The organism is Duganella violaceipulchra (assembly GCF_019166075.1).
GTDB lineage: Bacteria > Pseudomonadota > Gammaproteobacteria > Burkholderiales > Burkholderiaceae_D > Rugamonas > Rugamonas violaceipulchra.
Map to the genome: position 1 here is coordinate 1 of NZ_JAHTGR010000029.1, position 52,980 is coordinate 52,980.

The following is a 52,980-nucleotide window of genomic DNA, read 5'->3' on the forward strand; positions in this document are numbered from 1 at the left end:
GGCCGTTTACGCCACAGGCAGGACAAGGCAACTGTTTGGCATCACACGACACCTCAAAATCAATCCGGCGTTTGGCCGTAGCGACCTGCTACGGTCGAGCTCGTGTCCGAATGTCAGACTTGACCCCCGGCGGTTTTAGCGGGCGCGCCAGACGGCTTTGCCGGCTTCGGCTGATGGAGACAGGCGGGCCGCTTCCTTGCGGGCGCGGGCGGCGTCCAGGGTGGCGACCACTGCGCCCTCTTCCGCTTGCTTGCATGCGCCGGCGGCCACCGCCACCTTGGCCTGCACCGCCGCCAGCGCTTTTTGCGCGGCGGCGTGACGACGGGTTTCCAGTTCCAGCAATTGCTGTTTGGCGGCGGTCATCGCGGCGGTGGTGTCGGCCACCTTGCGCTGCATCGCGGCGTGCGCCTGGGCGGTTGCCAACAGCGCCCGTTGTGCCGCGGCCTTGTCGGCCGCCGCTTGCACGGTGGCTTGTTCGGCCAGCTCGCGCTGCTGCATGGCGTCGGCTTCGGCCTGCTCGGCGTCGGCGCGCTGACGTGCGCAGGTGGCCACATTGCGTTCCGCTTCCAGGCGACCGGCGATCGCTTTCGATGCGCGGATTTCCGAGGCGGTGGTCAGGCGTTGCTGGGTCAGCTTCTGGTCGATCAGCGCCAGCGATTGACGTTCGGTTTCGATGAATTCACGCTCGGCCAGCAACAGCGCTTCGGCGGTGGCGGCCTTCTCCTGCTCGACGCGGGCGCGCTCGGCATGCACCACGCCCAGCTCGACCGCCAGGCGGGCCTGCGCCGCCAACGCCTGCCCGGCGATGGCTTTCTGTTCGGCTTCCAGCGACACCTGCGCGGCCATCTGGCGTGCGGCGTCGGCTTCTTTTTCGGCGGCGGCGGCCAGGCGCTGCTCGGCTTGCTGCTGCTGGCGATAGGCCTCGGTTTGCGCGCGCTCGGCGGCGATACGGTGTTGCGCGGCGTCGCTGGCGTCCTGCTCGGCATCGAGCTTTTCCTTCAGCGCGGCGATCGCTTGCTGCTCGGCGGCGGCGCGGGCCTGCTCGGCTTGCAGCAGCGCCAGCGCCTGTTCGGCCTTTTGCGTGGCGACAGCGTTGGCCTGGTTCTGCGCCTCGACGTGCAGCGCCAGCGTGGCGATCTCCTGCTGTTCGGCGGCGTTCTGGCTGGCGGCCAGCTCGGCGGCGGCGCGCGACAGGGCGGCGCGTTCTTCGGCCAGCCCGGCGGCGCGCTGTTGTTCCAGGCTGCCGCCGCGGGCGGCTTCGGCGGCGGCTTCATCGGCGGCCTGGCGCAGCTTGGCTTGCGCCAGCGCCAGCGTCTCGGCTTCGACCTTGGCGTGGGTTTTCAGTTCGGCTTCCTGCTCGGCCTGCACGCGGGCCAGCGCCACGGCGCGCAGCTGGCTGTCCACTTCGATGCGCGCTTCGGTCGCGGCCAGGATGCTGGCGTCGGCGTCGCGGCGCGCCTGGGCGCTGGCGGCGGCCACCATCTCAAGGCGCTCGCGCTGGAGCGCGGCGTCGCGGATTTCTTTTTCGGTTTGCAGGCGCAGATGCAGCGACTGCGCGGCGCTGCGCTCGGATTCGGCCTTGGCCAGCGCGATCTGCTCGCGCTCCTGCTCCAGGTGCGCCAGCGCGCGGGCCTCTTCCAGCGCGCGCACTTCGGCGGCGGCGCGGTTGAAGGCCGATTCGAGCGCGATCTGGTCGGCGCGTTCGCGCTGCACGGTCAGGTCCAGCGCTTCGGCTTCGGCCTGCACCAGCATCTGTGCGGTCTGGCGGGCGGCGTAGGCGTGGCGCTCGCGTTCGCGCGCCATGGTCGCCACGCGGGCGTCGGCGGAGGCGATGCCGACCACTTCTTCCTTGGCGGCCTGCACGGCGGCCACGCGCTCCACCGCCTGCAGACGGGCTTGTTCGGTTTGGGCCGCCAGTTCCTCGGCGGCGCGCGAGGCTTGCTCGGCCAGCTCGGATTCGGCGGCGATCTGTTCATGGGCGCGCTTGCGGCTTTCGTTCTCGGCCTTGGCGCGCTGTTCGGCGGCCACGCGGATCTGGGTGTCGGCTTCGACCCGGGCGCGCAGTTCGGCGGTCTCTTGCTTGACGGCGTCCAGGCGGGCCACGCTGGCCTGGGCGGCGGCGCGCAGCGATTCGAGGCGCTCGCGGTTGGCGGCGATCGCCTCTTCCGACGCTTGCGCATTTTGCAGCGCGACGGCGGCGGCGGCGGCGTCCATCGCGGCGCGGTCTTCGGCCAGCGAGCGGGCGCGGGCTTCGGCGTGGGCGCGGTTCTCGGCGGCGCAGGCGGCCTTGGCGTCGGCTTCGACGCGGGCGATCGCTTCCTGGATCGCCTTCATTTCCATCGCGGCGCGCGGCGTGTGGGTGGCTTCGTCCGGGTCTTGCAGCGACATCATGGGGAGCCGTGCGGCGCCATCTTGTGCGCTGTCTTGTTTGGCCATTTGTGCTTGCATGAGGATTCTCGCTAGACGATATGTCCCGGCACCAACCGGGACTTCTGAGTTCTCATTATCATGCAAGGAGCAGGCGGGCCGAACCGCAAGCAGAGCGGGAAATACCCGCCAATTCGGCAGATCCTAGATCTTGGGCACCGGGGCCTGCCGGCGTTTTTCCATCTCGTCCTGGCGATCTTTCTCGACCAGCGCCTCCAGCGCTGCGGCTTCGCGGCTATGCGCAACGAAGTCCACCATGCTGACCTGAATCTCCTGGAACTCCGCGCCCTGGTTCTTAAACTCCGTCAGCATGACGGCCACCGTCTGACGGCACATCTCATAGCTTTTGGCGAAACCGTTGTAATTGACATTGCCGGCCACAGCCACCTTGCAAACATCCGGGCTGTCATTGGGCTTGTAGCGATTCGACTCCAGGGACATCCATTCAAGCGGCCCCAGCTGGCCACCGTGTTTGGTGACCGGCCCGTATTTAGCGATCAGGGCCTTTTCCATTTCAGCGCGCGATACCGGCTGGTCGAACCGCTCGCGGCGCGCGATGGCCTCCACCGTGCTCGTCTTCTGTCCAAAACCGACCTTGACGTAGCCCTTCTCATTCGGCAGCGCGCCAGGCCTCAGCACCAGATATTGGTACTCGCGCCTCTGCGGCCGGGCCGGCATGCCGAGCCGCGCCACATAGTCCTCCTTGCCGACCAGCTTGTAGCCCAGTCCGGTGAGCACTTTGTCGATTTGCGCCGGCGTATCGCCGATTTTGATACCCAGGGTTTCCATCACGGCGGGCGATTTCTGCGCGTGGGCGGCGGCCGTCAAGGACAGCAACAGGGCGAATGACAGACTACGTTTCAGCATGGTTTTCCTTTGGAAGGTCGGATGCTCACGATGAGTATCACATCAACCTTGCCAATTTTACACCAGCCTGAAATCGGGCAGCGCTCCGATACGGCCGCCCCGTCGCTAGATCGGCAGCGGCGGCTCGTCCATCAGCGAGATCTGCTCCTTCAGCTCCAGGATGCGGTCCTGCCAGTAGCGCTGGGTGTTAAACCACGGGAAAGCCACCGGGAAGGCCGGATCGTCCCAGCGCCGCGCCAGCCAGGCAGAGTAATGGATCAGCCGCAAGGTACGCAGCGCTTCGACCAGATGCAGCTGGCGCGGATCGAACTCGCAGAAGTCCTCGTAGCCGGCCAGGATGTCGCACATCTGGCGCACCTGGTCGGTGCGCTCGCCGGACAGCATCATCCACAAATCCTGGATCGCCGGACCCATGCGGCTGTCGTCGAAGTCGACGAAGTGCGGGCCGGCGTCGGTCCACAGGACATTGCCGCCGTGGCAATCGCCGTGCAGGCGCAGCTGCGGCAGCTCGCCGGCGCGCTCGTAGCTGCGGCGCACGCCGTCCAGCGCCTGCGCCGCGACGCTGGCGTAGGCCGCCCGCAAATCGGCCGGAATGAACTGGCTGCCCTGCAGGAACTCGCAAGGCTCGACGCCGAAGGTGGCGATATCGATCGCCGGCCGCTGCAAATACGGCTTGATCGCGCCAACGGCGTGGATGCGGGCGATGAAACGCCCGGTCCACTCCAGCACCGACGGATCGCTCAGCTCGGGCGCGCGGCCGCCATGGCGGGTGAACACGGCAAAGCGGAAGCCGTTGAAGTGATGCAGCGTGGCGCGGTCCGGGCCCAGCGCCAACGCCGGCACCACCGGGATCTCGCGCGCGGCCAGTTCATCGGTGAAAGCGTGTTCCTCCAGGATGGCCGCGTCGCTCCAGCGGCCGGGACGATAGAATTTCACCACCAGCGGCTTGTCGTCCTCGATGCCGACCTGGTAGACCCGGTTTTCATAACTGTTCAGTCCCAGCAGGCGGCCGTCGCCGCGCAGGCCGATGCTGTCGAGCGCGTCGAGCACGCATTCGGGATTGAGCGCCGAATAAGGATGCGGCGCCTGTTCCTGCTGGCTGTCGGCCGCCCCGGTGAGCGGGTCGGCCATGCTGGCGGCCAGGGCCGCGGCGCGGGCGTCTTCTGCTTCGTCGTCGAAATGATCTTGGTTCATCCCCGCATTGTACGGGGCGCGGCGTGTATACTGTCGGCTTCAATCCAATAAAAAGAGCAAGCCATGCAACTCGACCAGCCACTGAGCGAAAAAGAATTCGACGAATTAGACAACTTCCTGTTGTCCGACCGCAGCCCTGAAGATGCCATGACGATGGATATGCTGCACGGCTATCTGACCGCCATCGCCATCGGCCCGGAACCCATCATGCCGGTGGAGTGGCTGAAGCGGGTGTGGGGCCAGGAAGACACCGACGTCCCGAAATTCAAGAACGACAAGGAAGAGGAACGCATCCTCAACCTGATCATGCGCTTCATGAACGAAGTGCTGGTGACGTTCGAAGTGGCGCCGAAGGAGTTCGAGCCGCTGTTCGTCGAACACGAGCACGAAGGCCAGACCCTGATCGACGCCGAAGCCTGGTGCTGGGGCTTCTGGGAAGGCATGGAGCTGCGTCCGGGTTCGTGGGACGAGATCTGGGAATCGGACATCCAGGAACTGATGAAGCCGATCTACCTGCTGGGCGCCGACGAGATCGAGGAAGAGGAACTGCCGCTGGTGGAAGATCCGGTCAAGGCGCACAAGCTGGGCCAGGAACTGGAAGCCAACCTGCCGGCCATCTACAAGTTCTGGGTACCACGCCGCAAGCCGGCCGTGACCACCCTGGTGCGCGACGAGCCCAAGGTCGGCCGCAACGACGACTGCCCTTGCGGCAGCGGCAAGAAGTACAAGAAGTGCCACGGCGCTGATACGGCAGAGTAATACCCCTCCCCACGCGTGGCGCATGCCGGCAACTGCCGCCGGCCGCCACGCTGTCCGACCCCGCATCATCCCGGCTTACCTGCCTCCCACGCCAGCCACGGAAATTGGAGCGCCGCCTCTACGGCAGGCGTACTTCATTGCTTCGCGACATGGTTCCCCTTAAGATATTAATATTATTAGATTTTTATTAAAATCATGGCGCTTAGCCTGGGATACGGAACGATACGATGAAAAATTTGAACGCCCTGGTCCTGTCACTCCTGTTGACGGCATCCGGTCTGGCCTGGTCCGATCCGGCCCCGGTCAAGCAGGTCAGTGACAAGCTGGTCATTGAGTTTCAACCGGGCACGCCGGGTCGGGTGTCGTACCTGAAAACGGCCAAGACCACTTTCGAAACGCCGAATGCAAAAATCGGCACCTTGCAGGATGGCTGGCGTTGCGGCAACAGCAGCGACATCATCTGGAACGAGAAGGCGTACAAACTGTTCAGCCGCAAGCTCGCCGCCTCGCTCCACGGCGTGCTGGAGAAGGCGCATTATCCGACGCCGATTTCGGTCGACACCATTTTCGATACGCCGACCGAAAAGGAGCGGCCCAAGGCCATGCCGGAATTGCAGATCGGCGCCTTGCTCAAGGATGTCTCGGCCAACCTGTGCCTGAAGGACCACGGCGGCATCGGCGGCGTCTACATGAAGGTGTTTTGGCAGGTCTATTCGCCCGAAGTCAAGAAGGTGGTGTTCGAAGCCCTCACCGAGGGCAGCTTCCAGACCGCCGCGGCGGAGGACATTCCGGTCGACCAGATTTTCCTGCGGGCCTACGAGCAGGCAGCCAAAAACTTCCTGGCCGAACAGGGTTTTTATAACGCGGTGACGCGACCGAGCACGCCGGCGGAAGCGGCGCCGAAGCCGGCCACCCCGGAACGGCTGACGCTCAACCGCATCAAGCCGGCGGCCGAGCCGCTGACCAAGCGGGTCACGCCGCTGCGCTCTTCCGTCCCCACGGTGGTCACCGCGACCTCGACCGGCAGTGGATTCTTCATCAGCAGCGACGGCTATCTGCTGACCAACCGGCATGTCGTCGGCGCGGACAAGATGGTCAAGATCAAGCTGCCGACCGGACGCGAATTGATCGGCGAAGTGTTGCGCTCGGATGTGGCGCGCGATGTCGCGCTGATCAAGACCGAACCGGTGGGCGTGCCCGCGCTGTCGATCCGCGAAGACGAACCCAACATCGGCGAAGAAGTGTATGTGATCGGTTCGCCCTTGGGCGACACTTTCAACACCTCGCTGACGCGCGGCATACTGAGCGGCTACCGGGTCCTGGGCAAGCAGCGTATGCTGCAGAGCGACGTCAGCATCCTGTCCGGCAGCAGCGGCGGTCCGCTGCTCGATGCCGGCGGCCGCGTGATCGGCATCTCCGTGTCGCATCTGACCGACGCCAGGACGATGGCGGGCATGAATTTCTTCATCCCGATTGGCGACGTATTGACTACCCTGGGCCTGGATCTGAAGTAGCGCTTAACTTAAGTTATCCGCCTGCCGAAAATTGTCAGCGCCCGCCTGACAATTTTTGTCCATCGCTGGCAAATTTTGTCGGCCCTCGGCCCAAATCAAACACTTAGCGACTGGCACGGATGTTGCCAGTTGACTCCCGTCGCTTGAAAAAACAATGGGAGAAGTCGATGTCATTTTTACCAACACGTATCTGGCCGGTGGCCTGCCTGCTGAGCCTGAGCGGCTCGGTATGGGCCGCCACCGCCACGGTGGAGAGCACCGCCAAGGGGCCTGTCGCACTGGGCAGCAAGGTCTGGTTCCTCGGCCGGGTCGATGGCCAGGGCGTCTACATGAATTTCACCGTCAACGGCATCCCAGGCGGCAATGCCACCTACGGCAAGCTCAATTCGCAGAACGGCGAGTACATCGCGCCGTCCGTGCTGCCGTCGAATGTCACCATCACGATCACCGGCACCACCACCAAGGATGCCAAGCTGGGCGCCAACCTGTCGGCCAGCACCACGCTGACCTTGAAGAAGGCGGCCACGCCGACGCCAACCCCAAAGCCCACACCTGAACCAACGCCGCACCCAACGCCCACGCCTGCGCCTGCGCCAACACCGACGCCAACGCCAACGCCGGCACCCGCGCCAGTCCCGCCGCCGATCGGCCAGCAACCCGCGCCGGACGCCGCCAGGATCAGCGCCGTGCGCCTGCTTGAGCAAGCCACCTTCGGCGCCGCGCCTGCCGACGTGGCCGCGATCAAGGCCAACGGCCAGGCCGCCTGGCTCAAGCAGCAATTCGCGATGCCGGCCAGCGCCATCCCCGTCACCACCGACATGAAGCTGCTGCAAAACACTTGGTACAGAAACATGGCGTCCGGCCCGGACCAGCTGCGCCAACGCATGATCTTCGCGCTGTCGCAACTGTTCGTCGTCTCGGCCGACAAGAACCCCTACGCCAATGAAATCCAGCCCTGGCTGAGCACCATCTCCAACAACGCCTTCGGCAACTTCAACACGCTGCTGCGCGAGATGACGCTCAATCCCGCGATGGGCAAATACCTCGACCTCGGCAACAGCATCGCGCCGTCGCCGAACGAAAACTACGCGCGCGAAGTGATGCAGTTGTTCACGCTGGGCCCGGTCCTGCTGAACCAGGACGGCAGCGTGCAGACCGACCGCAACGGCGATCCCATCGCCACCTACGACCAGGCCCGCATCAGCGACTTCGCGCGCGCCCTGAGCGGCTGGACCTATGCGGGCAGCAGCGCCACCGGCATCAACTGGGAAAGCTTCACCGGCCCGCTGCAACCGCGCGACAAGTTCCACGACAAGGGCAGCAAGACGCTGCTGCTGGGCGCCGTGCTGCCTGCCGGCCAGAGCGCCGTGCAGGACATGGACGGCGTGATGCAGAACCTGTTCCAGCACCCCAACCTGCCGCCCTTCATCGCCACGCGGCTGATACGCGCCTTCGTCACCAGCAACCCCAGCCCGGCCTACATCACCCGCGTGGCCGACGTGTTCGCCTACGGCGCGGCCGGACGCGGCGACCTGCAAGCGACGCTGACGGCCGTGCTGACCGATCCCGAAGCGCGCCAGGACCAGCCTGGCGCCACGCAAGGCCACCTGAAGGACCCGATGCTGCAATCGATCGGCCTGTTCCGCACCTTGGGCGCGAGCGTCACCGATCCGACCAATCTGTTCTGGGACTACTTCCTGCTGGGCCAGAAGATCACCGCCGCGCCGAGCGTGTTCAACTTCTACTCGCCGATGACGCGCCTGCCCGGCTCGCCGCAATTCTACGGCCCCGAGTTCCAGCTGTACGCGCCCAGCCTGGCCGTGGCGCGCGCCAACTTCCTGTACAAGTTCATCTCCGGCGCATACAAGGGCATGGTCAACGTCGACATCACGCCGTTTGTCAGCGTGGCCGGCAACGCCACCACCTTGATCAACCTGGTCGACGCCACCTTGCTGGCGGGACGCATGTCGGCCACCGCGCGGCAGGCGATAGGCACGGCCGTGAACGCCTCCTCCGACCCGCGCCAGCGCGCCATCACCGCGCTCTACCTGGCCGCCATCAGCGCCGAATTCGCCGTTGCACAATAAGGACACGACCATGAACCAGCACTCACCCTCCCGCCGCAGTTTCCTCGGCGCCAGCGCGCAGACCGGCTTGATGGGCGCGCTCTCCGCCCTGGGCCTGACCGGCGTGGCCACGCCGGCCAGCGCCGCCGTCACCGACTACAAGGCGCTGGTCTGCCTCTACATGTTCGGCGGTAACGACGGCAACAATATGATCGTGCCGCTCGACGGCACCCGCTACGCGCAATACAACGCCATCCGCGCCAGCCACGGCCTGGCCTTGTCGAGCGCGGCCAACACGCTGCTGGCCGCGCGCAGTGCCACTGTGCAGGCGACCGCGAATCCGGTGACGCAGGCGTTCGGCTTCCACTACGGCATGCCGGAGCTGGACGCGCTGTACGGACAAGGCCAGGTGGCCGCCATCCTCAACGTCGGCAACTTGCGCCAGCCGCTGAGCAAGGCGCAATACCTGGCCGGCGCCGGCGTGCCGTCGCAACTGTTCTCGCATCCCGACCAGACCATCCAGAACCAGGCCGGCACGCCCTCCTCCGCCGCCACCGGCTGGGGCGGACGTCTGCTCGATGTGCTCGGCACCGGCGGCCATCTGGACGCGATCGCGGTCGGCGCCGGCGGCTTGTTTGTCGAGGGCGCCACCACGCACGGCAATCTGTTGCCGGGCAACGGACAGCTCGATCTCGCCGGCATGAATTTCTGGCCGCAGAAAGAAGCCGACGCGCGGCGCGCGGCGCTGGTGCAAATCCTGTCGGCGCAGAACCCCAACCTGATCGCCGGCGCCGCCAACAAGGCGCTGCTGAACGGCATGGACCTTGTGGCCGACCTGAAGAACGCCAACGCCGGCGCGCCCTTGTCCACCGTGTTCCCCGGAACCTCGCTGGGCCAGCAGTTGAAGACGGTCGCGCAGCTGATCCGCATCCGCTCGCAGCAGGGACCGGGACGGCAGGTGTACTTCGTTTCGCAGGGCGGCTTCGACACCCACGGCGGCCAGGCCTACCAGCAGTTCGACATGCTGCGCCAGGTATCGCAGGCGCTGGCCGCGTTCCAGCTGGCGCTGGCGGAGATCCACGCCGCCCAGCAGGTGACCAGCTTCACGATGTCCGAATTCGGCCGCACCCTGCAGCCCAACAGCGGCGGCACCGATCACGCATGGGGCAATCATCACCTGGTAGTCGGCGCGGCGGTCAAGGGCGGCCTGTACGGCCAGTTCCCCGACTTCACGCTGGGCGGCAAGGACGACGCCACCGGACGCGGCGCCTGGATACCGCAGTTCTCCAACCAGCAATATGGCGCCACGCTGGGCCGCTGGTTCGGCGCCGATGCCGACATGCTGCAGAACCAGGTCTTCAAGAACGAACTGGCAAGCTTCCCGCAGGCCGACCTGGGATTCATGCTGAGCTGACGCCATCATTTGTCGCGTATTTTTAACATTCCTGTCCGCCGCAAAAACTTCGTTCCCGTCAGCAAAACAACCCTGCTATAGTGAATTGGTGCTATTAATCAGGGAGTTGCATGTCGTCGACGCGCGCCGGCCGGAGGGATGTATGAAATACCTGCTTTGCTGCCTCGTCCTGGCCTGCCGCCTGGGCTCGGCCTCGGCCGACACCATCACCCTGGGCGCGGAAGACGACTGGGCGCCGTATTCGTCGGCGGTGGAGCGCAGCGCGCGCGGCTTCGCGGTCGACGTGATCCGCGAGGCCTTTGCCGCCGTCGGCGTCACCGTCAACTTCGAAGTGCTGCCCTACGCCCGCTGCCTGGACGACACCAAGCGCGGCCGCCTGGTCGGCTGCTTCGACGCCGTGCCCAACGCCATGATAGGCGGCAGCTTCCTGTGGCACAAACACCCGCTGTTCACCACCCACATGAACGTCTACGCGCTGAGCGACTCGCCGGAAAACGGCTTGACCGCCCGCCATCTGGAAGGCAAGACCGTGGGCGTCGAACGTGGCTATGAATACGGCGACGAGTTCGACCTGAACACCAAAATCGTGCGCCGCATCGTCGACAAGAACGTGCAGGGATTCCGGATGCTGCTGGCCAAGCGCATCCAGTACATGGCGGCCGAAGAACGCATCGCGAAAGCCCTGTTCATCAAGGAGGCGGCGGAATTCGGCGGCAAGTTCAAGCTGGTGGGCACGGTCGCCACGCCCGGCCTGTTCATCGCCTTCAGCAAAGCGGGGCCGGACGGCGCCAAATATCTCGCTCATTTCAACCGCGGTTACACGATCATTCGGGACAATGGCCGCTACAAGGCGATTGAGGCCATCTGGTTTTAAGTCGCCAACGGAGGCCACGTGCAAGCGGTACCAGCCAAGCTCGGTCTACAGTCGCCTTCGGGTAGGGATGGCGGTCCGCCCGCGGCACCGCTGCTGTCCGGCGACTCCATCGCCGCGCGCCTGCTGCGGATTATTTTCTGCTGCTACTTCATCGTGACCGTGGTGGTCACGCTGGTGCAGCTGGCGGCCGAGTACAAGCACACCAAGGAACGCGTGGTGCTGGAGATCCGCGCGATGCAGCAAACCTTCGGCCCCGGCATCGCCGACGCCATGTGGCGCTTCAACGACGACATCCTGCGCGGCATCCTGAGCGGCATGAGCGAACTGCCGGTGGTGGCCGGCATCAAGGTGGCCGACGACCACGGCAAGCTGGTGCGCGCAGTCGGCACCGTGCTCGATCAGGGCGTCAAGGTACACGCCGAGGCCGACGGCCATCTGAAACCGGAGCCGGCCAGCGACGGCTTGTTCGCGGAAATCTTCAGCCAGGACTTCCCCATCGTCTACAACGACGAGAACAGCCAGGAGCGCGTGATCGGCACCTGGACCGTGTATTCGAACCAGCGCATCATCGTCAAGCAGGTCGAGTACGGCTTCATCCTCATCCTGGTCAACTCGGTCATCAAGACTTGCGCGCTGTGGTTCATCTTCCTGTTCGTGGTGCGGCGCTACCTGGGCCAGCCGCTGCGCCAGTTGAGCGAGTTCGTCGGCCAACTGAACATCGACAACCTGGGCGACCGCGTGTTCGTGCTGAACGACCGCGGCCACCACGAGCTGCATCTGCTGACCAACAAGCTCAACGAAATGATCGCCAACATCAAGGCCTCGGTGGCGGAGAATGAACAGCTGTACCGCCAGCTGCAAGTGGAGCAGACCGCCACGCGCCAGCTCAACGAATCGCTGGAACGGCGCGTGGCCGAACGCACGGCCGACCTGGTAACGGCCAACAAGGATTTGGCCCGGGCCATCGACACCTTGCGGATCGCGCAGGAGGAATTGGTCAACAGCGAAAAGCTGGCGGCCTTGGGCTCGCTGGTGGCGGGCGTCGCGCATGAGTTGAATACGCCGATCGGCAACGGCCTGCTGGCGGCCACGGTGCTGGCCGACAAAACGCGCCAGTTCGCCAGCAACTACAGCACCGGCCTGACCCGCAGCACCACCGAAACCTACATCAGCGAGATGACCCAGATCACCGAGCTGGTGGTGCGCAATATCGCCCGCTCGGCCGACCTGGTGACCAGCTTCAAGCAGGTGGCGGTCGACCAGACCAGCTCGCAGCGACGCCGCTTCTACCTGTCGGCCGTGGTCGCGGAAAATATCAAGGCGCTGCGGCCGACGATAAACAAGACCGCCTACGTCATCGAGCAGTCCATCCCGGACGACCTCATCATGGACAGCTATCCGGGGCCGATCGGCCAGGTGCTGATCAACCTGATCAACAACGCCATCGTGCATGGCTTTGCGGGACGCAGCAAGGGCACCATCACGATCGCCGCCAGCGCGGCCGAGGATGGCTGGCTGGAACTGCGCGTCGGCGACGACGGTGTAGGCATCGCGCCGGAGCACCTGGGCCGCATCTACGATCCCTTCTTCACCACCAAGCTGGGCGCGGGCTGTTCGGGGCTGGGGCTCAACATCAGCCACAACATCGTGACCGGCCTGCTGGGCGGGAAAATCCGCGCCGCCAGCCAAGTCGGCGGCGGCACCACCTTCGCGCTGCACCTGCCGCTGGCGGCCCCGCGCCACGACGAACTGCCTGCTGCTGTAGAAACCTGATCCTTGGTGGACCCAACGCCATCATGGTTGCAATACCTAGCTCTCTCCACCGCCAAGAACTATCTGGTGTATCAATCGCTGTGGCCTAGCTAGAAAAAAAACCCGCTTTGCAGCGGGTTCTATACTGATCCTATGCCGCCAACCGCCCATGCCCACCGGGCCTTCCATCTGGCGAATCAGGGTCACTATTTTTTTCGGCCGCCTTCGATGCCTTCAAGTTTGCATACTCAATGGCGATTTTCTTAAATTCAGCTTCGGCGAAACGCTTAAGTGCATCGCGCATCAATGGCTGATAACCTAAGCCATGGAACTCTGCAATCTTCTTATAGTCCTCGATCAGTTCCTTTTGCAGACGTATGGAAATCATCTGCAATCCAAGGCCATCATCAAGTTGTTGTTCCGTTTCTTTTGAGGCAGCTTTTGCGTGCGCCTCGTCACGACCCAGCTCGCCGTCTTCCCATGCCTCAGGCGTACCTTCGATTTTTGGGATGCTCATGATACTCTCCTGTGTGCTTTCATAACTACTATACTTCCGTTACTTACCCTTAGTTTCATAGATGCGAATTTCGTCTTTATTCGCTTCGTATGCAGTGATGATGTGACAGTTACCGTCACGCATTTGAAAAACAACTTTTAGCAATCGCCCCTTGCGCGTCTCCGCGACAAACCACAACGTTGGGGGATTACGTTTGTGATCTTCGCGTTCGTCGGTCAGCAATACTCCACACCGATTATCAAAGCACTCAGATATTTCTTCGCGAGTGACTCCATGCTTGTGCTGTAGCTTAGTGCTGATAGTCGCTGAGATGATAATTGAGATCACATTCTCCCCCTGTATATACAAAATATACGTCGAAAATTTCATGCAATCAACAAATATGGCTATTTTTTACAAAAAATACTGAAATGATTTGCATTTAACAACAAAATGGAGGCGAAATCTGCTCCCTTCAAATCATCATTGTATATACACTATGCTATCCCATACTTTGACGGCGCACAATTGCCATCATTTGTCCGTGGGCGAACCGCAACCAAAGACTAATCTCCTGATTTGTCACTCATAGCTTCCACCGCTTTGCGCCGTGTTTCTCACTCGGAATTGGTTTGAGTCTGATTGCCAAAATCGGTGTCAACCTCAACCTTTAACCGAGCAGCAAAGCGACATCCCCATCCTGCGTCAGTTGGCGCCAGCCGGACTACGCAGCCGGGCGATTCCTTTGACCACGCTTCCCAACCCGACGAACAGGACCAGCAGGCCGACCGCGTTCTGCATGGTCCACTAGCGTCGATGAAATGGTAGGGGTACATGCCGATCAACTCGCCGCGCAGTAAGACGTAGGCAAGTAGACCGTCGGATCGACGCTCCAGGCCAATGGCGTCAGCGTGGCGGCTTGCTGGCGCGGCGCGTGCAAGATCCAGTACGCGAACAGCGTCAGCGGCACGGCACAGTGCAGCGTGATGTCGGCCACCCACTACCCGCCTTGGGGATTCCACACATGGCGCAGCAGGAAATGGGAGGCGATGCAGACAAACACGATGGCCGTCGTGGCGCAGCTCAGCGTCGAGTCGGAGGCAAACCAGCGTCCCGCCCGCGTGCCGCCGACCGCCAACGGCAGCGTCAACACCAGCGCGACGAAGAGATTGCTCGTGATCGTAAAGAAGCCAAAGTACAGTACTGCACCAGGCTGTCGGCCAGCGACTTGCCGCCGCGCAGATACAGCCACAGTTGCAGAACCAAGCCAAACCACGCTATCGCGGCAATCAGAGGCGATGCGATACGATCGCGGGGGCTGGGCTCTGTCGTTATTGGATCATTTATTCAACCGTCAATTCTTCGGGGATGTTGTAGACGAAGGCTTTGCTGTCGAACATCAGTTTCCACGTCTTCGCCTCCAACGGCGCGCCGTATTGCGTGCCTTTGACGCTGACCGTCAGCGGCCCCGGTTGCGGGCCGACGACGTCGGCGGTGCGGTAGGTCCAGCGGCTGTGCTCGCAGCGCATCGGTTCGGTATCGTCCATCGTCTCGGCTTCTTGCGCTGCCGGCTCGGTGCTGGCCTGCTCCTGGCCGCCCATCGCTTCCACCGCCTTGCGCCAGGTCTCGTGGTCGGCATTGGCCTGGGCGCAATCGCCCGGCTCGGCATCGACCGAGGCCTTGAATCGGGCCAGCAAGGCGATCTCCTCGCCATGCGGCGCCAGCATCACATTGCTGACCATGACCTGCTCGGAGACCGGACGGGTGCCGGTCTGGACCTTCAGCACCCAGCCCCAGGTGCGCTCGGACAGCGCTTCAAAGCGCACCTTTTCGGGCGTCACCGGCACATCGCTCTCGTAACGGAACGCCGAGCTGATCTCGACCAGTCCGCCGCCGGGTTTGGTGTCGGGACGGATCTGGAACACACCGTAGAAATTCCGGCCATTGCCTTTCAGCGACACACCGCTGGCGGCGAAGAACAGCTCGTCGCTCGCGCCCACCGCCTCAATCCGCGCCTGCTGGATCACCCGCACCAAGAAGGGCTCGTTGGACTCGTCCACATACACCCAGCCCTTTTTCTCCGCCGAGTACTTGCCGTAGGTGCGCGTCATCGCCTCGTCGATGGACGCCGCCTCGTCGATCTTGATCAGCTGCGGCTCCGAATTGGCCTTGATGACTGCCGCCACCAGCAGCGCGATCATCAGCACACCCAGCACCGCCAGCGTGTACAGCACGTAGCGGCCCCACTTGCGGCGCTTGGGCGGCGGAGGGGTAAGCACGGGAGTTGCTTCGGTGATGCCGGGTTCGATCAGATCAGACATGAGAATTCCTGCAAAGAGGTTGCTATTTTAACATTTGCAGAATTGTAATACTAAAAAGAAAAACCGTGCGCGCGATAGGCGTGCGGCGTCACTTGACCACCGTGGCCACCCACTCGCGCAGCGGGACGCCGCCAGGCACGCCACGGCACAGATTGGACTGGGCCATGCCCACCAGCTGGAAGCCCTGCGCCGTCCACACCCAGTCCCAGAAGCCGCCGCAATCGAAGATGCCTCGGCCCTTGGCATAGCTGTTCAACTTGCCGTCTTCAAACGAGGCGTTCATCACGCCGCCGCCCTCCATGCCCGGCGGGTCCATGGGTTTGGGGTCGTAAGGCGGCTTATCGCGGGCGATCCACAACCCGTAGGAGGATTGATACGCGGCGCGTTCGCATTCCAGCACCAGCAACACTTTCCCGCCGGGCAGGCGGTGGATGCTCTGGTCGGCGTTCGAGTCCTGCAGGTCCGCGCCGCATGCGGCGGGCCCGATGGTCTTGACGATGGCGGCCAGCAGCTTGTCATCGCCCTTTTGCGCGGGCGGCAAGGCCAGCGCCCGCAGCGTCGGCGGCGCCAGCGGCGGCAACACCGCGCTGGCCGGCCGCGTGCCGGGCTTGACCAGCGCCGTTACGGTGCCCACCCGCCCCTGCAGATCGTCCATCTTCAGCAAGACCGCCCTCAGGCCGGCCAACGACAGCAGCCACTGGTGCTTGCCGTCCGACACCTTGGCCGACTCGGCGTTCTGCAACTGCGGCATCAGGCGCGCGAGCTGCTCCGCCGTCAGCACGGCTTCCGACTTCAAGCCGCCCAGCGCCAGCTTGCCGACGGTGATGGTCAGAGGACCGGCGTCCTTGTTGTCGGGGGTGACCACGATCAGCTTGGCCTCCAGCGCGGCGGCGGCGCCGGCATCGCGCCCCAGCCACAGGGCCACCGGCGCGCTTTCCGACTCATCGGTCTGGAAACCCGCCGCCTCGCAGCGGCGCGTGTTGTCGCAGGCGATTTCCCAATCCTTGACGCCGAAATTCACGGCGCCGGCCGACGCCGAGGCAGCCAGCGCCGCCGTTATCAAAACAAGTTTCAATTTTCCCATGATTTTTCTCGCAGGCGAAAAAAAACAGGTTCGACGGAACCTGTTTCGGTGATGCGCGCAGCTTACAGCTTGATGAAGTGCTCGCGGTAGTATTTCAGCTCGTCGATCGACTCGATGATGTCGGCCATCGCGGTGTGCTTCTGGTGCTTCTTGAAGCCGCCGACGATTTCCGGTTTCCAGCGCTTGCACAGCTCCTTGAGCGTCGACACGTCGATATTCCGGTAGTGGAAGTAGGCTTCCAGCTTCGGCATGTAGCGCACCATGAAGCGGCGGTCCTGGCCGATGGTGTTGCCGCACATCGGCGCTTTGCCCTTCGGCACCCACTGCTTCATGAACTTGATCAGTTCCTCTTCCGCCTGCGCATCGGTCACGGTCGACGCCTTGACGCGTTCGATCAGGCCGGAACGGCCGTGCGTGCCCTTGTTCCAGGCGTCCATCTTGTCCAGCGTCTCGTCGCTCTGGTGGATCGCGAACACCGGGCCTTCGGCCAGCACATTGAGGTGCATGTCGGTGATCACCACGGCGACTTCGATGATACGGTCGGTGTCCGGCTCCAGACCGGTCATTTCCATATCGACCCAGACCAGGTTAAATTCATTCTGGCGCGGGGTGATGGCCTCGGGTGCGGAACCTTCTGGCAATTCGTTAGCTTGTGACATAATTCTCTCTTGGCTTCATTAATCCGAATCCGCCATTTTCTCACAGGCATAGAATGTATTCACTCGCGTTTTCGATTTTGTTTGTATCTTTCATCATTTTGACGCTGGTCGTGCGCTTCTGGCTCGCCTCGCGCCATATCCGCCATGTGCTGGCCCACCGCAGCGCCGTGCCGGCCGAATTCGCCGAGAAAATCCCCCTTGCCGCCCACCAGAAGGCGGCCGATTACACCGTCGCCCGCACCAAGTTCGGCCTGTTCACCCTGCTGGTCAACACCGTGGTGCTGGTCGGCTTCACCTTGCTGGGCGGCCTGCAATGGCTGGCGGTCGAGATCTTCAAGCTGACCGGCCCCGGCATGGTCTACCAGCTGACTCTGCTGGGTGCCTTCGCCCTGGTCAGCGGCATCATCGACCTGCCGTTCGACTACTACAAGCAGTTCGGCCTGGAGCAGCGCTTCGGTTTCAACAAGATGACACCCGGCCTGTTCTTCGCCGACATGCTCAAGGGCCTGCTGCTGGGCGCGGCCATCGGCCTGCCGCTGGTGTGGGTCATGCTGACCTTGATGGAAAAATCCGGCAACCTGTGGTGGCTGTACGCCTGGCTGGTGTGGAGCGGCTTCCAGCTGTTGATGATGGTGCTGTTCCCGACCGTGATCGCGCCGCTGTTCAACAAGTTCACGCCGCTCGAAGACCAGTCGCTCAAGGCCCGCATCGAAGGCCTGATGAGCCGCGTCGGCTTCGCCTCCAAGGGCCTGTTCGTGATGGACGGCTCCAAGCGCAGCGCCCACGGCAACGCCTACTTCTCCGGCTTCGGCGCCAACAAGCGCATCGTGTTCTTCGACACCCTGCTGTCGCGCCTGCAACCGCAGGAGATCGAGGCGGTGCTGGCGCACGAGCTGGGCCACTTCAAGCTCAAGCACATCATCAAGCGCATCTGCATGATGTTCGCGCTGTCGCTGGCCTTCCTGGCGCTGCTGGGCTACCTGAAGAACCAGCTGTGGTTCTACACCGGCCTGGGCGTCGATCCGCTGCTGCTGCCGGGCCAGGGCAACGACGCCATGGTGCTGCTGCTGTTCATGCTGGCGCTGCCGGTGTTCACCTTCCTGTTCGGCCCGCTGACCTCGATCAGCTCGCGCAAGCACGAGTTCGAGGCGGACGCCTTCGCCGCCCGGCACACCGACGCCCGCGACCTGGTGTCGGCACTGGTCAAGATGTATGAGGACAACGCCTCAACCCTGACGCCCGATCCGCTGCACTCGGCCTTCTACGACTCGCACCCGCCGGCCAGCGTGCGCATCCGTCACCTGCACGCGGCGGCCGCATGATCAACACCCACGCCGATCTGCTGAACCGCAACTGCCATCCGGCCAAGGACGCGCTCAGCGCCGACGACGCCGCGCGCCTGGTCGCGCTGCTGCCCGGCTGGTCACTAGAAGACGGCAAGCTGGTCCGCACCTTCAGCTTCACCAATTACTATCGCACCATGGCCTTCGTCAACGCGCTGGCCTACCTGAGCCACGCGGAAGACCATCACCCGGAAATGACCGTGACTTATAAAAACTGCATCGTCCGCTACGACACCCATTCGGTCAACAACGGCCAGGGCGGCTTGTCGAACAACGACTTCATCTGCGCGGCCAAGGCCGGCGTACTGTTCCATTCGACGGCGGCCAAGCAATGAGCAATCCCACCCAACTGCGCGCCATCATCATCGCCGCCCACGGCCGCCATTATCTGGCCGAGGCGGACGGCGCCAAGCTGCAATGCGTCACGCGCGGCAAGAAGACCAACGTCGCCGTCGGCGACCAGGTGCGCATCACGTTGACCTCGCCCGACCAGGGCGTGATCGACAAGATCGAGGAACGCAAGACCCTGCTCTACCGCTCGGACCAGTACAAGTCCAAGCTGCTGGCGGCCAACCTGACGCAGCTGTTCATCGTCGTCGCCACCGAGCCCGGCTTCGCCGACGACCTGGTGTCGCGTTCGCTGGTGGCGGCCGAGGCGGCCGGCATCACCGCCCGCCTGATCCTCAACAAGACCGACGTCACCGAATCGCTGGCGCGCACCCGCGAGCGCCTGCAACCGTACGCCTCGCTGGGCTACCCGGTGCACGAGGTGTCGGCCAAGGCCAAGCCCGACGAAGCGCTGGCCGTGTTGAAGCCGCTGCTGGCCGGCCAGTCGTCGATCCTGATCGGCCAGTCCGGCATGGGCAAGTCCTCGCTGATCAACCTGCTGGTGCCGGACGCCGACATCGCCGTGCGCGAAATCTCGGCCGCGCTCGACACCGGCAAGCACACCACCACCTTCACCCGCCTGTACCAGCTGCCGGAACTGGGGCCGGATTCATCGATCATCGATTCGCCCGGCTTCCAGGAGTTCGGCCTGTACCACCTGAGCGAAGGCATGCTGGAGCGCGCCTTCGTCGACTTCGAACCCTATCTGGGCCAGTGCAAGTTCTACAACTGCCGCCACCTGATCGAGCCGCAATGCGCGATCCTGACCGCCGTGGCCGAAGGCAAGATCGCCAAGATGCGCCACACCTTGTACGGCCAGCTGTTGCATGAATCGTCGCAGACCCTCTACTAAAAAAACAATTGTAGTAGCTCACGCACAACGTGCATTTGAGGACTATAATTCCTCAAGGCAATTATCCGGCCCGAGGATAGCGATGGACATGTTTGCGGTCGACGACGACGTAGCGCACTGGGAAGCGGCCCTGCTGCCGCTGCGCGGTCCTGCGCGTTTGCCGGTGCTGGTGCCGCTGGCCTGGCACCTGCGCCAGCGTGACACCATGCGCGCCGTCGCCCTGGCCACCGAGGGCCGCCAACTGCTGCCCGCCACCGCCCTGTCGCAGGACGACATGCGCCTGGTCTCCGCCCGCCTGCTGCTGGTGCAGGCCGAAGCCATCTGGCTCGCCGGCGAACTCGATGACGCCGCCGTGCTGGCCGAACAGGCCTACGAACAACTGTGCCAACTGGGCGACCACCAGGGCTGCGCCGACGCCCACTGGCTGCGCGCCTGGATCGCCATCGACCGCGGCGACCACCGCGCCGGCGAGAGCGAATTGGAACTGATGGCCGCCGCCGCCCGCCAGGCCGGCGACGCCCAGCGCGCCGACATCGCCGAAGCGGCCATCGCCCGCTGGGCCGTGCTGCAAGACCATCGCTCGGCCGAACGCCGCTGGGGCCAGCGCTTCGCCACCGACCAGGCGCCGCAGCATCCCGGCGCAGCGGCCTGGGTGTACGACTTCTTCGGCCTGTCGGCCAGCCAGCACAGCGACCACGGCGCCGCAGCGCGCCACTACATCCACTGCTACGAGACGGCGCTGGAGACGGGCCAGGTGCGCATGGCCGTCATCGCCGCGATCAACATCGGCCTCAATTTCACCATCCTCAACGACCACCACTCGGCGCTGGAATGGATGCAAAGCGCACTCGATCTGGCGCGTCCCACCGGCTGGCCGCGTAGCATCGGCGCCTGCCTGATGCACACCGCCGAAACCATGCGCCGCCTGGGCCGCCTCGACGCCACCGAGGAGCTGCTGCACGAAGCGCTGCAGATCATGACGCCGTTGCCGGGCGCGCGCAGCTACGCGCACGCGCTGTCCTACCTGGGCGACCTGGCGCTGGACAAGGCCGACTACCCCGGCGCCCTCAACGCCTTTCACCGCATGGCGGGACGCGCCGACGCGCTGGGCCAGGCCGACTTCCAATCGATCGCGCGGCGCGGCCAGGCGCACGCGCTGTGCTTCCTCGACCGCCCGCAGGAAGCGCTGGAGATGGCCGAGCGCGCGGTCGAACTGGCGGCCGAACAGGCCAACCGCGACAACCACGTCGCCGCGCTGCGGGTGCTGTCGGTGATCCACGAACGCCACGCGCTGCCGCCGCCGGCCGGCATGACCGAGCAAAACGCCACGCTGCACTATCTGCACCAGGCGCTGGAGGTGGCATCCGCCATCGACGGCTACACCCTGCCCGGCGACCTGCACGACGCGCTGGGCCGCGAGTACGCGCGGGTCGGCGACTACGCCAAGGCCTACGCCGCGGCGCAGGCGGCGGCCGCCGCGCGCCAGAAGACCCACAGCCAGGAAGCCACCAACCGCGCCATCGCCATGCAGGTGCACCACCAGACCGAGCACGCGCGCGCCGAGGGCTTGCACCACCGCGAACTGGCGGCCTCAGAGGCGCGCCGCGCCGAAGTGCTGCAGCAGACCAGCGCCACGCTGGAGCGCCTGTCGGCCATCGGCCAGGAGATCACCACCCACCTCGACGCCGCCGCCGTGTTCCAGGCGCTGACCCGCCACGTCCAGGGCCTGCTGCCGGCCAACAGCTTCGCCATCTACCTGTGCGACGCCGGCGGCGAGACCGTCAGCCGCGCCTTCGGCATCGAGAACGGCCACGCGCTGCCGACCAACACCATCGACATCGACAACCCGCGCGCCAACTCGGCGCGCTGCGTGCGCGAGCGGCGCGAGATCTATGTCGAGGAAGCGGGACCGGACGACATCTTCCTGGCGCCCGGCACCGAGTTGATGGTCAGCGCGCTGTACGTGCCGCTGCTGGTGGGCGAACGCGCGCTGGGCGTGATGACGGTGCAGGCCATGCACGCGCGCGCCTACGGCGAACGGGAACGGCTGATCTTCCGCACGCTGTGCGCCTACGGCGCCATCGCGCTGGACAACGCCGAAGCCTACCGCCAGCTGAAGGACGCGCAAACCCAGCTGGTGTCGCAGGAGAAGCTGGCGGCGCTGGGGTCCCTGATGGCCGGCGTGGCGCACGAACTCAATACGCCGATCGGCAACAGCCTGCTGATCGCCAGCACGCTGATACAGAAAACCGAGGAGCTGGAAACGCAGGTCAACGGCGCCGGCCTGCGCCGCTCCGAGCTGGCCAACTACCTGTCCGACGCCCGCAAGGCCCACGAGCTGGTGATGCGCGGCCTGACCAGCGCGGCCGATCTGGTCAACAGTTTCAAGCAGGTGGCGGTCGACCGCACCACCGAACAGCGCCGCGAGTTCAACCTGCAGCAGGTGTCGCACGAAGTGATCGCGACGATGATGAACCGCATCCGCGCCGCCAACCACCGCATCGAGATCGAGGTGCCGGAACTGATCTCGATGGACAGCTATCCGGGGCCGTTCGGCCAGGTCATCGCCAACTTCATCAACAACGCGCTGCTGCACGCCTTCGCGCGCGAACGCAGCGGCGGCATGTGGCTGCACGCGGCCACGCCTGCCGAGGGCCGGGTGCTGATCACCTTCCGCGACAACGGCGGCGGCATCGCGCCGGAACACATGTCGCGTATCTTCGACCCCTTCTTCACCACCAAGCTGGGACAGGGCGGCAGCGGGCTGGGACTGTCGATCAGCTACAACATTGTCACTTCGCTACTGGGCGGCCATATCAGCGTCCACAGTTCGCGCGACGGCACCGTCTTCACCCTCGACCTGCCCGTGACGGCGCCCGAGCACCAGACGGCGGCCGCCAGCCAGATCTACACTTAGCAACCGCAAGGCCGCGATACCTGTATAGACAGGAGATTCTGCGGCGATCCGCCCTATCTTCCGAATTGCCTTTATAATTGTTCGGCTAAGCCGGCCAGGCACCTCGCCCCACGCCCTGCTCTCCTGTCAGTTGTTAATATGTCTATCCAAAAACCGATCAAGCATTACCTGCAGTTTTCCGACTTCACGTTAGACGAGTATGAATACGTCATCGAACGCGCGCACCTGATCAAGCGGAAGTTCAAAAACTACGAGATCTACCACCCGCTGATCGACCGCACCCTGGTCATGGTGTTCGAGAAGAACTCGACCCGCACCCGCCTCTCCTTCGAGGCCGGCATGCACCAGCTGGGCGGCGCCGCGATCTACCTGAACACGCGCGACTCGCAGCTGGGCCGCGGCGAACCGGTGGAAGACGCCGGCCAGGTCATGAGCCGCATGTGCGACATCATCATGGTGCGCACCTTCGGCCAGGACATCATCGAGCGTTTCGCCGCCAATTCGCGCGTGCCGGTGATTAATGGCCTGACCAACGAACACCATCCATGCCAGGTGTTCGCCGACATCTTCACCTACTACGAACACCGCGGGCCGATCACCGGCAAGACCGTGGCCTGGGTGGGCGACGCCAACAACATGCTGTACTCCTGGCTGCAGGCGGCCGAGGTATTCGGCTTCCACGTCAACGTGTCGACCCCGAAGGGCTACGACATGGACATGTCGCTGGTCTCGACCGACCGCTACACCTTCTTCGAGAACCCGTCCGACGCCTGCCAGGGCGCGCACCTGGTCAACACCGACGTCTGGACCAGCATGGGCTACGAGGAAGAAAACGCCGCCCGCCTGAAGGCCTTCGACGGCTGGATCGTCGACAGCGCCAAGATGTCGCGCGCCGCACCGGACGCGCTGTTCATGCACTGCCTGCCGGCCCACCGCGGCGAGGAAGTCTCGGCCGACGTCATCGACGGCCCGCAGTCGGTGGTCTGGGACGAGGCGGAGAACCGCCTGCACATCCAGAAGGCGCTGATCGAGTACCTGCTGATCGGCCGCGTCGCCACCAACACCTAACACTACCCACCAATTGGAACTAGCATGAGCGATATTAAAAAAGTAGTCCTCGCCTACTCGGGCGGCCTCGATACCTCCGTCATCCTCAAATGGCTGCAAGATAACTACCAGTGCGAGATCGTCACCTTCACGGCCGACCTGGGCCAGGGCGAAGAGCTGGAGCCGGCGCGCGCCAAGGCGATCAAGTTCGGCATCAAGCCTGAGAACATCTACATCGACGACGTGCGCGAGGAATTCGTGCGCGACTTCGTGTTCCCCATGTTCCGCGCCAACACCGTGTACGAAGGCGAATACCTGCTGGGCACCTCGATCGCGCGTCCGCTGATCGCCAAGCGCCTGATCGAGATCGCCAACGAGACCGGCGCCGACGCCATCTCGCACGGCGCCACCGGCAAGGGCAACGACCAGGTGCGCTTCGAACTGGGCGCCTACGCGCTGAAACCAGGCGTGAAGATCATCGCGCCATGGCGCGAATGGGACCTGCTGTCGCGCGAAAAACTGCTGAAGTACGCGGAAGACGCCGGCATCGACATCGACATGAAGCACAAGAACGGCGGCGCGCCCTACTCGATGGACGCCAACCTGCTGCACATCTCCTTCGAAGGCCGCCACCTGGAAAACCCGAGCGCCGAAGCCGAGGAAACCATGTGGCGCTGGAGCGTCAGCCCTGAAGCTGCGCCGGACCAGCCGGAATACCTGGACATCGAATACGAAAAAGGCGACATCGTCGCCCTGAACGGCGTGCGCATGTCGCCGGCCACCGTGCTGACCGAACTCAATCGCCTGGGCGGCAAGCATGGCATCGGCCGCCTGGACCTGGTGGAAAACCGCTACGTCGGCATGAAGTCGCGCGGCTGCTACGAAACCCCTGGCGGCACCATCATGCTCAAGGCGCACCGCGCCATCGAGTCGATCACGCTGGACCGCGAAGTGGCCCACCTGAAGGACGACCTGATGCCGCGCTACGCGTCGATGATCTACAACGGCTACTGGTGGGCGCCGGAGCGCGTCGCCATCCAGACGCTGATCGATCACACGCAAGCCACCGTGAACGGCTGGGTGCGCGTCAAGCTCTACAAGGGCAACGTGATCGTCGTCTCGCGCGATTCCAAGACCGACTCGCTGTTCGACATGACCATCGCCACCTTCGACGAAGACGGCGGCGCCTACAACCAGGCCGACGCCGGCGGCTTCATCAAGCTGAACGCGCTGCGCATGCGCATCGCCGCCAACGCGCGCCTGAAGCGCGGCCAGTAAGAGCTCCAGCAGCAAACAGATGGACCGCCGCTGGCGGTCCTTTTTTTTGTCCTCCACGACGGGCGACAAAATGATACATTGCTTCCACGACCAGCCACCGTGGAGCGCAAATGCTAAAGAACGTCGGTATCAAGACAAAACTCGCGATCGGCTTCGGCGCCGTTGTCGCCATCATCCTGGTCTTGCTGGCCATGGCCTACACCAATTTCAACCAGCTGTCCGACGCCAGCCAGTGGGACAAGCACACGCTGGAAGTGCTGCGCGAAGCCGACCGCACCTCGGTCGCGGTACTGGAACTGCAATCGGCGGAACGCGGCTATGTACTCAGCGGCGACGACAAGCTGCTCACCACCAGCGTCGAAGCCGAGGCCGATCTGGAACGCCGCCTTCAAAAGCTGCTCACACTCACCTCGGACAACCCCGCGCAGCAGGAGCGCCTGCACCGGCTGCAAACGCTGGTCAAGGACTGGCTGGCGCAGGTCTACCATCCACTGCTCGATAAGCGCCGCGCGCTGGGCCAGGGCGCCGGCGCGGCCGATCAGCTGGGGCGCGGGGTGGAACTGCGCAACGGCGCCCGCAGCGTCGGCGCCATCCGCGCCCTGCTTGACGAAGCCACCGCCGAGGAAACCCGGCTGCTCGAGAGCCGCACGCGCACCTCGGCCGATTTGCGGCAACTCATGACACTGGTGCTGATCCTGGGCGGCAGCTTGTGCGTGGTGCTGTCCATCGTCGTCGGCTTGTTGCTGGCCCGGGCGCTGCTGACGCCCTTGAACAACCTGACGCACGCCGTCGGCCGCATCGCCGCCGGCGAGCAGTCGGCGCGGGCGGCGGTGCTGTCGGCCGATGAACTGGGCCGGGTGACGACGGAGTTCAACCGCATGGCCCAGGCTATCCAGGACAGCCAGGCCAACGAGCAAGCCGCCACCAACCTGCTCAAGTCCAAGGTCGACTCGCTGCTCGGCGTGGTCTCCAGGGCCGCCGCCGGCGATTTGACCGGCAGGATCGAGGTGGCCGGCGGCGACGCCATCGGCCAGCTGGCGCATGGCCTGGACCGCATGTTCGAGAACCTGCGCGCGCTGCTCAACAACGTGCAGAAGGCCGGCATCCAGGTCACCACCTCGGCCACCGAGATCGCCGCCTCGGCCAAGCAGCAGGAGGCCACCGGCATCGAGCAGGCCCAGACCAGCGTCGAGATCCTCAGCACCACCAAGGAGATCTCCGCCAACACCTCGCAGCTGCTCAAGACCATGGAGGACGCCACCGCGGTGGCCGACTACACCACCAGCGCCACCGCCGACGCCCAGACCAACCTGCGCCGCATGGACAGCACCATGCAGCACATGGTCTCGGCCACCGATTCGATCAACGCCAAGCTGGCAGCCCTGTCGGAGAAGGCTTCCAACATCAACAGCGTTTTGATCACCATCACCAAGGTGGCCGACCAGACCAACATCCTCTCGCTCAACGCCGCCATCGAAGCCGAGAAGGCCGGCGAGGCCGGACGCGGCTTCTCGGTGGTGGCCACCGAAATCCGCCGCCTGGCCGACCAGACCTCGGTCTCCACCTGGGACATCGAGCAGATGCTCAAGGAAATGCAGTCGGCGGTGTCGGCCAGCGTGATGGGCATGGACAAATTCTCCGAGGAGATCCGCCGCAGCGTGGGCGAGGTGCGCCAGGTGACGGACCAGTTGTCGGGCGTGATGGGCCAGGTGCAGAAACTGGCGCCGCAATTCGACGCCGTGCTGCAGGGGATGCAGTCGCAGGCGGTGGGTGCGCAGCAGATCTCGGAAACCATGGTGCAGCTGAGCGAGGCCACCCGGCAGACGGTGGAGTCGCTCAAGGCCACCAGCGAAGCGGTGCACCAGTTGCAGTACGCGGCGGGAGACTTGCAAAACAGCGTCGCCAACTTTGCCGTGGCGGCTTGAGCGTGGGACAATGCCGCGACAATCGCGGCGCCTGGAGAAAACATGTATAAAGATTTGAGCATCAAGAGCAAGCTGTATCTGAGTTTTGGCGCCATCCTCGCCATCATCCTGGTGCTTTTATCGATCGCTTACAACCGCTTCAACAGCCTGTCCGAGGCCAACGGGTGGGACCGGCATACGATGGAAGTGATCCAGTCCGTCGACCAGATGCGCAACGACCTGCTGCAAGTGCAGGTGGAAGCGCGCGGCTACTACCTGACCGGCGCCGCCAAGCGCTACGAACAAACGCAAAAGGAACTGACCGACCTCCCCGGCTCCCTCCAGGCGCTGCAAAAACTCACCGCCGACAATCCAAACCAGGTCGCGCGCTTCAAGGCGGTTGAGGGCATGATCGCCAAGTGGATCAAGGAAGTCATCGAGGCCCAACTGGCCGAACGCCATGAACTGGGCGACAAACCGGGCGCCGCCGACATCATGGGCCACACAGGTTCCCTGTCCAATGGGAATGTCGCGATCACCGATATCTACAAGACCCTGGACCAGGCGACGGCGGAAGAACGCACACTGCTGGCGCAACGCTCCGAAGCATCGAACCGTTTGCAGGAGACCATGCGGCTGGTGCTGAGCGCCGGCGGCCTGGCCTGCGTGGTGCTGTCGGCCACCATCGCCTGGCTGCTGGGACGCTCGCTGCTGACGCCATTGAACAACCTGACGCATGCGGTGGGCCGCATCGCCGCCGGCGAGCAGTCGGCGCGGGCGGCGGTGCTGTCGGCCGATGAACTGGGCTTGGTGACGAAGGAGTTCAACCGCATGGCCCAATCGATCCAGGACAACCAGGCCAACGAGCTGGCCGCCACCAACCTGCTCAAGTCCAAGGTCGACTCCCTGCTCGGCGTGGTCTCCAAGGCCGCCGCCGGCGACTTGACTGGCAAGATCGAGGTGGCCGGCAGCGACGCCATCGGCCAGCTGGCGCATGGACTGGACCGCATGTTCGAGAACCTGCGCGCGCTGCTCAACAACGTGCAGAAGGCCGGCATCCAGGTCACCACTTCGGCCACCGAGATCGCCGCCTCGGCCAGGCAGCAGGAAGCGACCGGCATCGAGCAGGCGCAGACCAGCGTCGAGATCCTCAGCACCACCAAGGAAATCTCCGCCAACACCTCGCAGCTGCTCAAGACCATGGAGGACGCCACCGCGGTGGCCGATTACACCACCAGCGCCACCGCCGACGCCCAGACCAACCTGCGCCGCATGGACAGCACCATGCAGCACATGGTTTCGGCCACCGATTCGATCAACGCCAAGCTGGCCGCCTTGTCGGAGAAGGCCTCCAACATCAACAGCGTTTTGATCACCATCACCAAGGTGGCCGACCAGACCAACATCCTCTCGCTCAACGCCGCCATCGAAGCCGAGAAGGCCGGCGAGGCCGGACGCGGCTTCTCGGTGGTGGCCACCGAAATCCGCCGCCTGGCCGACCAGACCTCGGTCTCCACCTGGGACATCGAGCAAATGCTCAAGGAGATGCAGTCGGCGGTATCGGCTAGCGTGATGGGCATGGACAAATTCTCCGAGGAGATCCGCCGCAGCGTGGGCGAAGTGCGCCAGGTGACGGACCAGCTGTCGGGGGTGATGGACCAGGTGCAGAAACTGGCGCCGCAGTTCGACGCCGTGCTGCAGGGGATGCAATCGCAGGCGGTCGGCGCGCAGCAGATTTCGGAAACCATGATGCAGCTGAACGACGCCACCCAGCAGACGGTGGAATCGCTCAAGGCCACCAGCGAAGCGGTGCACCAGCTGCAATACGCGGCGGGAGATTTGCAGACCAGCGTCGCCAACTTTGCCGTCGCGGCCTGAGCGGAGCGCGCGATGAAACTGCTGATCTTCCACATCGGCGCCGACCGCTACGGCCTGCGCCTGCGCGACGTGGTGCGCGTGCTGCCGCTGCTGGAATTGAAGCACCTGCCGCTGGCGCCGGACGCCGTCGCCGGCCTGATGGACTTCCACGGCCGGTCGGTGCCGGTGATCGACCTGTGCCGCGCCAGCGGCATGGCCAGCGGCGCCGATCATTTCGACACCCGCATCATCGTGGTGGACTACCACGCGCCGGAAGGCACGGACCATCTGCTCGGCCTGCGCGCGGAGCGTGTGCTGGGCGTGCAGGAAGTGGCCGAAGCGCAGCTGGCCAACAGCGGCGTGCTGGCGGCGCCCTTCCTCGGCCAGGTCGCCAGCGATGCGGCAGGCATGCTGCAACTGGTGGAACTTGAACAACTGCTGCCTGCATCGCTGCGCGCGATGCTGTTCCAGACATGACACCCGCCCAATCCATGCTGCACGAGGCGACCGGCCTGACGCTGTCCAGGTCCGCGGTCGACCGCGCCATCCGGCACCGCATGGAACAAAGCCCCGCCGCCAACCAGGACGCCTACCTGGATCGGATGACGCCTGAGGAACTGACCGCGCTGGTGGAACTGGTGGTGGTGCCGGAGTCGTGGTTCTACCGCGATCCGCAAGCCTTCCAGGCGGCGCTCGAATTTATCCGCGCGCGCCTGGCCACCAACGCCAACCACATGGTGCGCATCCTGTCGGTTCCCTGCGCCAGCGGCGAAGAGCCGTACACAATGGCGATGGTGCTGGCCGACGCCGGCGTGCCGCGCGCCAGCTACATCATCGACGCCTTCGACATCAGCCCCGGCTGCGTGGAGCGCGCCAAGAGCGGCATCTACGGCCGCAACGCCTTCCGCAGCCAGGACCTGGGCTTCCGCGACCGCCACTTCGGCAGCGACGGCGAGGACTATCGCATCAGCGACGCCTTGCGCCAGCAGGTGCGCTTCAAACAGGGCAACCTGCTGGAGTTTGACCTGGGCGCGCGCACGGGACACTACGACGTGATCTTTTGCCGCAACCTGCTGATCTACTTCGACAAGCCCACCACCAAGGCGGCCATCGCCAAGCTGGAAGCCTTGCTGGGCGAAGGCGGCCTGCTGTTCGCCGGCTACGCCGAGGTGCCTTCGTTCTGCCAGCATGGTTTTACGCCGCTCCAGTATCCACAAGCCTTCGGCCTGAGGAAGGAAAGCGCGCGACCGGTGCCTGCCGTCAAGCCGGCGGCCAAGGCGGCGCCGCGTACCGCGCGCCGCGCGGCGTCGCCGGCCGTCCCTGCGCCGGCGCCGAAGCAGGCGCACCGGCTGGCGCCCGTGCCCGTCCCGGCGCCCTCCGCACCGGCCGCGATCGACCTGCTGGCCGAAGCACGCCGGCTGGCCGACCTGGGGCAGCTGAAGGAAGCCGAGAACACCAGCCGCGACCACCTTGCGCAGTCGCCCGATTCGGCGGAAGCCTATTTCATCCTCGGCCTGGTCAACGAACTGACGAACAAGCGCCAGCTCGCCGAAGACTACTGGAAGCGCTGCATCTACCTGCAACCGGACCACTACGAGGCGCTGTGCCACCTGGCCCTGCTGGCAGAGACCAACAACGACCACGGCGCCGCCACCGCGCTCAAAGCCCGCGCCGCGCGCGTCTACAAACGCCAGCAAGGATCTTAAGGGCGACCGACCATGAATACGACCACATCTCCCATCGTCATCGCCAGCATCGACGACTGCTGGAACCGCATCGGCGTCGTCGGCGACCAAAGCTGCGAGAAGCTGGAGCAGGCGGTCCATTGCCGCAACTGCGAAGTGTACGCGGCGGCAGCCCAACGCAACCTGCAACGCGTCGTCGGCGACGATTACAAGAAGGATTGGGCCGCGCACTTCCGCCAGGCCGCCGCCGGCACGCAGCAACTGGACGCCTCCTGCCTGGTGTTCCGCATCGGCCGCGAATGGCTGTCGCTGCCGACCAAAATGTTCGTCTCGGTGGCGCAGCAGGCCAAGCCGCACCGCCTGCCGCACCGCGCGGAAGGCGGCTTGAGCGGCATCGTCAACGTCGGCGGCACGCTGTATCCCTGCATGTCGCTGGCGGCGCTGCTGGGCATCGACGACAACGAAGGCGAAGCCGCCACCGGCCGCCATACCTTTGCGCGCCTGCTGCTGACGCAATGGGAAGACCAGGCCTATGCGCTGCCGGTGGCCGACCTGCACGGCATCCTGCGCTACGCCACCGCCTCGGTGCAGGCGCCGGCGGCCACCATCAACAAAGGCCTGTCGCGTTTCCTGTCGGGCGTGATAGCGCATGAAGACATGCATATCGGCGTGCTCGATGCGGCGCTGATCGGCTACCAACTTGCGAGGGTACTGCGATGAGCCAAGGCGGCGATAACACCGGCAACGGAGACCTGAGCCAGTTTTCCATGCTCGACCTGTTTCGCATGGAGGCCGAAAGCCAGACCCAGATCCTGACCGACGGCCTGCTGGCCATGGAGCGCCTGAAGGACGACGCCGGCGCCATCGAATCGATGATGCGCGCCGCGCACTCGATCAAGGGCGCGGCCTCCATCGTCGGCCTGGAAGTGGTGGTGCAGCTGGCGCACGGCATGGAGGACGCCTTCATCGCCGCCCAACACGGCAAGCTGGCGCTCTCGCCCAACCGCGTCGACGTGCTGCTGGCCGGCGTCGACCTGATCCTGCAGCTTTCGCGCCTGCAGGACAGCGGCGTCGATGCCTGGCTGGGCGCCAACGCCACGCTGATCAAGCAGACGCTGGACGCCATCGCCACCATCGCCTTCCTGCCCGAGCCGGTGAACCTGCGAGCGGAAGCGGGCCTGCCGCCGCTTGCCGCGCCCAACACCCCGCCGGCCGCCGTCGTCGTCGAGGAAACAGCGGCTGTCGCGCCGCGCGCGCCGGCGGTGCTGAAGACCGCGCAGAACTTCGACCGCCTGCTGTCGCTGGCCAGCGAATCACGCATCAACGCGCACCAGATGCATCCCTTCATCCAGGACATGCAGCGCTTCAAACGCAACCAGAGCAGCCTGTTCGCGCTGGTCGAGCAACTGCACGAGGCGATCGCCAACAGCAGCGACGCCGCCCTGAAAGAGAAGTCGCTGCTGGCGCTGCAAAAGACCCACCCGCTCAAGCAGTTCGTGCTGGAGCACATCGCCGACATCGAAGCCTACGAGCGCCGCCTGCTGGCCGTTTCGCAAAGCATGGTGGACGAGGTGCTGACGCTGCGCATGCGCCCTTTCCGCGACGGCGTGCAGGCCTTCCCGCGCATGGTGCGCGACCTGGCCCGCAACATGGGCAAGGACGTGCAGCTGCACATCATCGGCGAGGACACGCTGGTCGACCGCGACATCCTGGCCAAAATCGAAAGTCCGCTCAACCACATGCTGCGCAACGCCGTCGACCACGGCATGGACGCGCCGGAAGGCCGCATCGCCGCCGGCAAGCCCGCCGTCGGCACCATCGTGCTGGAAGCGAAGCACCGCGCCGGCATGCTCAGCATCGAGATCAGCGACGACGGCCGCGGCGTGGACCTGGAAAAGATCCGCACCATGGTGGTGGAGCGCAAGATGGCCAGCCCGCAGATGTCGGCCTCGCTGTCGCCGGCCGAGCTGCTGGAGTTCCTGTTCCTGCCGGCCTTCAGCCTGAAGGAAAACACCACCGAGATCTCAGGCCGCGGCGTCGGCCTGGACATCGTTCACGAAACCATACGCTCGCAAAACGGCACCGTACGCATCGAATCGGAACTGGGCGCCGGCTTCCGCACCTACATTACGCTGCCGCTGACGCAATCGATCGTGCGCGCGCTGGTGGTGGACATCAAGGGCGAGGCCTACGCTGTGCCCATCGTGCAAGTGGAGCGCGTGGTCAAGGTGGCGCAGGCGGCCATCCACACGCTGGAGAGCAAGCAGTTCTTCGATCTCGGCGGCGAGCATCTGGGCCTGGTCTCGGCCGCGCAGGTGCTGGAGCTGGGCGACACCGACGCCAGCAGCGACGAGCTGGCGGTGGTCGTCATCGGCAGCGGCGCGCGCCGCTACGCGCTGGTGGTGGAGGCGATACGCGGCGAACAAAGCCTTGCGGTGCAGGCGCTTGACCCGATCTTCGGCAAGATGCGCGACATCTCCGCCGCCGCCCTGCTCGACGACGGCGAACCGGTGCTGATCCTCGACGTGCCCGACCTGCTGCTCTCGATCGACAAGCTGCTGCACGAAGGCGGCCTGCATCAACTGGCCAAGTCCGACCAGGCCGAGCGCCGCAAGACCAAGCGCATACTGGTGGTGGACGATTCGCTCACGGTGCGCGAAATGGAGCGCAAGCTGCTGCTGGGCCGAGGCTTCCTGGTCGATATCGCCATCGACGGCATCGACGGCTGGAACGTGGTGCGCAGCGGCGATTACGACCTGGTGATCACCGACGTCGACATGCCGCGCATGGACGGCATCGAACTGGTCACGCTGATCAAAAAGGACATCCACCTGCATAAACTGCCAGTCATGATAGTCTCTTACAAGGACCGTCCCGAAGACCGCGCCCGCGGGCTCTCGGCCGGCGCCGACTATTACCTGACCAAGGGCAGCTTCCACGACGAGACGCTGCTCGACGCCGTCAACGATCTGATAGGAGATGCCCGCCGATGAAAATCGCCATCGCCAACGATGTCGCCATGGCAGCCGAAGCGCTGCGGCGGGTGGTCGCCAGCACTGCGGAGCACCAGGTGCTGTGGATCGCCCGTACCGGCGCGGAGGCGGTGCGCATGTGCGCGGACAACCGCCCGGACCTGATCCTGATGGACTTGAACATGCCGGAGCTGGACGGCGTCGAGGCGACCCGGCAGATCATGGAGCAAAGCCCCTGCGCCATCCTGGTGGTGACCGGGCGGCCGCAGGACAACGTCAACCAGGTGTTCCGCGCGCTGGGCGCCGGCGCGCTGGACGTGACGGCAACTCCTGTCTTGCAAGGAAAACCCGGCGGCGATGCCGAGCTGCTGGCCAAGATACGTACGATGGACAAGCTGATACGCCACAGCGGCGGCAGCCAGGCGATGATGCCGAAGACGGCGGCCAATGCAAATGGCAACGGCAGCAGCAACGGCAACGGCGTCGAGGGGCAGGAAGCGGTGGTGCGCGTGACCTCGCTGCTGGCGATCGGCGCCTCCACCGGCGGCCCGATGGCGGTATCCAAGATGCTGGCAGGATGGAAGCCGCCGCGCGGCTGCGCGGTGGTGGTGGTGCAGCATATCGACCAGCACTTCGCCGACAATTTCGCACGCTGGCTGGGCGAGCAGCTGGAGATGCCGGTGCGCGCCATCGAGGAAGGCGACGATCTGGTGGCCGGCGCCGTCCTGATCGCCAAGAGCAATGACCACTTAACGCTGGATCAAAACTATCGCTTGCGTTACGATGCAAACCCCAAGGACTACGCCTACCGTCCCTCGGTCGACGTGTTTTTCCATTGCGTGGCGCAGCACTGGAAGGGCGAAGCGGTGGGCGTGCTGCTGACCGGCATGGGCCGCGACGGCGCCGAGGGCTTGCTGGCCATGCGCCGCGCCGGCCACACCACCATCGCCCAGGACCAGGCCAGCAGCGCGGTCTACGGCATGCCGCGCGCCGCCGCCGAGCTGGATGCGGCACAGATGATTTTACCGCTGGCGAAGATCGGCCCAGTTTTGCGCAGCACCTTGGGCGGCCGCAGTTGATTGACCTTTAAAGAGAACACTGATGTCCGAAGTACTTGCAACCGCAGCAGACCAGGAACACACGCTCACCACTTTCAAGGTCAGGGTGTTGCTGGTGGACGACCAGTTGATTATCGTCGAGGCAGTGCGCCGCATGCTGAGCGACCAGGCCGATATCGAATTCCATTACGTGACCGACGCCACCCTGGCCCTGGAGAGCGCCAAGCAATTGCAGCCGACCGTGATCCTGCAAGACCTGGTGATGCCATCCATCGACGGTTTCGGCATGATCCAGCTCTATCGTGAGAGCGAAGAGCTGCGCAACGTGCCGGTGATCGTACTCTCGGCCAAGGAAGACCCCAAGCTCAAGGCGCACAGCTTCGCCACCGGCGCCAACGACTACATGGTCAAGCTGCCCGATAAGCTGGAGCTGCTGGCGCGCGTGCGCTACCACTCCGGCGCCCATATCAACCGGCTGCAGCGCGACCAGGCCTTCCGCTTCCTGCGCGAGAGCCAGAAGCAGCTGGCCGACGCCAATATCGAACTGCGCAAGCTGGCCGCGCTCGACGGCTTGACCGGCATCGCCAACCGCCGCCAGTTCGACGACACCATGCAGCTCGAATGGCAGCGCGGCCAGCGCGAAAAGCAGCCTTTGACGCTGCTGCTGTGCGACGTGGATTTTTTTAAACTGTATAACGACAGCTTCGGCCACCTGGCGGGCGATTTGTGCCTGAAAAAAGTGGCCGCCGTATTGACCGAACATCTCAAGCGACCGGCCGACCTGGCCGCGCGCTACGGCGGCGAGGAATTCGCCATTATCCTGCCGGATACACCACTGACTGGGGCACTGATCGTGGCCGAGTCGTGCCGCCGCCACCTGGAGCAGCTAGCCATCGAGAATCCGCAGTCGAATGCCGGCTTCACCACCTTGACCATGTCGGTAGGCGTGGCCAGCGTGGTGCCGTCGCCCGCCTCCAGCATCGAGCAGCTGATCCAGCAAGCCGACCAGGCCCTGTATGCCGCCAAGCACGCCGGCCGCAACCGCGTAGCGAACGCGCACGACCTGCCTGGTCTCCCCTCCGTATCGAACCAAGGAAAAACAGCAGCATGAGTGCTCAATTTGATCAAGTCAGCGTCGTCAAGAAATCGAATATCTACTTCGACGGCAAATGCGTTTCGCATAATGTGATCTTCGCCGACGGCAGCAAGAAAAGCGTCGGTGTCATCTTCCCTTCCAGCCTGACCTTCAACACCGGCGCGCCGGAAACGATGGAGATCATCGGCGGCGTGTGCAAAGTACGCCTGGCCGGCGCCAGCGAATGGCAAACCTACGCGGCCGGCCAGGAATTCAAAGTGGGCGGCAATTCGAGCTTTGATATCGAGACCGTCGAGACGGTCGATTACGTTTGCCACTTCGGCTAACGTTGTGCAAGGCGGGCCGCGAGCCCGCCTTTTTTTAAATGAACACCGGCTCCGGTTCCAGCAGCACGCCATAACGCGCCTGCACGTCGGCCTGGATCGCGCGCGCCAGCGCCACCACATCGGCGCCCTTGGCGCCGCCGTTGTTCACCAGCACCAGCGCCTGCTTCGGGTACACGCCCGCCGCGCCCAGATTGCGCCCCTTCCATCCACATTGATCAATCAGCCATCCCGCCGCCAGCTTCTCGCTGCCGTCCGGCTGCGCGTGGTGCACCAGCGTGGGGAAGCGCTCCAGCAGCGCCGCGCATTGCACGCCCGTCACCACCGGGTTCTTGAAGAAGCTGCCGGCGTTGCCGATCACCGCCGGATCGGGCAGCTTGCGGCGGCGGATCGCGATCACCGTGTCGGCCACCTGCTGCGCGCTCGGCGCGTCCAGGCCCTGCTCCGCTACCGCCTGCGCCAGTTCGGCATAGCGCAAATTGGGCTGCCACTGCTTCGGCAACGCGAAGCAGACGTCGAGGATGATCAGGTGGCGGCCGCCCTCCTGCTTGAAGATGCTGTCGCGATAGCCGAAGCGGCAGGCGGCAGCATCCATCGTGCGCGTGCCGCCGTTGGACGGATCGAACACCGTCACGCTGTGGAACACGTCCTTGGTCTCCAGGCCATAGGCGCCGATGTTCTGGATCGGCGCCGCGCCCACCGTGCCCGGTATCAGCGACAGGTTTTCCAGTCCGCCCACGCCCTGCGCCAGCGTCCATTGCACGAACTCGTGCCAGTTCTCGCCGGCCGCCGCGCGCACGTAATGATGGCTTTCGTCGCCGGCCAGCACTTCGCGGCCCTGCAGTGCGATATGCAACACCAGTCCGGGAAAGTCCCCCGTCAACAGCAAATTGCTGCCGCCACCCAGCACCAGCTTGGGCGCGGAAACCCAGGCGGCATCGGCAAAAACGCCGAGCAGCTGCTCTGTTTCCGTCACGCGCAAATAGGCGTGCGCGCTCGCCGCGATGCCGAATGTATTGAGAGACTGGAGTGGGAACTGGTATTGAATGGCTGACTGTGGATGCATGGGGGGAAAACCTGGGAAATTTCATCGATTATAGAGCGAAACAAGCAAAAAACCAGCGCCGATATGGCGGCATCGGGCCGGTTGTCCGTTAAAATGTCAGTCTTTGATGCAGCGGGTTTGCTCCACGCTGCATGCCACACGAAAAGGAAATAGTTATGCCGTCGTTTGATGTAGTCTCCGAAGCCGATATGATCGAAGTGAAGAATGCCGTCGAGCAATCTCAAAAAGAAATCGCCACCCGTTTTGACTTCAAGGGTACCGGCGCCTCCGTCGAGCACAAGGAAAACGAACTGACCGTCGTCGCCGACTCCGAATTCCAGCTGCAACAGGTACGTGATGTGCTGACCAACAAGCTGTCCAAGCGCAAGGTTGACGTGCGCTTCCTGGAAGACGGCGACATCAAGAAAATTGGCGGCGACAAGGTCAAGCAAGTGATCAAGATCAAAAACGGCATCGAATCCGACGATGCCAAGAAGATCGTGCGCGTCATCAAGGATAGCAAGATGAAAGTGCAAGCGAGCATCCAGGGCGAAGCCGTGCGCGTCACCGGCGCCAAGCGCGACGACCTGCAAGCGGCCATGGCCATGCTGCGCAAGGACGTGCCGGAGATGCCGCTGGAATTCAACAACTTCCGCGACTGACCCCTGCGCGCGACGCCCGCCGCGGCGTCACAATGCTGTAGTACACATGGAGTAGAATCGAACCGGGCTCCATGCAAGGTGTACTGCCGCGCGACCGCATATTACGCATAGCGCCGGGCTTTGTTCCCGGCAACCACTACGGTAGTCTAAGGATAGCAATGAAACGTGTTGATGATTTCCGCCTGCGCTTTGGCAAAAACGAGTACGTTCCCATCATGGTCGGCGGTATGGGCGTGGATATTTCCACGTCCGAGCTGGCGCTGGAAGCGGCCCGCCTGGGTGGCATCGGCCATATCTCGGACGCCATGGTGGAAGACGTGTCGGACCGCAAGTTCGACACCAGCTTCGTCAAGGACAAGACCAAGTTCTACAAGTTCAATATCAACAACATGGACAAGTCCGTGGTGCAGTTCGACCTGGAACGCCTGGCCGACGCGCAGCGCCGCCACATCGGCGCCACCATGGCGGCCAAGCAAGGCCCCGGCCTGATCTTCGTCAACTGCATGGAAAAGCTGACCATGAACGGCCCGCGCGAAACCCTGCGCACCCGCCTGAACGCGGCGCTGGACGCCGGCATCGACGGCATCACCTTGTCGGCCGGCCTGCATTTCGGCTCGTTCGCGCTGATGGCCGACCACCCGCGCTTCCGCGAGGCCAAGCTGGGCATCATCGTCTCGTCGGTGCGCGCGCTGCAGATCTTCCTGCGCAAGAACGCCAAGCTGGACCGTCTGCCGGACTACATCATCGTCGAAGGCCCGCTGGCCGGCGGCCACCTGGGCTTCGGCATGGACTGGGCCGAGTACGACCTGATGACCATCACCCAGGAACTGCTGGACTACCTGAAGGCGGAGAATCTGGAGATTCCGCTGATCGCGGCCGGCGGCATCTTCACCGGCAGCGACGCGGTGCGCTTCATGGAAGCGGGCGCGGCGGGCGTACAGGTGGCGACCCGCTTCACCGTCACCAACGAATGCGGCCTGCCGGCCAAGGTCAAGCAGGAATACTTCAAGGCGTCGGAAGAGGACATCATCGTCAACGGCATCTCGCCGACCGGCTACCCGATGCGCATGCTCAAGAACACGCCGGCGATCGGCGCCGGCATCCGTCCGGGATGCGAGTCGTATGGCTACCTGCTGGACGCGACCGGCAACTGCGCCTACATCAATTCCTACAACCGCGAAGTGGCGGCGCATCCGGACGAGAAGAATATCGTGGTGATGGACAAGACCTGCCTGTGCACCCACATGCGCAACTTCAACTGCTGGACTTGCGGGCACTATACCTATCGCCTGAAGGACACCACGCACAAGAAGGCCAGCGGCGAGTACCAGCTGCTCACCGCCGAACACGTGTTCAAGGACTATCAGTTCAGCGTAGACAACCAGATCGCTCTTCCTGAAAAAGAAGAGGCGTAAATTAAATACGCCATGTGCGCTGCGACGTTCAAGATCGTCGCACGGCCACATGGCGTTTTTTTTAGCCTTCTGAATTTATTCTGGCCACCAACGCTTCCAGAACTTCTTCCGCACGCTCATTGTCGACCTGGCAGGTGCCGGCATTTTCATGCCCGCCGCCGCCATATTCCAGCATCAACGCGCCGATATTGGTCTTCGAGGTGCGGTTCAGAATCGACTTGCCGGTGGCGAACACGGTGTTCTGGTTCTTCAGGCCCCACAGCACGTGGATCGAGATATTCGTCTGCGGATACATCGCGTAGATGATGAAGCGGTTGCCGGCGTAGATGATCTCCTCATCGCGCAGATCCAGCACCACCAGGTTCTTGTGCACCGTCGCACAGCGGCGGATCTGCTCCTTGCACTTCTCCGCGTGCTCGAAGTACAGGTCCTTGCGCTCCCTCACGTCCGGCAAGGCCATGATCTCGGCGATCGTGTGGTTCTTGCAATAGTCGATCAGGTCCATCATCAGGTTGTAATTCGAGATGCGGAACTCGCGGAAGCGGCCCAGGCCGGTGCGCGCATCCATCAGGAAGTTCAGCAGATCCCATCCCTCGGGATTGAGCACCTCCTGCTCGTTGAAGCGGGCCGCGTCGCCCTTGTCCACCGCCACCATCATGTCATGCCACGAGGCCGGGAAGGCTTTCTCGGCGCCGTAGTAGTCGTACACCACGCGCGCGGCCGACGGCGCTTCCGGGTGGATCACGTGATTCTTGCGCTCGCCCGTATTGCGGATGGTTTCCGACAGGTGGTGATCGAAAGCGATATGCACACCCGGCACGAACGGCAGATTGGTGGTGATGTCGTTGTCGCTGATGGCGATCTTACCGTCCTGCATATCCTTCGGATGCACAAACAGGATCTCATCGATCATGTCCAGGTGTTTCAACAGGACTGCGCATACCAAACCGTCGAAGTCGCTGCGTGTAACCAGACGGTATTTTTTTGCTTCTGACATGAATGCACCTCTGTGGATTGAACAAGACGATGGACTTAATAATACAACCCAATTCTGCACGTGGACAGCAATTGTGATGACACGTTGCAATACGTCACGCCTTTCGAATGTTAAGAATCAGAAAAGCCGCCGGGCGTCTGTCTCAATTATACAAATTCGACAAACTTGCATTTTGGATTACCTAGAATGGCTGCGCTGCCCCCTCCCCGCCGGCAGCTCCCACCTTATTCCATCCGCAAGAGGAGACCGATACCATGCCGCGTATTTCAACCTTACTTGGACTGGCCGTCGCAGGCTGCCTGAGCCTGTCCAGCCCGGCGCTGTATGCGCAGACCGCACCGCTCAGCGCCTCGCCGCAGGCGCAACGCGACGGCGCCAGCAACGCCGCACAGCGCGACTTCACCCAGTTCGTTCAATACCAGGTGCAGAACCACGCAGGCAGCGCGCCGCAAGGGTTCCCGCTGGAGGTGGCCGACGTGCAGGACCTGAAGGACGCCCGCATCGCCTACGGTTTCCCAGTCTACACCATCGATCCGGCCGAGCTGCTGGCCGGCCGCCGCGAGTTGAAGGCCATGGCCAAACCGACCGGCATCTGGCGCTTCGTCATCACCCTCAACGAGCAGCCGATCGGCCTGGCCACGGTCGAGCAGGTCAACGGCAAGTGGGAAACGGTGGCCTATGGCGCAACCGTGATGGCCAAGGATCTCGACGCGGCCATGACCGCCCACGCCAATGCGGAGCGCTCGAATGTGCGCGTGCTGCGCATCTACCAGGCCCAGTCCGATTTCCTGGAAGTGAGCTCCGCCCAGAGCGGCGCGGTGCGCTTCGCGCCCTTGCATTCGGCGCGCCAGTCGCTGCTGCTGCAACGCAAAGGCGCGGGAGATGGCTTGCTCGATGCGAGCGAGCTGCTGGAGCCGCTGCGCGTGGCAGTGAAGAAAAATCTGGACAGTGCGCACTAAGCCGCGCGGGACAAGGAGAACCACATGAAAAAATTGAACAGCCTGATCTTGAGCGCCGGCCTGCTGGCCGCGCTGCCGTCCGCCTTAGCGCAATGGAAAACGCTGAACGTGCCGCTGGTCACGCAAGAGCATAGCCAATGGTGCTGGGCCGGCTCCAGCAAGGCCGTGCTGAACTTCTACGGACAAACGCCCAGCCAGTGCCAGATCGTCAACTGGGCCTTCGGCCTGAACTACGCCTGCGGCAATTCGAACTTCAACTGGAACAGCTACGCCAACCAGCCCAACAATATGTACGGCAGCAATGGCAGCGTGCAGAACATCCTGAAGGCCTGGGGCGTGGCCAACACCGCCTACAACTCGGCCTCGTCCTGGAACAGCGTGGTGTCCGACATCAACGCCAACCGGCCGTTCGTGATCCGCTACGGCTGGACCGGCGGCGGCGGCCACATCATGGTGGGACGCGGCTATGAAACCGCCAACGGGGTCAACTATGTGTACATCATGAACCCGTGGCCGGGCGAAGGCCAGACCTACCGCACCTACAGCTCGGCGGTGTACGCGTCCGACCACCAGTGGACGCATACCCAGCGCATGAACAACTAGGCAAGCATCTGGTCGATCAATTCTATCCAGTGCCCCACCGGCATCGGCGTCCCCGATTGCAAATGGCTTTGGCAGCCGATATTCGCGGAGACGATACGGGACGCACCGGTGGCCTTCAAACTTGACAGCTTGCGGTCACGCAGCTGGTGCGACAACTCCGGTTGCAGCACCGAATACGTGCCGGCCGAGCCGCAACACAAATGGCTGTCGGCGCACAGGCGCACGTCGACGCCCGCAGCGCGCAGCAGCTCTTCGACCTTGCCGCGTATGCGCTGCGCATGCTGCAGCGTGCACGGCGGATGAAACGCCACCGGCCCGGCCGGCGGCCGCTGCTTTAGCAACGCCAGCAACCCTTCCTGCTCGTCGCACAGGATCTCGCTGATGTCGCGCGTCAGTTCGGAGACCCGCCGCGCCTTGTCGGCATACACGGGATCGTCCCGCAGCAGGTGGCCATATTCCTTGACTGTGGCGCCGCAGCCGGAAGCGGTCATGACGATCGCTTCCGCGCCGGCTTCCAGCAGCGGCCACCACGCATCGATATTGCGCCGCACGTCATCCAGCCCGCCATCGTGGTCGGCCAGGTGGTAGCGTATCGCGCCGCAGCAGCCGGCGCGCGGCGCCACCACCAGTTCCACATCCAGCGCCGCCAGGATGCGCGCGGCGGCACTGTTGATATTCGGCGCCATCTCCGGCTGCACGCAACCGTCCAGCAACAGCATCTTGCGCGACTGCCCGCCGCGCGGCCAAAGCCCGGCCGCCGGCAAAGGCTGTACCTTTTCCTGCAACGCCGCCGGCAGCAGCGGACGCACCATGCGCCCCATCTTCATCGCGGGCCGGAACAGCCACGCGCGCGGCAGCGCCTCCTTCAGCAGCAAGCGCTGATAACGCTGGCGCGCCGGCCGGCCCACCTGCTGCTCCACCACCTTGCGGCCGATATCGAGCAAGCGCCCGTACTGCACGCCGGACGGACAAGTGCTCTCGCAGTTGCGGCAGCTCAGGCAGCGGTCCAGATGCAGCTGCGTGCGTTCCGTGGCAGCCTGTCCTTCCAGCACCTGCTTGATCAGGTAGATGCGACCGCGCGGCCCATCCAGCTCGTCGCCCAGCAGCTGGTAGGTGGGACAGGTCGCGGTGCAGAAGCCGCAATGCACGCAGGCGCGCAGGATCGCTTCGGCTTCGTCGCCGTCGGCGGTATTCTTGAATTGTGCTGCCAGATTGGTTTGCATGGTTACAGGTCCCGGTACATGCGGCCGGGATTGAAGATGCCGGCCGGGTCGAATTGCTGTTTGAGTTTGCGATGGATCGCCTGCACGGCCGGCGCCAGCGGCTGGAACACGCCATGCCGCTTGTCGCCGCCACGGAACATGGTGGCGTGGCCGCCCAGCTCCGCCGCCCGCGCGCGCAGGGCAATTGGATCGGCCGCGCTGCGCAGCCAGCGCTGCGAACCGCCCCACTCGATCAGCTGCATGCCGTCGTCCAGTGCGGACAGCGAATCCGTCGGCGTCGTCGACGGCAGCGACAGCCGCCACAGCGGCGTCTCCGCTTCCGCGAACCACGCATGCCGGTGTTCGCGCAAATCGCTCCACCACAGCGCGGCCGCTTCCGGCGCCCGCGTCTCGCCGCCGATATGCTGCGCGGCTGCCGCCACCGCCGCCCGCGCACCGGACAGGCGCAACGTCAACGCACCGTCGTGCCATGCGGACGCCGACAGCGGCAATGGCTGTCCCGCCCATTGGTTCAGTCGCTGCATGGCTTCCTCCCGGCCGAGTTCCAGCCGAAGCGTGGCTTCCGCCGTCGGCCGTGGCAGCACTTTCAGCGACACTTCCATCACCAGTCCCAGCATGCCGAGCGATCCGGCCAGCAGGCGCGAAACATCGTAGCCGGCAACGTTCTTCATCACCTGTCCGCCGAAGCGCAGCAGCTCGCCGCGACCGTCCATCAGCACCACGCCGAGCACGAAATCGCGCACCGCGCCAACGCTCTGGCGGCGCGGGCCGGATAGCCCTGCGGCCACCATTCCGCCCACGGTGGCGCCAGGGCCGAAATGGGGCGGCTCGAACGCCAGCATCTGCCCATGCAGCGCCAGCTCCCGTTCCAGCTCGCGCAGCGGTGTGCCGCAGCGCGCCGTCACCACCAGCTCGGTCGGCTCATAGGCGACGATGCCCTGGTAGGCGGACGTCTCCAGCACCTCGCCTTCCGGCGTTTGTCCATACCAGTTCTTGCTTCCGCCTCCGCGCACGCGCAGCGGCGTGCGCGCCGCGCCTGCGGCCACGATGCGGTCGCGGAACTGGTTCACTATCGATTCCATCGTCATGCTCCCACCTGTTTGACAAATTTGAATACACCGCCGCGCGCCTGCCGCTTGCCATATGCGGCGCAGCGATCCAGCGTGGGTATGGCTTTGTTCGGATTGAGCAGGAAGGCGCCATCGAAGGCGCGCTTCACGCCAATGAAGGCGGCCACCTCGTTCACCGTGAACTGCCCGCACATGGCGTCGATCTTCTCGATGCCGACGCCATGTTCGCCGGTGATCGTGCCGCCCACCTCCACGCACAGGGCCAGGATCGCTTCGCCGAAGCGTTCGGCGCGGTCGAATTCGCCGGGCTGGTTGGCGTCGAACATGATCAACGGATGCAGGTTGCCATCGCCGGCGTGAAACACGTTGGCGCATCGCAGCCCGTAGGTCTGCTCCATGGCGGCGATGCCCTGCAGGACTTCGGCCAGGCGCTTGCGCGGGATGGTGCCGTCCATGCAGTAGTAGTCGGGCGACAGGCGCCCCGCCGCCGGAAACGCGTTCTTTCGACCGGACCAGAAGCGCATGCGCTCCGCCTCACTGCCCGACACCGCGATGGCGCTGGCACCGGCGCGCAGCAGCACCTCGCTCATGCGCTCGATCTCCTCCTCCACCTCTTCCGGCATGCCGTCCGATTCGCACAGCAGGATGGCGGCGGCGTTGGTGTCGTAGCCGGCCTTGACGAAGGGCTCGACCATGCGCACGCTGGTGCGGTCCATCATCTCCAGCCCGGCCGGGATGATGCCTGCGGCGATCACCTCGGCCACCGCATCGCCACCGGTGATCACATCGTCGAACGACGCCATGATGACGCGCGCGAGCGGCGGTTTCGGAATCAGGCGCACCGTCACTTCGGTGACCACGCCCAGCATGCCTTCGGAGCCGATGAACACCGCCAGCAGATCCAGGCCCGGCGCATCGAGCGCGGCGCCACCCAGTTCGATAATCTCGCCGTCCATCGACACCATCCGCACCCGCATCACGTTATGCAAGGTCAGGCCGTACTTGAGGCAATGAACGCCGCCCGAGTTCTCTGCCACATTGCCGGCGATGGTGCAGGCGATCTGCGACGATGGATCAGGCGCGTAGTACAGCGCGTGCGCCGCCGCGGCCTCGGAGATCGCCAGGTTGCGCACGCCGGGCTGCACGCGCGCCGTGCGGGCCAGCGGATCGAGCGCCAGGATGCGGCTCATTTTCGCGGTGGAGATGACAATGCCGTCGGCAATCGGCATCGCGCCGCCGGACAAGCCCGTGCCCGCGCCACGCGGCACGATGGGCACCCGCAGCGCGCTGCACGCCTTCAGCAGCGCCATCAATTGCGCTTCCGTTTCGGGCAGCGCCACGGCCAGCGGCAGCTGCCGGTAGGCGGTCAGGCCGTCGCATTCGTAGGGTCGGGTGTCTTCCTGCTCGGACAGCAGGCAATGTGGTGGAAGCAGCCCGCGCAGCGCGGCCAGTATGGCCTGCTTGCGGGCATGCAGCAGTGGCGGTGGTGCAAGCGGCGCGTTCATGAGTGGCCTTGGATGCGTTGGAAATTGCGTCCAGTGTAGCGGCCTGCCGCGCGCTCCAGCGGTGAAAAGAATTAACCGTTGGAGCGCAGATTTTTCATGCGTCGCGCTCGTGGTCCGGATAGGCGGCCATCAGCCAGTCGATGAACAGCGTCACCTCCGGACGGGTGCGGGCGCTCTGCTCATACACGACGTAGTAGGCGTGCGGCGGCGACGCCAGGCGCACGTCGAACAACTGCACCACGTCGCCGCTGGCGATCATGTCTTGCGCGAAGTGCTGTCGCGTCAATCCCACGCCGTGGCCGTGGCGCACCGCCTCCAGCAGCAGACCCAGGTCGTCGACACGCAGCGCGTCGACCGGTTCCGGCCAATCCAGGCCGGCCTGCTCGAACCACGGCTTCCACTGCTCCAGCGCGGAGCGCAGCAAGGTAGCTTTCTTCAGATCGGCCGGCGTCTCAAGGCCGCCGATCCGCTCCAGGTACGCCGGACTGGCGACGGCAAACGCCGGCTCGCCGAACAGCCGCGTGGTCACCATGTCGGGATACTTGCCGGCGCCGAAACGCACCTCCAGATCCGTCTCGTTCAGGCACAAATCATACAGGGGCACCGACAGGAATACTTCGACCACGATCTCGGGATGGGCTTCGGTGAACTCGGCCAGGCGCGGCATCAGCAGGTAGCGCGCGAAGGTCGGCGGCACAGTGATCTTGACGCGCGGTTGAACCGGCACGCTGCGATGCGGAAGCGGGAAATCGGTCAGCGTGCGCAGCGCCTGGCATACCACGTCCAGGTAGCTGCGGCCGAACGGCGACAGCGTCAGCGAACGGCCTTCGCGCACGAACAGGCGGTCGCCGACAAATTCCTCCAGCAGGCGGATACGGTGCGACAACGCCGACGGCGTAATACACAGCTGCTGCGCGGCGACCGCGAACGAACCGGCACGCGCCGCCGCCTCGAAGGCGGACAACGCATGCACTGGGGGGAAACGTCTGGGCATGGTTATGCGCCTTTCACAAACCCTCGGCAGGGCTGGGAGAAGGCGTCAGTGTGGCACCATCCCCGTGAATACATACGCCTGCAATACCGTCATGATACCAACGATGGTGGCGAACAACAGGCTATGTTTGAGGGTAAAGCGGAACAACTCGGATTCGCGCCCCACCAATCCGGTCGCGGCGCAGGCGACCGCGATCGATTGCGGCGAGATCATCTTGCCAGTCACCCCGCCGGTGGTGTTGGCCGCCACCAGCAAGGTATCCGACACATTGATCTGGTGCGCCGTGGTGTTTTGCAGGGAGCAGAACAAGGCGTTCGATGAAGTGTCCGATCCGGTCAGGAACACGCCCAGCCAACCGAGGAACGGCGAGAAGAACGGGAAGGCGGCGCCGGTGCCGGCCAATACCAGCGCCAGTGTCGAGGACATGCCGGAATAGTTGGCGACAAACGCGAACGCCAGCACCAGGCCGATGGACAGGATAGGACGGCGCAGTTCCACCACCGTATCGACCAGCGCGCGCAGGCCGGCCATCGGTTTGAAGCGCAGCAGCGCCATCGAGACAAGTGTGGACAACAGGATCGCGGTGCCGACGGCCGACAGCAGGTCCAGCTTGAAGACCGCCTCGTAGGCTTTGGGCACAGCCACGATAGGCGTCATCTTGACCACCATCTGGTCCAGATACGGCACATGGAATTTCATCACGGTGCCGGCCAGCGCACCGCTGCCGGCGAACAGCGCCTTGAACTGCGGCAGGCTCCATACGGTGACGACGGCGGTCAGGATGCCGAACGGCGCCCATGCACGCACCGTCTGCATCGTGCTGTATGGCGACTGCTTGCGGATACGCGGTTCCGCGCCGGTGGACGAGCCGCCGCCGAAGGTCGCCATCGCCGCCGTGCCGCCGCCCATTGAAATAGCGCTGCGGGCGCCGGCTTTGGCGCTGGCCGGTTGCCACACTTTCAGCAACGCCGTCAGCGAACCAAGGCTGACCAGGGCCGACGTGATGTCCGGCAGTTCAGGGCCGATGAAATTGGAGGTGATGTACTGCGTCACGGCGAAGCTGCCGCCGGCCACAAGCGCCGCAGGCCAGGTCTCCTTGATGCCACGCTTGCCGTCCATCATGAACACCAGCCAGAATGGCACCGCCAGCGACAGCAGTGGCAACTGGCGGCCAGCCATCGCGCCGATCTGCATGGCGTCGATGCCGGTGACCTGGCCGGCCACGATGATCGGTATGCCCATCGCGCCGAACGCCACCGGCGCCGTGTTGGCGATCAGGCACAGGCCCGCCGCGTAGAGTGGATTGAAGCCCAGGCCGACCAGCAGCGCCGACGTAATCGCCACCGGCGCGCCGAAGCCCGCCGCGCCTTCGAGGAAGGCGCCGAACGAGAAGCCGATCAGCAGCATCTGCAGGCGCTGGTCATCGGTAATCGACAGCACCGAGGCGCGGATGATATCGAGCTGGCCGGTACGGTCCACCACCTTGTACAGGAACACCGCGGTGACGATGATCCAGGCGATCGGCCACAGTCCGTAGGCGAAGCCGTAGCCCGCTGCGGCCAGCGCCTGCGGCACCGGCATGCCGTAGGCGAAGATGGCCACTGCCAGCGCGAGCGCCAGCGTCACTGCGGCGGCGACATGGCCTTTGATGCGCAGCACTGCCAGCGCGAGAAAGAAGAAAATGATCGGTACGGCGGCAACCAATGCCGACAGCCCCAAGCTGCCCAGCGGCGCGTAAATCTGATTCCAGGTTTGCATTGCGGTCTCCTCCAAGAGTACAAGTATTTTTTTGTAGAGCTAAACGATGCGACGAGTGTAAAGGCGCGGTGCAGGCTTTCGGTGGTACGAAAAGATGAAATGAATTGGCCGCAGCGGTGAAAATTATTCACTCCATGGCCAGGCGCCGCTGCAACGCTATTCGGCCTGCCCCCTTTCCCGTAGCAGGTCGGCCAGGCTGCGCGCGGCCGGCTTAAGCGGTTCGCGGTGACGGGTCCACCCCAGCTGGCTGCGCGGCGTGAACGCGCGCAGCCGCGTGGCGGCCCAGCGGAACAGGCGATACACGCCGGGCCGCGCGAACGCGCCACTCCAGAATCGCCACACCAGCCGTTCACTGCGGCTGAAACTGGCGCCCTGCCCGCGCAGCGCATGCTCGACCTTCTGCGCCGGATCGCGATTGGCCTCGGTACGCAGGCGGACCAGCAGCGCCGGTATCGGTATGCGTACCGGGCATACTTCGCCGCAGGCGCCGCACAGGCTGGAGGCGGTCGCCAGGTCGGCGGTCGCTTCAAGTCCCAGCAGGTGCGGCGATATGATCTTGCCGATCGGGCCGGGATAGGTGGTGCCGTAGGCGTGGCCACCCACCCGTGCATAGACCGGACAGTGGTTGATACAGGCGCCGCAACGGATGCACTGCAGCGTGGCGCGCAGCTGCTCGTCAGCATAGGCTTGCGTGCGGCCGTTATCGAGCAGCACCACGTGCAGTTCGCGCGGCCCGTCCATTTCGCCGGCTCGTCTCGGTCCGGTGATCAGGTTGAAATAGGTGGTGATGGCCTGCCCGGTCGCCGAGCGTGTCAGCAGGCTGGCCAGCGGCACGATGTGCTCCAGCTTTGCCACCACTTTTTCGATGCCCATCAAGGCGATGTGCACATCGGGCACGCTGGTCGACAGGCGGCCGTTGCCTTCGTTTTCGACCAGCCACAGGGTGCCGGTATCGGCCGCCGCGAAGTTTACGCCGGACAGGCCGATGTCGGCGTCGGCAAAGGCCTGGCGCAGCGCGCGCCGGCCGGCCTGGATCAGCGTGTCGACGTCTTCGCTGTAGGGCATGCCCGGTATGTGCTGCTCGAACAGCGCGCCAATGTCGGCACGGGTCTTGTGCACCGCCGGCATGACGATGTGCGACGGCTTCTCCCCCGCCAGCTGGACGATGTATTCGCCCATGTCGGATTCGATGCAGTCGATGCCGCGCTGCGCCATGTAGTGGTTCAGCTCCACCTCTTCGCTGGCCATCGACTTGCCCTTGATGATGCTGCGCGCGCCGCGCCGTTGGGAGATTTCGAGGATGATGGCGTTGGCTTCGTCGGCGGTTGCAGCCCAATGCACATGTGCGCCGGCCGCTTGCAGCTTTGCTTCGAACTGCGCCAGCAGTTCCGGCAGATGGGCCAGCGCGTGCTGGCGCACCGCTTCGCCAAGATCGCGCAGCTGTTCCAGTTCATCGTTATCGGGGAATTGCGCGCGGCGCTTGTCCTGCAAGAAGTCCATCGCGCCGCGCATGCTGCCGCGTAGTTTGGTGTCTTGCAGCGCGTCGCTGACGCGGGCACGGAAATCGGCCGGGGGCATGAATTTCAAAGGGGCGTTCATGCTGTCGCCTCCACTGCGTCGTCGTCGATGATGAACACCCACAGCGCACGCGGGCCGTGTGCGCCGTAGGCCAGCGTCTGCTGGATGTCCGAAGTCTTCGATGGGCCAGACACCAGTACCAGATTGGTCGGCATGGTGGCGCTCCAGGCTTCGGCGTGCATCGCCGCATGCAGGTCCGCATGCAGCGTGCTCGCATAGACCAGCGCCACATGCAGCGGCGGCACCAGCGACACTGTGCGCGGCGTACCCGCGTCGGGCGCCAGCACCAGCGTGCCGGTGGCGGCGATACCTGAGCGGGCCACGGTAAAGCCGGCGTCCATGTCGGCAAACAGCTGGTCCTTCCACTCTTCCAGCGGACGGTCGAACCTCACGGCACGCACTTCGGCCGGCAAGGCTGCGGCCAGCTTACCGCCTTCGGCACAGGCGGAATCGAGCAGCAGGCTACGGACGCCGGCGGCCGCGAGTTTTTGCGCCAGCAGCGCTGGCCAGTTGTTGATATCGACGCGCCATACGTCGGTGCGCACCAACGTCATCACGCGCTCCAGCGTGTCGGCCAGCTCGGTGCTTGACGCACCGCACAAGGGGCCGCGCGCATGGTGGGTATCGATGCGGTCGTCCAGTTCGCGTATCGGCATGCCGGGAGCCGCTGCGGCGGCGAGCAGCTTGCCCAATATGAGTTCGCGCGCGCTCATGCCGTCGCTCCGACCCGGCGCCACAGGAAGCTGGCCAGGTGCTCCACCTGCAGCGGCGCGCCCTGCCGCCTGGCGGCGTGGCCGATGTTGAGCAGGCAGCCGCAATCGGCGGAGACCAGCCGCTCGCACCCGGTGGCGCAGGCGGCGGCGATCTTGTCGCTGACCATAGCGCCGGAAATGTCGTCATGCTTGAGGGAGAAAGTGCCGCCGAATCCGCAGCACTCCGACTCATGGGCGTGCTCCACGCGCGTGACGCCGGGCAGCACGTCGAGCAAGGCCACGCCGTGGGCACGCGTGCCCATCTCGCGCCGGGCGCCGCAGGAAGTGTGTAGTACCACCTGCTCGTCCGGCTGCTGACGCACCTCGGAAAAATCAACGTGCAATACGTGCAGCAGGAATTCACTCAGCTCGTAGACGCGCTCGGACAACTCGCGCGCTTGCGCGGCGGCGCGCGGATCGTCGTCGAACAGCGTAGGCCAATGGTGGCGCATCATGCCGGCGCAGGACCCGGAGGGCACGATGACCGGCCACGGTTGGGCGAACAGATCAAGTTGCGCCCGCGCCACCGCACGTGCCTGTTCGGGATTGCCGCTGCTATAGGCGGGCTGGCCGCAGCAGCTCTGGCCGCGCGGAAAATGCACCGTCAGGCCTTCGCGCTCCAGCAGGCGGACGGCATCGAGCCCGGCTTCCGGCATGAACAGGTCGATCACGCAGGTGCCGAACAGGTAGACGTGTGGGTTGGCCTGGTCCGGGCCGGGCGGATAGTGTCGCGCTTGCATGTGAGGTCTCCTCTGTTTTTGCTTATTCGTCGGACAAGCTCCATAATTCCCGTGCATCGAAGCCGTCGCAAATTGGTTGGACCAACGGATACAACAGGGGAGCGTCGAATTGAAAACAAGCGGACTGGTCGAGGAGGTGTTGCGCAAGCTGGAGACGGCGCTGCTGGACGGCACTTATCCGGCCAACGCGCGCCTGCCATCCGAGCGCGCGCTGGCCGAGCTATACGAGGTGTCGCGCAATACGATACGCGAGGCGCTCCAGCGCCTGGGCGCGCGGGGTTTATTGCGCAGCAAGCATGGCGCCGGCGTCTTCGTCAGCGACCAGCTGCGCACCAGCACGGCGTCGCCGTGGGGGCAGCTGGTGACGGACCATCCGGCCGTGCTGGGCGATGTGCTGGAATTCCGGCGTGTGCTGGAAGGTGCGACCGCCTATTACGCGGCGCTGCGCGGCAACGATGAGGAACACGGACTGATCCGCGATTTATTGAGCGGCCTGGAGCAGGCCCGCATCGACAATGACCAGGCGGCCGAAGCGTCGGCAGACGCCCGCCTGCACGAGGCGATCGCGCTGGCCTCGCACAACAGCATGTTTTTGCATCTGCACGCCAGCGTGCTCGGCATCCTGCGCGAGCATATTACGTTGAACGGTTCCAGCCTGCGGGCGCTCGACGCCGAAGTGTCGGGCCAGCTGCTGCAGCAGCACCGCGCCATCTGCCAGGCCATTTGCGGACGCCGGCCGGAAGCGGCGCGCACCGCCATGCAGGCGCACATCGATTACGTGGTCAGCAGGATAGAATCGGCCTGACTGGTCCAACCAATCCGAACGGTCAGGGACCTTGCTCGACGCCCAGCGTGTAATACACCGTGTCGTCGTCGGTTGTGGCCTGGAAGCTCGCATAGCGCTGCGGCCCGCCCTTGCTAGCCGGCTTGATCTTCCACGCCATGTCGCATTCGCCCTTCACCGTGCTCGGCTTGCCGAAATTCCGGGTCAGGATTTTCTTGACGTAGGCGCAGTTGGCCGCGCCAATAAACGAAGCCTGGACCAGCTCGATATTGCCGCCGATCTCCGGCGACATCTCGAAGCTGTCGGTTTTGACGTTTTCAGCACATTCCACATTGCCGCGTTTGATCTGCGCGCGCGCGGGGCGCGTGCTTGGCTTGCACCACGGGGCCAGTTGCTGCATCGCCTGTTTCCAGTTGCTTGTGAACAGCTTGGGTGAGGCGATCACGTCAAAGACATGCTCCACGGGTGTCTGTTCGTTTTGCGCCTGGGCGCAGCAAGCGTTGATGGCCAGGTAGAGGCCCAGGATGGCGTAGCTTGATTTCATAAGATCCAGTCGGTTAGCGTTACATGCTGCTGACGAACGTAAAAAAGCCCACCAAGATCACTTGGTGGGCTTTTTCGTATAACTAGCCTGACGATAACCTACTTTCACACTGGTTGCAGCACTATCATCGGCGCAAAGTTGTTTCACGGTCCTGTTCGGGATGGGAAGGGGTGGGACCAACTTGCTATGGTCATCAGGCATTGA

At 64.3% G+C, this 52,980-nt stretch carries 47 protein-coding genes and 1 rRNA gene; 26 read left to right on the forward strand and 22 right to left on the reverse strand.

Translation table 11 applies throughout. The annotated features are described in order from the left end of the window. Window positions 1–135: 135 nt before the first annotated feature. The 3 genes from KVP70_RS30700 to KVP70_RS30710 form a co-directional block, all read right to left on the reverse strand. Complete coding sequence (locus tag KVP70_RS30700) at window positions 136–2,436, reverse strand: coiled-coil domain-containing protein (protein ID WP_229225204.1); 2,301 nt, start codon at window positions 2,434–2,436, stop codon at window positions 136–138. A 135-nt stretch (window positions 2,437–2,571) separates the two neighbouring features. Beyond that, window positions 2,572–3,294 (reverse strand): hypothetical protein, encoded by a 723-nt coding sequence (locus KVP70_RS30705; RefSeq protein WP_217946181.1) that lies wholly within the window; start codon window positions 3,292–3,294, stop codon window positions 2,572–2,574. 105 nt (window positions 3,295–3,399) lie between these two features. Continuing rightward, window positions 3,400–4,488: a serine/threonine protein kinase gene (locus tag KVP70_RS30710; protein WP_217946182.1), complete on the reverse strand. Its 1,089-nt coding sequence runs from the start codon at window positions 4,486–4,488 to the stop codon at window positions 3,400–3,402. A gap of 63 nt (window positions 4,489–4,551) precedes the next feature. On the opposite strand from KVP70_RS30710, the gene KVP70_RS30715 reads away from it, so the two are divergent. The 6 genes from KVP70_RS30715 to KVP70_RS35225 all read left to right on the forward strand — a co-directional run bounded on the left by KVP70_RS30715 (window position 4,552) and on the right by KVP70_RS35225 (window position 12,888). Further along, entirely contained in the window at window positions 4,552–5,247 is a 696-nt protein-coding gene (locus KVP70_RS30715; protein WP_217946183.1) for a UPF0149 family protein, read from the forward strand. A 227-nt stretch (window positions 5,248–5,474) separates the two neighbouring features. Next, window positions 5,475–6,761, forward strand: coding sequence for a S1C family serine protease (locus tag KVP70_RS30720; protein WP_217946184.1), 1,287 nt, complete (start codon window positions 5,475–5,477; stop codon window positions 6,759–6,761). Between the two features lie 167 nt (window positions 6,762–6,928). Further along, the gene (locus tag KVP70_RS30725) at window positions 6,929–8,848 is read left to right on the forward strand and encodes a DUF1800 domain-containing protein (RefSeq protein ID WP_217946185.1); all 1,920 of its coding nucleotides are present in this window, start codon (window positions 6,929–6,931) and stop codon (window positions 8,846–8,848) included. A 10-nt stretch (window positions 8,849–8,858) separates the two neighbouring features. Continuing rightward, window positions 8,859–10,241, forward strand: a complete 1,383-nt coding sequence (locus KVP70_RS30730; RefSeq protein WP_217946186.1) for a DUF1501 domain-containing protein — start codon at window positions 8,859–8,861, stop codon at window positions 10,239–10,241. A 142-nt stretch (window positions 10,242–10,383) separates the two neighbouring features. After that, window positions 10,384–11,115, forward strand: coding sequence for a substrate-binding periplasmic protein (locus tag KVP70_RS30735; RefSeq protein WP_217946187.1), 732 nt, complete (start codon window positions 10,384–10,386; stop codon window positions 11,113–11,115). An 18-nt stretch (window positions 11,116–11,133) separates the two neighbouring features. Further along, the gene (locus tag KVP70_RS35225) at window positions 11,134–12,888 is read left to right on the forward strand and encodes a sensor histidine kinase (protein ID WP_217946188.1); all 1,755 of its coding nucleotides are present in this window, start codon (window positions 11,134–11,136) and stop codon (window positions 12,886–12,888) included. A gap of 130 nt (window positions 12,889–13,018) precedes the next feature. On the opposite strand, the gene KVP70_RS30745 is transcribed toward KVP70_RS35225, so the two are convergent. The 7 genes from KVP70_RS30745 to orn form a co-directional block, all read right to left on the reverse strand. Then, window positions 13,019–13,384: a hypothetical protein gene (locus KVP70_RS30745; RefSeq protein ID WP_217946189.1), complete on the reverse strand. Its 366-nt coding sequence runs from the start codon at window positions 13,382–13,384 to the stop codon at window positions 13,019–13,021. A 39-nt stretch (window positions 13,385–13,423) separates the two neighbouring features. Next, a complete protein-coding gene (locus tag KVP70_RS30750; RefSeq protein ID WP_217946190.1) occupies window positions 13,424–13,753 on the reverse strand; it encodes a BrnT family toxin in 330 nt (109 codons plus the stop codon). Between the two features lie 451 nt (window positions 13,754–14,204). Beyond that, on the reverse strand, window positions 14,205–14,360 hold the full coding sequence (locus KVP70_RS34520; protein ID WP_229225205.1) for a hypothetical protein: 156 nt from the start codon (window positions 14,358–14,360) through the stop codon (window positions 14,205–14,207). 3 nt (window positions 14,361–14,363) lie between these two features. After that, complete coding sequence (locus KVP70_RS35230; RefSeq protein WP_332844201.1) at window positions 14,364–14,639, reverse strand: Pr6Pr family membrane protein; 276 nt, start codon at window positions 14,637–14,639, stop codon at window positions 14,364–14,366. A 67-nt stretch (window positions 14,640–14,706) separates the two neighbouring features. Continuing rightward, window positions 14,707–15,684 carry a hypothetical protein gene (locus KVP70_RS30760; protein ID WP_217946191.1) on the reverse strand — a complete coding sequence of 326 codons (978 nt, stop codon included), beginning with the start codon at window positions 15,682–15,684 and terminating at the stop codon, window positions 14,707–14,709. A gap of 88 nt (window positions 15,685–15,772) precedes the next feature. Continuing rightward, window positions 15,773–16,768 (reverse strand): DUF1176 domain-containing protein, encoded by a 996-nt coding sequence (locus KVP70_RS30765; RefSeq protein WP_217946192.1) that lies wholly within the window; start codon window positions 16,766–16,768, stop codon window positions 15,773–15,775. Between the two features lie 62 nt (window positions 16,769–16,830). Continuing rightward, a complete protein-coding gene (orn, locus tag KVP70_RS30770; protein WP_217946193.1) occupies window positions 16,831–17,427 on the reverse strand; it encodes an oligoribonuclease in 597 nt (198 codons plus the stop codon). A gap of 53 nt (window positions 17,428–17,480) precedes the next feature. Here orn and KVP70_RS30775 point away from each other — a divergent pair, with 53 nt between their 5' ends. The 15 genes from KVP70_RS30775 to ppnP all read left to right on the forward strand — a co-directional run bounded on the left by KVP70_RS30775 (window position 17,481) and on the right by ppnP (window position 36,150). Continuing rightward, window positions 17,481–18,749 (forward strand): M48 family metallopeptidase, encoded by a 1,269-nt coding sequence (locus tag KVP70_RS30775; protein WP_217946194.1) that lies wholly within the window; start codon window positions 17,481–17,483, stop codon window positions 18,747–18,749. Continuing rightward, window positions 18,746–19,105, forward strand: a complete 360-nt coding sequence (locus KVP70_RS30780) for a 4a-hydroxytetrahydrobiopterin dehydratase (protein ID WP_217946195.1) — start codon at window positions 18,746–18,748, stop codon at window positions 19,103–19,105. Before KVP70_RS30775 ends, KVP70_RS30780 begins: the two co-directional genes overlap by 4 nt. Beyond that, window positions 19,102–20,010 (forward strand): ribosome small subunit-dependent GTPase A, encoded by a 909-nt coding sequence (gene rsgA, locus KVP70_RS30785; protein WP_217946196.1) that lies wholly within the window; start codon window positions 19,102–19,104, stop codon window positions 20,008–20,010. The genes KVP70_RS30780 and rsgA overlap by 4 nt, the downstream gene beginning before the upstream one ends. Before the next feature lie 82 nt (window positions 20,011–20,092). Next, window positions 20,093–22,927, forward strand: a complete 2,835-nt coding sequence (locus KVP70_RS30790; protein ID WP_217946197.1) for an ATP-binding protein — start codon at window positions 20,093–20,095, stop codon at window positions 22,925–22,927. A gap of 138 nt (window positions 22,928–23,065) precedes the next feature. Beyond that, complete coding sequence (gene argF / locus KVP70_RS30795; RefSeq protein WP_217946198.1) at window positions 23,066–23,995, forward strand: ornithine carbamoyltransferase; 930 nt, start codon at window positions 23,066–23,068, stop codon at window positions 23,993–23,995. Between the two features lie 24 nt (window positions 23,996–24,019). Next, a complete protein-coding gene (locus KVP70_RS30800; RefSeq protein ID WP_116989397.1) occupies window positions 24,020–25,252 on the forward strand; it encodes an argininosuccinate synthase in 1,233 nt (410 codons plus the stop codon). Window positions 25,253–25,362: 110 nt separating this feature from the next. After that, window positions 25,363–27,177 carry a methyl-accepting chemotaxis protein gene (locus KVP70_RS30805; protein WP_217946199.1) on the forward strand — a complete coding sequence of 605 codons (1,815 nt, stop codon included), beginning with the start codon at window positions 25,363–25,365 and terminating at the stop codon, window positions 27,175–27,177. Between the two features lie 42 nt (window positions 27,178–27,219). Next, window positions 27,220–29,034, forward strand: a complete 1,815-nt coding sequence (locus KVP70_RS30810) for a methyl-accepting chemotaxis protein (protein WP_217946200.1) — start codon at window positions 27,220–27,222, stop codon at window positions 29,032–29,034. Window positions 29,035–29,046: 12 nt separating this feature from the next. After that, window positions 29,047–29,490 (forward strand): chemotaxis protein CheW, encoded by a 444-nt coding sequence (locus tag KVP70_RS30815; protein ID WP_217946201.1) that lies wholly within the window; start codon window positions 29,047–29,049, stop codon window positions 29,488–29,490. Then, entirely contained in the window at window positions 29,487–30,719 is a 1,233-nt protein-coding gene (locus KVP70_RS30820; protein ID WP_217946202.1) for a CheR family methyltransferase, read from the forward strand. Before KVP70_RS30815 ends, KVP70_RS30820 begins: the two co-directional genes overlap by 4 nt. Window positions 30,720–30,731: 12 nt before the next feature. Then, the gene (locus tag KVP70_RS30825; protein WP_217946203.1) at window positions 30,732–31,418 is read left to right on the forward strand and encodes a chemotaxis protein CheW; all 687 of its coding nucleotides are present in this window, start codon (window positions 30,732–30,734) and stop codon (window positions 31,416–31,418) included. Continuing rightward, on the forward strand, window positions 31,415–33,691 hold the full coding sequence (locus KVP70_RS30830; protein WP_217946204.1) for a hybrid sensor histidine kinase/response regulator: 2,277 nt from the start codon (window positions 31,415–31,417) through the stop codon (window positions 33,689–33,691). Before KVP70_RS30825 ends, KVP70_RS30830 begins: the two co-directional genes overlap by 4 nt. Next, complete coding sequence (gene cheB, locus KVP70_RS30835) at window positions 33,688–34,749, forward strand: chemotaxis-specific protein-glutamate methyltransferase CheB (RefSeq protein ID WP_217946205.1); 1,062 nt, start codon at window positions 33,688–33,690, stop codon at window positions 34,747–34,749. Before KVP70_RS30830 ends, cheB begins: the two co-directional genes overlap by 4 nt. A 22-nt stretch (window positions 34,750–34,771) precedes the next feature. Beyond that, window positions 34,772–35,839 carry a diguanylate cyclase gene (locus KVP70_RS30840; protein ID WP_217946206.1) on the forward strand — a complete coding sequence of 356 codons (1,068 nt, stop codon included), beginning with the start codon at window positions 34,772–34,774 and terminating at the stop codon, window positions 35,837–35,839. Then, window positions 35,836–36,150, forward strand: a complete 315-nt coding sequence (gene ppnP, locus KVP70_RS30845) for a pyrimidine/purine nucleoside phosphorylase (RefSeq protein WP_020705687.1) — start codon at window positions 35,836–35,838, stop codon at window positions 36,148–36,150. The genes KVP70_RS30840 and ppnP overlap by 4 nt, the downstream gene beginning before the upstream one ends. A 34-nt stretch (window positions 36,151–36,184) precedes the next feature. On the opposite strand, the gene murB is transcribed toward ppnP, so the two are convergent. Next, entirely contained in the window at window positions 36,185–37,213 is a 1,029-nt protein-coding gene (murB, locus tag KVP70_RS30850; RefSeq protein WP_217946207.1) for a UDP-N-acetylmuramate dehydrogenase, read from the reverse strand. Between the two features lie 155 nt (window positions 37,214–37,368). Between murB and KVP70_RS30855 the strand changes: the two genes are divergently transcribed. After that, window positions 37,369–37,854, forward strand: coding sequence for a YajQ family cyclic di-GMP-binding protein (locus tag KVP70_RS30855; RefSeq protein ID WP_020705685.1), 486 nt, complete (start codon window positions 37,369–37,371; stop codon window positions 37,852–37,854). A gap of 158 nt (window positions 37,855–38,012) precedes the next feature. Beyond that, entirely contained in the window at window positions 38,013–39,269 is a 1,257-nt protein-coding gene (locus KVP70_RS30860; RefSeq protein WP_217946208.1) for a nitronate monooxygenase, read from the forward strand. A 61-nt stretch (window positions 39,270–39,330) separates the two neighbouring features. Here KVP70_RS30860 and KVP70_RS30865 read toward each other — a convergent pair whose 3' ends face one another. Next, entirely contained in the window at window positions 39,331–40,266 is a 936-nt protein-coding gene (locus KVP70_RS30865; RefSeq protein WP_217946209.1) for an exopolyphosphatase, read from the reverse strand. Window positions 40,267–40,520: 254 nt separating this feature from the next. Between KVP70_RS30865 and KVP70_RS30870 the strand changes: the two genes are divergently transcribed. Next, window positions 40,521–41,225 carry a hypothetical protein gene (locus KVP70_RS30870; RefSeq protein ID WP_217946210.1) on the forward strand — a complete coding sequence of 235 codons (705 nt, stop codon included), beginning with the start codon at window positions 40,521–40,523 and terminating at the stop codon, window positions 41,223–41,225. A 24-nt stretch (window positions 41,226–41,249) separates the two neighbouring features. Then, complete coding sequence (locus tag KVP70_RS30875) at window positions 41,250–41,828, forward strand: C39 family peptidase (protein WP_217946211.1); 579 nt, start codon at window positions 41,250–41,252, stop codon at window positions 41,826–41,828. Here the strand turns inward: KVP70_RS30875 and glcF are convergent. The 8 genes from glcF to KVP70_RS30915 all read right to left on the reverse strand — a co-directional run bounded on the left by glcF (window position 41,825) and on the right by KVP70_RS30915 (window position 51,448). Next, window positions 41,825–43,051, reverse strand: a complete 1,227-nt coding sequence (gene glcF / locus KVP70_RS30880; protein ID WP_217946212.1) for a glycolate oxidase subunit GlcF — start codon at window positions 43,049–43,051, stop codon at window positions 41,825–41,827. The genes KVP70_RS30875 and glcF overlap by 4 nt on opposite strands. Before the next feature lie 2 nt (window positions 43,052–43,053). Next, entirely contained in the window at window positions 43,054–44,139 is a 1,086-nt protein-coding gene (gene glcE, locus KVP70_RS30885) for a glycolate oxidase subunit GlcE (protein WP_217946213.1), read from the reverse strand. Further along, window positions 44,136–45,626, reverse strand: coding sequence for an FAD-linked oxidase C-terminal domain-containing protein (locus tag KVP70_RS30890; protein ID WP_217946214.1), 1,491 nt, complete (start codon window positions 45,624–45,626; stop codon window positions 44,136–44,138). Before KVP70_RS30890 ends, glcE begins: the two co-directional genes overlap by 4 nt. Window positions 45,627–45,720: 94 nt before the next feature. Continuing rightward, the gene (locus KVP70_RS30895) at window positions 45,721–46,620 is read right to left on the reverse strand and encodes a LysR substrate-binding domain-containing protein (RefSeq protein WP_217946215.1); all 900 of its coding nucleotides are present in this window, start codon (window positions 46,618–46,620) and stop codon (window positions 45,721–45,723) included. Between the two features lie 45 nt (window positions 46,621–46,665). After that, a complete protein-coding gene (locus tag KVP70_RS30900) occupies window positions 46,666–48,378 on the reverse strand; it encodes a lactate permease LctP family transporter (RefSeq protein ID WP_217946216.1) in 1,713 nt (570 codons plus the stop codon). 156 nt (window positions 48,379–48,534) lie between these two features. Continuing rightward, complete coding sequence (locus KVP70_RS30905; protein WP_217946217.1) at window positions 48,535–49,977, reverse strand: LutB/LldF family L-lactate oxidation iron-sulfur protein; 1,443 nt, start codon at window positions 49,975–49,977, stop codon at window positions 48,535–48,537. Then, window positions 49,974–50,669 (reverse strand): LutC/YkgG family protein, encoded by a 696-nt coding sequence (locus tag KVP70_RS30910; protein ID WP_217946218.1) that lies wholly within the window; start codon window positions 50,667–50,669, stop codon window positions 49,974–49,976. The genes KVP70_RS30905 and KVP70_RS30910 overlap by 4 nt, the downstream gene beginning before the upstream one ends. Next, window positions 50,666–51,448 (reverse strand): (Fe-S)-binding protein, encoded by a 783-nt coding sequence (locus tag KVP70_RS30915; RefSeq protein ID WP_217946219.1) that lies wholly within the window; start codon window positions 51,446–51,448, stop codon window positions 50,666–50,668. The genes KVP70_RS30910 and KVP70_RS30915 overlap by 4 nt, the downstream gene beginning before the upstream one ends. Window positions 51,449–51,557: 109 nt before the next feature. Between KVP70_RS30915 and KVP70_RS30920 the strand changes: the two genes are divergently transcribed. Beyond that, window positions 51,558–52,253 (forward strand): FadR/GntR family transcriptional regulator, encoded by a 696-nt coding sequence (locus KVP70_RS30920; protein ID WP_217946220.1) that lies wholly within the window; start codon window positions 51,558–51,560, stop codon window positions 52,251–52,253. Window positions 52,254–52,275: 22 nt separating this feature from the next. On the opposite strand, the gene KVP70_RS30925 is transcribed toward KVP70_RS30920, so the two are convergent. Together KVP70_RS30925 and rrf are read right to left on the reverse strand one after the other, a co-directional pair. After that, complete coding sequence (locus KVP70_RS30925; RefSeq protein ID WP_217946221.1) at window positions 52,276–52,776, reverse strand: hypothetical protein; 501 nt, start codon at window positions 52,774–52,776, stop codon at window positions 52,276–52,278. An 85-nt stretch (window positions 52,777–52,861) separates the two neighbouring features. Then, a 5S ribosomal RNA gene (rrf, locus tag KVP70_RS30930) occupies window positions 52,862–52,974 on the reverse strand. Window positions 52,975–52,980 lie beyond the last annotated feature (6 nt).

What these genes read in the sequence shown, in the direction of transcription:
- glcF (WP_217946212.1), bottom strand. Translation starts at nt 43,051, where the DNA reads ATGCAAACCAATCTGGCAGCACAATTCAAGAATACCGCCGACGGCGAC.
- KVP70_RS30700 (WP_229225204.1), bottom strand. Translation starts at nt 2,436, where the DNA reads ATGGCCAAACAAGACAGCGCACAAGATGGCGCCGCACGGCTCCCCATG.
- KVP70_RS30735 (WP_217946187.1), top strand. Translation starts at nt 10,384, where the DNA reads ATGAAATACCTGCTTTGCTGCCTCGTCCTGGCCTGCCGCCTGGGCTCG.
- KVP70_RS30725 (WP_217946185.1), top strand. Translation starts at nt 6,929, where the DNA reads ATGTCATTTTTACCAACACGTATCTGGCCGGTGGCCTGCCTGCTGAGC.
- KVP70_RS30750 (WP_217946190.1), bottom strand. Translation starts at nt 13,753, where the DNA reads ATGAAATTTTCGACGTATATTTTGTATATACAGGGGGAGAATGTGATC.
- KVP70_RS30800 (WP_116989397.1), top strand. Translation starts at nt 24,020, where the DNA reads ATGAGCGATATTAAAAAAGTAGTCCTCGCCTACTCGGGCGGCCTCGAT.
- rsgA (WP_217946196.1), top strand. Translation starts at nt 19,102, where the DNA reads ATGAGCAATCCCACCCAACTGCGCGCCATCATCATCGCCGCCCACGGC.
- KVP70_RS30875 (WP_217946211.1), top strand. Translation starts at nt 41,250, where the DNA reads ATGAAAAAATTGAACAGCCTGATCTTGAGCGCCGGCCTGCTGGCCGCG.
- KVP70_RS30730 (WP_217946186.1), top strand. Translation starts at nt 8,859, where the DNA reads ATGAACCAGCACTCACCCTCCCGCCGCAGTTTCCTCGGCGCCAGCGCG.
- ppnP (WP_020705687.1), top strand. Translation starts at nt 35,836, where the DNA reads ATGAGTGCTCAATTTGATCAAGTCAGCGTCGTCAAGAAATCGAATATC.
- KVP70_RS30810 (WP_217946200.1), top strand. Translation starts at nt 27,220, where the DNA reads ATGTATAAAGATTTGAGCATCAAGAGCAAGCTGTATCTGAGTTTTGGC.
- KVP70_RS30855 (WP_020705685.1), top strand. Translation starts at nt 37,369, where the DNA reads ATGCCGTCGTTTGATGTAGTCTCCGAAGCCGATATGATCGAAGTGAAG.
- KVP70_RS30830 (WP_217946204.1), top strand. Translation starts at nt 31,415, where the DNA reads ATGAGCCAAGGCGGCGATAACACCGGCAACGGAGACCTGAGCCAGTTT.
- KVP70_RS30840 (WP_217946206.1), top strand. Translation starts at nt 34,772, where the DNA reads ATGTCCGAAGTACTTGCAACCGCAGCAGACCAGGAACACACGCTCACC.
- KVP70_RS30790 (WP_217946197.1), top strand. Translation starts at nt 20,093, where the DNA reads ATGGACATGTTTGCGGTCGACGACGACGTAGCGCACTGGGAAGCGGCC.
- KVP70_RS30745 (WP_217946189.1), bottom strand. Translation starts at nt 13,384, where the DNA reads ATGAGCATCCCAAAAATCGAAGGTACGCCTGAGGCATGGGAAGACGGC.
- KVP70_RS30805 (WP_217946199.1), top strand. Translation starts at nt 25,363, where the DNA reads ATGCTAAAGAACGTCGGTATCAAGACAAAACTCGCGATCGGCTTCGGC.
- KVP70_RS30860 (WP_217946208.1), top strand. Translation starts at nt 38,013, where the DNA reads ATGAAACGTGTTGATGATTTCCGCCTGCGCTTTGGCAAAAACGAGTAC.
- KVP70_RS30815 (WP_217946201.1), top strand. Translation starts at nt 29,047, where the DNA reads ATGAAACTGCTGATCTTCCACATCGGCGCCGACCGCTACGGCCTGCGC.
- KVP70_RS30820 (WP_217946202.1), top strand. Translation starts at nt 29,487, where the DNA reads ATGACACCCGCCCAATCCATGCTGCACGAGGCGACCGGCCTGACGCTG.
- glcE (WP_217946213.1), bottom strand. Translation starts at nt 44,139, where the DNA reads ATGACGATGGAATCGATAGTGAACCAGTTCCGCGACCGCATCGTGGCC.
- KVP70_RS30870 (WP_217946210.1), top strand. Translation starts at nt 40,521, where the DNA reads ATGCCGCGTATTTCAACCTTACTTGGACTGGCCGTCGCAGGCTGCCTG.
- KVP70_RS30900 (WP_217946216.1), bottom strand. Translation starts at nt 48,378, where the DNA reads ATGCAAACCTGGAATCAGATTTACGCGCCGCTGGGCAGCTTGGGGCTG.
- KVP70_RS30915 (WP_217946219.1), bottom strand. Translation starts at nt 51,448, where the DNA reads ATGCAAGCGCGACACTATCCGCCCGGCCCGGACCAGGCCAACCCACAC.
- KVP70_RS30715 (WP_217946183.1), top strand. Translation starts at nt 4,552, where the DNA reads ATGCAACTCGACCAGCCACTGAGCGAAAAAGAATTCGACGAATTAGAC.
- argF (WP_217946198.1), top strand. Translation starts at nt 23,066, where the DNA reads ATGTCTATCCAAAAACCGATCAAGCATTACCTGCAGTTTTCCGACTTC.
- KVP70_RS30775 (WP_217946194.1), top strand. Translation starts at nt 17,481, where the DNA reads ATGTATTCACTCGCGTTTTCGATTTTGTTTGTATCTTTCATCATTTTG.
- orn (WP_217946193.1), bottom strand. Translation starts at nt 17,427, where the DNA reads ATGTCACAAGCTAACGAATTGCCAGAAGGTTCCGCACCCGAGGCCATC.
- KVP70_RS30760 (WP_217946191.1), bottom strand. Translation starts at nt 15,684, where the DNA reads ATGTCTGATCTGATCGAACCCGGCATCACCGAAGCAACTCCCGTGCTT.
- KVP70_RS30705 (WP_217946181.1), bottom strand. Translation starts at nt 3,294, where the DNA reads ATGCTGAAACGTAGTCTGTCATTCGCCCTGTTGCTGTCCTTGACGGCC.
- KVP70_RS30910 (WP_217946218.1), bottom strand. Translation starts at nt 50,669, where the DNA reads ATGAGCGCGCGCGAACTCATATTGGGCAAGCTGCTCGCCGCCGCAGCG.
- KVP70_RS30895 (WP_217946215.1), bottom strand. Translation starts at nt 46,620, where the DNA reads ATGCCCAGACGTTTCCCCCCAGTGCATGCGTTGTCCGCCTTCGAGGCG.
- KVP70_RS30710 (WP_217946182.1), bottom strand. Translation starts at nt 4,488, where the DNA reads ATGAACCAAGATCATTTCGACGACGAAGCAGAAGACGCCCGCGCCGCG.
- KVP70_RS30780 (WP_217946195.1), top strand. Translation starts at nt 18,746, where the DNA reads ATGATCAACACCCACGCCGATCTGCTGAACCGCAACTGCCATCCGGCC.
- KVP70_RS30865 (WP_217946209.1), bottom strand. Translation starts at nt 40,266, where the DNA reads ATGTCAGAAGCAAAAAAATACCGTCTGGTTACACGCAGCGACTTCGAC.
- KVP70_RS30905 (WP_217946217.1), bottom strand. Translation starts at nt 49,977, where the DNA reads ATGAACGCCCCTTTGAAATTCATGCCCCCGGCCGATTTCCGTGCCCGC.
- cheB (WP_217946205.1), top strand. Translation starts at nt 33,688, where the DNA reads ATGAAAATCGCCATCGCCAACGATGTCGCCATGGCAGCCGAAGCGCTG.
- KVP70_RS30890 (WP_217946214.1), bottom strand. Translation starts at nt 45,626, where the DNA reads ATGAACGCGCCGCTTGCACCACCGCCACTGCTGCATGCCCGCAAGCAG.
- KVP70_RS30765 (WP_217946192.1), bottom strand. Translation starts at nt 16,768, where the DNA reads ATGGGAAAATTGAAACTTGTTTTGATAACGGCGGCGCTGGCTGCCTCG.
- murB (WP_217946207.1), bottom strand. Translation starts at nt 37,213, where the DNA reads ATGCATCCACAGTCAGCCATTCAATACCAGTTCCCACTCCAGTCTCTC.
- KVP70_RS30925 (WP_217946221.1), bottom strand. Translation starts at nt 52,776, where the DNA reads ATGAAATCAAGCTACGCCATCCTGGGCCTCTACCTGGCCATCAACGCT.
- KVP70_RS30720 (WP_217946184.1), top strand. Translation starts at nt 5,475, where the DNA reads ATGAAAAATTTGAACGCCCTGGTCCTGTCACTCCTGTTGACGGCATCC.
- KVP70_RS30825 (WP_217946203.1), top strand. Translation starts at nt 30,732, where the DNA reads ATGAATACGACCACATCTCCCATCGTCATCGCCAGCATCGACGACTGC.